This window comes from Aquisalimonas asiatica (assembly GCF_900110585.1).
Classification (GTDB): domain Bacteria; phylum Pseudomonadota; class Gammaproteobacteria; order Nitrococcales; family Aquisalimonadaceae; genus Aquisalimonas; species Aquisalimonas asiatica.
Genome location: NZ_FOEG01000009.1, coordinates 1 through 55,500, shown reverse-complemented (window position 1 = coordinate 55,500; position 55,500 = coordinate 1). Strand labels below are relative to the sequence as shown.

At 66.0% G+C, this 55,500-nt stretch carries 56 protein-coding genes; 20 read left to right on the top strand and 36 right to left on the bottom strand.

The window, feature by feature from the left end:
* Positions 1-41: 41 nt before the first annotated feature.
* Positions 42-1,109: an EAL domain-containing protein gene (locus BMZ02_RS15475; RefSeq protein ID WP_091645512.1), complete on the top strand. Its 1,068-nt coding sequence runs from the start codon at positions 42-44 to the stop codon at positions 1,107-1,109.
* Between the two features lie 120 nt (positions 1,110-1,229).
* Here BMZ02_RS15475 and BMZ02_RS15470 read toward each other — a convergent pair whose 3' ends face one another.
* The 4 genes from BMZ02_RS15470 to BMZ02_RS15455 form a co-directional block, all read right to left on the bottom strand.
* On the bottom strand, positions 1,230-1,595 hold the full coding sequence (locus BMZ02_RS15470; protein WP_091645510.1) for a phasin family protein: 366 nt from the start codon (positions 1,593-1,595) through the stop codon (positions 1,230-1,232).
* A gap of 126 nt (positions 1,596-1,721) precedes the next feature.
* Entirely contained in the window at positions 1,722-2,705 is a 984-nt protein-coding gene (locus BMZ02_RS19315; RefSeq protein WP_091645508.1) for an NADPH:quinone oxidoreductase family protein, read from the bottom strand.
* Complete coding sequence (locus BMZ02_RS15460; RefSeq protein WP_091645506.1) at positions 2,702-3,772, bottom strand: tRNA-queuosine alpha-mannosyltransferase domain-containing protein; 1,071 nt, start codon at positions 3,770-3,772, stop codon at positions 2,702-2,704. Before BMZ02_RS15460 ends, BMZ02_RS19315 begins: the two co-directional genes overlap by 4 nt.
* Before the next feature lie 57 nt (positions 3,773-3,829).
* Complete coding sequence (locus tag BMZ02_RS15455) at positions 3,830-4,312, bottom strand: SufE family protein (RefSeq protein WP_171909953.1); 483 nt, start codon at positions 4,310-4,312, stop codon at positions 3,830-3,832.
* A 161-nt stretch (positions 4,313-4,473) separates the two neighbouring features.
* On the opposite strand from BMZ02_RS15455, the gene BMZ02_RS15450 reads away from it, so the two are divergent.
* Entirely contained in the window at positions 4,474-5,133 is a 660-nt protein-coding gene (locus BMZ02_RS15450; RefSeq protein WP_091645503.1) for a cysteine hydrolase family protein, read from the top strand.
* A gap of 53 nt (positions 5,134-5,186) precedes the next feature.
* On the opposite strand, the gene BMZ02_RS15445 is transcribed toward BMZ02_RS15450, so the two are convergent.
* Entirely contained in the window at positions 5,187-6,545 is a 1,359-nt protein-coding gene (locus tag BMZ02_RS15445; RefSeq protein WP_091645501.1) for an alanine/glycine:cation symporter family protein, read from the bottom strand.
* A gap of 191 nt (positions 6,546-6,736) precedes the next feature.
* Here BMZ02_RS15445 and bluB point away from each other — a divergent pair, with 191 nt between their 5' ends.
* The 4 genes from bluB to bfr all read left to right on the top strand — a co-directional run bounded on the left by bluB (position 6,737) and on the right by bfr (position 10,030).
* Positions 6,737-7,471 carry a 5,6-dimethylbenzimidazole synthase gene (gene bluB, locus BMZ02_RS15440; protein WP_091645499.1) on the top strand — a complete coding sequence of 245 codons (735 nt, stop codon included), beginning with the start codon at positions 6,737-6,739 and terminating at the stop codon, positions 7,469-7,471.
* The gene (locus BMZ02_RS15435) at positions 7,452-8,486 is read left to right on the top strand and encodes an asparaginase (RefSeq protein WP_171909952.1); all 1,035 of its coding nucleotides are present in this window, start codon (positions 7,452-7,454) and stop codon (positions 8,484-8,486) included. The genes bluB and BMZ02_RS15435 overlap by 20 nt, the downstream gene beginning before the upstream one ends.
* A gap of 277 nt (positions 8,487-8,763) precedes the next feature.
* Entirely contained in the window at positions 8,764-9,426 is a 663-nt protein-coding gene (locus BMZ02_RS15430; RefSeq protein WP_091645496.1) for an AbiTii domain-containing protein, read from the top strand.
* A gap of 121 nt (positions 9,427-9,547) precedes the next feature.
* Complete coding sequence (gene bfr / locus BMZ02_RS15425; RefSeq protein ID WP_091645494.1) at positions 9,548-10,030, top strand: bacterioferritin; 483 nt, start codon at positions 9,548-9,550, stop codon at positions 10,028-10,030.
* Between the two features lie 12 nt (positions 10,031-10,042).
* Here the strand turns inward: bfr and BMZ02_RS15420 are convergent, their stop codons facing one another.
* A complete protein-coding gene (locus tag BMZ02_RS15420; RefSeq protein WP_091645492.1) occupies positions 10,043-10,660 on the bottom strand; it encodes a gamma-glutamylcyclotransferase in 618 nt (205 codons plus the stop codon).
* 167 nt (positions 10,661-10,827) lie between these two features.
* Here BMZ02_RS15420 and BMZ02_RS15415 point away from each other — a divergent pair, with 167 nt between their 5' ends.
* Positions 10,828-11,325: a hypothetical protein gene (locus BMZ02_RS15415; protein WP_091645491.1), complete on the top strand. Its 498-nt coding sequence runs from the start codon at positions 10,828-10,830 to the stop codon at positions 11,323-11,325.
* 7 nt (positions 11,326-11,332) lie between these two features.
* On the opposite strand, the gene BMZ02_RS15410 is transcribed toward BMZ02_RS15415, so the two are convergent.
* Together BMZ02_RS15410 and BMZ02_RS15405 are read right to left on the bottom strand one after the other, a co-directional pair.
* Entirely contained in the window at positions 11,333-12,757 is a 1,425-nt protein-coding gene (locus tag BMZ02_RS15410) for a Glu/Leu/Phe/Val family dehydrogenase (protein WP_216110871.1), read from the bottom strand.
* Positions 12,758-12,811: 54 nt separating this feature from the next.
* Complete coding sequence (locus BMZ02_RS15405) at positions 12,812-14,413, bottom strand: class I adenylate-forming enzyme family protein (protein ID WP_091645489.1); 1,602 nt, start codon at positions 14,411-14,413, stop codon at positions 12,812-12,814.
* 129 nt (positions 14,414-14,542) lie between these two features.
* Between BMZ02_RS15405 and BMZ02_RS15400 the strand changes: the two genes are divergently transcribed.
* The 4 genes from BMZ02_RS15400 (at position 14,543) to BMZ02_RS15385 (ending at position 18,504) form a co-directional block, all read left to right on the top strand.
* Complete coding sequence (locus BMZ02_RS15400) at positions 14,543-14,734, top strand: hypothetical protein (RefSeq protein ID WP_091645487.1); 192 nt, start codon at positions 14,543-14,545, stop codon at positions 14,732-14,734.
* A 265-nt stretch (positions 14,735-14,999) separates the two neighbouring features.
* Positions 15,000-16,181: an acetyl-CoA C-acetyltransferase gene (locus BMZ02_RS15395; RefSeq protein WP_091645486.1), complete on the top strand. Its 1,182-nt coding sequence runs from the start codon at positions 15,000-15,002 to the stop codon at positions 16,179-16,181.
* Positions 16,182-16,275: 94 nt separating this feature from the next.
* Positions 16,276-17,274 carry an NAD(P)H-dependent flavin oxidoreductase gene (locus tag BMZ02_RS15390; protein WP_091645484.1) on the top strand — a complete coding sequence of 333 codons (999 nt, stop codon included), beginning with the start codon at positions 16,276-16,278 and terminating at the stop codon, positions 17,272-17,274.
* A gap of 294 nt (positions 17,275-17,568) precedes the next feature.
* Entirely contained in the window at positions 17,569-18,504 is a 936-nt protein-coding gene (locus BMZ02_RS15385) for a bile acid:sodium symporter family protein (RefSeq protein ID WP_091645482.1), read from the top strand.
* A 36-nt stretch (positions 18,505-18,540) separates the two neighbouring features.
* On the opposite strand, the gene BMZ02_RS15380 is transcribed toward BMZ02_RS15385, so the two are convergent.
* Entirely contained in the window at positions 18,541-19,161 is a 621-nt protein-coding gene (locus tag BMZ02_RS15380; protein WP_091645480.1) for a glutathione S-transferase family protein, read from the bottom strand.
* A gap of 132 nt (positions 19,162-19,293) precedes the next feature.
* On the opposite strand from BMZ02_RS15380, the gene BMZ02_RS15375 reads away from it, so the two are divergent.
* Positions 19,294-20,400, top strand: a complete 1,107-nt coding sequence (locus tag BMZ02_RS15375) for a histone deacetylase family protein (protein WP_245754048.1) — start codon at positions 19,294-19,296, stop codon at positions 20,398-20,400.
* A gap of 71 nt (positions 20,401-20,471) precedes the next feature.
* Positions 20,472-21,065: an RNA ligase partner protein gene (locus BMZ02_RS15370; protein WP_091645478.1), complete on the top strand. Its 594-nt coding sequence runs from the start codon at positions 20,472-20,474 to the stop codon at positions 21,063-21,065.
* Here BMZ02_RS15370 and BMZ02_RS15365 read toward each other — a convergent pair whose 3' ends face one another.
* The gene (locus BMZ02_RS15365) at positions 21,066-22,163 is read right to left on the bottom strand and encodes an RNA ligase (protein ID WP_091645477.1); all 1,098 of its coding nucleotides are present in this window, start codon (positions 22,161-22,163) and stop codon (positions 21,066-21,068) included.
* 50 nt (positions 22,164-22,213) lie between these two features.
* The gene (locus BMZ02_RS15360) at positions 22,214-24,070 is read right to left on the bottom strand and encodes a putative bifunctional diguanylate cyclase/phosphodiesterase (RefSeq protein ID WP_171909951.1); all 1,857 of its coding nucleotides are present in this window, start codon (positions 24,068-24,070) and stop codon (positions 22,214-22,216) included.
* 153 nt (positions 24,071-24,223) lie between these two features.
* Between BMZ02_RS15360 and BMZ02_RS15355 the strand changes: the two genes are divergently transcribed.
* From BMZ02_RS15355 to BMZ02_RS15340, 4 genes are all read left to right on the top strand, one after another.
* Positions 24,224-25,195 (top strand): ATP-binding cassette domain-containing protein, encoded by a 972-nt coding sequence (locus tag BMZ02_RS15355; RefSeq protein ID WP_091645474.1) that lies wholly within the window; start codon positions 24,224-24,226, stop codon positions 25,193-25,195.
* Positions 25,192-26,016, top strand: coding sequence for an ABC transporter permease (locus BMZ02_RS15350; protein WP_091645472.1), 825 nt, complete (start codon positions 25,192-25,194; stop codon positions 26,014-26,016). The genes BMZ02_RS15355 and BMZ02_RS15350 overlap by 4 nt, the downstream gene beginning before the upstream one ends.
* A gap of 136 nt (positions 26,017-26,152) precedes the next feature.
* Complete coding sequence (locus BMZ02_RS15345; RefSeq protein ID WP_139209241.1) at positions 26,153-28,630, top strand: sensor domain-containing protein; 2,478 nt, start codon at positions 26,153-26,155, stop codon at positions 28,628-28,630.
* Between the two features lie 70 nt (positions 28,631-28,700).
* Complete coding sequence (locus BMZ02_RS15340; protein WP_091645469.1) at positions 28,701-29,984, top strand: phospholipase D-like domain-containing protein; 1,284 nt, start codon at positions 28,701-28,703, stop codon at positions 29,982-29,984.
* A gap of 39 nt (positions 29,985-30,023) precedes the next feature.
* On the opposite strand, the gene BMZ02_RS15335 is transcribed toward BMZ02_RS15340, so the two are convergent.
* The 15 genes from BMZ02_RS15335 to BMZ02_RS15270 form a co-directional block, all read right to left on the bottom strand.
* Positions 30,024-30,701: a TVP38/TMEM64 family protein gene (locus BMZ02_RS15335; protein WP_091645467.1), complete on the bottom strand. Its 678-nt coding sequence runs from the start codon at positions 30,699-30,701 to the stop codon at positions 30,024-30,026.
* A 64-nt stretch (positions 30,702-30,765) separates the two neighbouring features.
* Complete coding sequence (locus BMZ02_RS15330) at positions 30,766-31,422, bottom strand: DsbA family oxidoreductase (RefSeq protein WP_091645466.1); 657 nt, start codon at positions 31,420-31,422, stop codon at positions 30,766-30,768.
* 62 nt (positions 31,423-31,484) lie between these two features.
* Complete coding sequence (locus BMZ02_RS15325; protein ID WP_091645463.1) at positions 31,485-32,132, bottom strand: ANTAR domain-containing response regulator; 648 nt, start codon at positions 32,130-32,132, stop codon at positions 31,485-31,487.
* Positions 32,132-33,289 carry a transporter substrate-binding domain-containing protein gene (locus BMZ02_RS15320; protein WP_091645462.1) on the bottom strand — a complete coding sequence of 386 codons (1,158 nt, stop codon included), beginning with the start codon at positions 33,287-33,289 and terminating at the stop codon, positions 32,132-32,134. Before BMZ02_RS15320 ends, BMZ02_RS15325 begins: the two co-directional genes overlap by 1 nt.
* A gap of 81 nt (positions 33,290-33,370) precedes the next feature.
* A complete protein-coding gene (locus BMZ02_RS15315; RefSeq protein WP_091645460.1) occupies positions 33,371-34,489 on the bottom strand; it encodes an AAA family ATPase in 1,119 nt (372 codons plus the stop codon).
* A 64-nt stretch (positions 34,490-34,553) separates the two neighbouring features.
* On the bottom strand, positions 34,554-35,600 hold the full coding sequence (locus tag BMZ02_RS15310) for an aliphatic amidase (protein ID WP_091645459.1): 1,047 nt from the start codon (positions 35,598-35,600) through the stop codon (positions 34,554-34,556).
* Positions 35,601-35,641: 41 nt separating this feature from the next.
* Positions 35,642-36,337: an urea ABC transporter ATP-binding subunit UrtE gene (urtE, locus tag BMZ02_RS15305; RefSeq protein ID WP_091645457.1), complete on the bottom strand. Its 696-nt coding sequence runs from the start codon at positions 36,335-36,337 to the stop codon at positions 35,642-35,644.
* Positions 36,330-37,079, bottom strand: coding sequence for an urea ABC transporter ATP-binding protein UrtD (gene urtD, locus BMZ02_RS15300; protein WP_091645456.1), 750 nt, complete (start codon positions 37,077-37,079; stop codon positions 36,330-36,332). The genes urtE and urtD overlap by 8 nt, the downstream gene beginning before the upstream one ends.
* Entirely contained in the window at positions 37,079-38,200 is a 1,122-nt protein-coding gene (gene urtC / locus BMZ02_RS15295) for an urea ABC transporter permease subunit UrtC (protein ID WP_091645454.1), read from the bottom strand. Before urtC ends, urtD begins: the two co-directional genes overlap by 1 nt.
* A gap of 12 nt (positions 38,201-38,212) precedes the next feature.
* A complete protein-coding gene (gene urtB, locus BMZ02_RS15290; RefSeq protein WP_091645452.1) occupies positions 38,213-39,082 on the bottom strand; it encodes an urea ABC transporter permease subunit UrtB in 870 nt (289 codons plus the stop codon).
* A gap of 99 nt (positions 39,083-39,181) precedes the next feature.
* Positions 39,182-40,426, bottom strand: a complete 1,245-nt coding sequence (locus BMZ02_RS15285; protein ID WP_091645450.1) for a transporter substrate-binding domain-containing protein — start codon at positions 40,424-40,426, stop codon at positions 39,182-39,184.
* Positions 40,427-40,603: 177 nt separating this feature from the next.
* A complete protein-coding gene (locus tag BMZ02_RS18885) occupies positions 40,604-40,870 on the bottom strand; it encodes a hypothetical protein (protein ID WP_139209240.1) in 267 nt (88 codons plus the stop codon).
* A 6-nt stretch (positions 40,871-40,876) separates the two neighbouring features.
* Positions 40,877-41,836 (bottom strand): ketopantoate reductase family protein, encoded by a 960-nt coding sequence (locus BMZ02_RS15280; RefSeq protein WP_091645448.1) that lies wholly within the window; start codon positions 41,834-41,836, stop codon positions 40,877-40,879.
* Positions 41,837-41,901: 65 nt separating this feature from the next.
* The gene (locus tag BMZ02_RS15275) at positions 41,902-42,642 is read right to left on the bottom strand and encodes a Crp/Fnr family transcriptional regulator (RefSeq protein WP_091645446.1); all 741 of its coding nucleotides are present in this window, start codon (positions 42,640-42,642) and stop codon (positions 41,902-41,904) included.
* Positions 42,643-42,811: 169 nt separating this feature from the next.
* Positions 42,812-43,501, bottom strand: a complete 690-nt coding sequence (locus BMZ02_RS15270; protein ID WP_091645612.1) for a matrixin family metalloprotease — start codon at positions 43,499-43,501, stop codon at positions 42,812-42,814.
* A 272-nt stretch (positions 43,502-43,773) separates the two neighbouring features.
* Here BMZ02_RS15270 and BMZ02_RS15265 point away from each other — a divergent pair, with 272 nt between their 5' ends.
* Positions 43,774-44,190, top strand: a complete 417-nt coding sequence (locus BMZ02_RS15265) for a PRC-barrel domain-containing protein (protein ID WP_091645444.1) — start codon at positions 43,774-43,776, stop codon at positions 44,188-44,190.
* Positions 44,191-44,244: 54 nt separating this feature from the next.
* On the opposite strand, the gene BMZ02_RS15260 is transcribed toward BMZ02_RS15265, so the two are convergent.
* From BMZ02_RS15260 to BMZ02_RS15250, 3 genes are all read right to left on the bottom strand, one after another.
* Complete coding sequence (locus BMZ02_RS15260) at positions 44,245-44,790, bottom strand: outer membrane beta-barrel protein (protein WP_091645442.1); 546 nt, start codon at positions 44,788-44,790, stop codon at positions 44,245-44,247.
* Positions 44,791-44,963: 173 nt separating this feature from the next.
* Positions 44,964-45,980 (bottom strand): DUF5924 family protein, encoded by a 1,017-nt coding sequence (locus BMZ02_RS15255; protein WP_091645440.1) that lies wholly within the window; start codon positions 45,978-45,980, stop codon positions 44,964-44,966.
* Positions 45,981-46,023: 43 nt separating this feature from the next.
* Positions 46,024-47,136 (bottom strand): NADH:flavin oxidoreductase, encoded by a 1,113-nt coding sequence (locus BMZ02_RS15250; protein ID WP_091645438.1) that lies wholly within the window; start codon positions 47,134-47,136, stop codon positions 46,024-46,026.
* 114 nt (positions 47,137-47,250) lie between these two features.
* Here BMZ02_RS15250 and BMZ02_RS15245 point away from each other — a divergent pair, with 114 nt between their 5' ends.
* Positions 47,251-47,709, top strand: a complete 459-nt coding sequence (locus BMZ02_RS15245) for a winged helix-turn-helix transcriptional regulator (RefSeq protein WP_091645436.1) — start codon at positions 47,251-47,253, stop codon at positions 47,707-47,709.
* Positions 47,710-47,714: 5 nt separating this feature from the next.
* Here BMZ02_RS15245 and BMZ02_RS15240 read toward each other — a convergent pair whose 3' ends face one another.
* From BMZ02_RS15240 to BMZ02_RS15220, 5 genes are all read right to left on the bottom strand, one after another.
* Positions 47,715-48,953, bottom strand: a complete 1,239-nt coding sequence (locus BMZ02_RS15240; RefSeq protein WP_171909950.1) for a histidine phosphatase family protein — start codon at positions 48,951-48,953, stop codon at positions 47,715-47,717.
* Positions 48,954-49,182: 229 nt separating this feature from the next.
* Positions 49,183-51,594, bottom strand: coding sequence for a TonB-dependent receptor plug domain-containing protein (locus tag BMZ02_RS15235; protein ID WP_091645432.1), 2,412 nt, complete (start codon positions 51,592-51,594; stop codon positions 49,183-49,185).
* 111 nt (positions 51,595-51,705) lie between these two features.
* Entirely contained in the window at positions 51,706-52,080 is a 375-nt protein-coding gene (locus tag BMZ02_RS15230) for a hypothetical protein (protein ID WP_139209238.1), read from the bottom strand.
* A gap of 13 nt (positions 52,081-52,093) precedes the next feature.
* Complete coding sequence (gene yghU, locus BMZ02_RS15225) at positions 52,094-52,978, bottom strand: glutathione-dependent disulfide-bond oxidoreductase (RefSeq protein ID WP_091645429.1); 885 nt, start codon at positions 52,976-52,978, stop codon at positions 52,094-52,096.
* Positions 52,979-53,099: 121 nt separating this feature from the next.
* Positions 53,100-53,999, bottom strand: coding sequence for an S-methyl-5'-thioadenosine phosphorylase (locus tag BMZ02_RS15220; RefSeq protein WP_091645427.1), 900 nt, complete (start codon positions 53,997-53,999; stop codon positions 53,100-53,102).
* Between the two features lie 143 nt (positions 54,000-54,142).
* On the opposite strand from BMZ02_RS15220, the gene BMZ02_RS19310 reads away from it, so the two are divergent.
* Positions 54,143-54,265, top strand: a complete 123-nt coding sequence (locus tag BMZ02_RS19310) for a hypothetical protein (protein WP_281244346.1) — start codon at positions 54,143-54,145, stop codon at positions 54,263-54,265.
* Here BMZ02_RS19310 and BMZ02_RS15215 read toward each other — a convergent pair.
* Complete coding sequence (locus BMZ02_RS15215; protein WP_091645425.1) at positions 54,262-54,684, bottom strand: GFA family protein; 423 nt, start codon at positions 54,682-54,684, stop codon at positions 54,262-54,264. The genes BMZ02_RS19310 and BMZ02_RS15215 overlap by 4 nt on opposite strands.
* Positions 54,685-54,702: 18 nt before the next feature.
* Complete coding sequence (locus BMZ02_RS15210; RefSeq protein WP_091645424.1) at positions 54,703-55,320, bottom strand: DNA-3-methyladenine glycosylase I; 618 nt, start codon at positions 55,318-55,320, stop codon at positions 54,703-54,705.
* Positions 55,321-55,500: the final 180 nt, after the last annotated feature.

Below are 55,500 nucleotides of genomic sequence, written 5' to 3'. Positions count from 1 at the left end.
AACTGCGGGAATCACCACCATGAATCGAGGTTACCGAGTCCATGGCATGCCAAGGCTGTGAGGTCGTCCCCACCATTCAGACGCGAACCGGGCGTCTGTACCTGGCTCCGAAGCTGGCGCACACCCGCGCCACGGCGATCCGCCAGCTGCAGCGTCAGGGTTGGGAAGTGGAACACCTCGAGGACAACGTGTTCTATGTGGAACTGGGCGACAACGAGCCGGAGGTGCTCCTTGAAGCGCTCTCCGGAATCCTGTCGCGACCGGAGCAATCCAACTGCCCGGCGGTGCTGCTGGAGCGCGAGACCGACTTCCACGTCCGCCACCTGGCGGACATGGTGCCGCTGGGCGTGCTCATCTCCAGGCTGGAGCATCAGTGGCTGGGCAGCCTGCTTGAGGAGGAGCGGCTGGAGATGCACTTCCAGCCCATTCTCCACGCGGCCAGCGGCGAGGATATCTTCGCGTTCGAGTGCCTGGTGCGGGGGATTGGCCGGGACGGTGGCCTGGTGCGGCCGGATCAGCTGTTCGCGGCGGCCCGCGCCACCGACCTGATGTTCCACATGGACCGGGCATCGCGCATCGCGGCGATCCGGCAGGCCGCAGTACAGGGCATTACCGAGAACGTCTTCATCAACTTCAACCCCACCTCGGTCTACGACCCGGTGTTCTGCCTGCAGACCACCTTCGACGAAGTCAACCGCCATGGCTCGGAACCGGGGCGGTACGTCTTCGAGGTAGTGGAGACCGATCTGGTGGAAGACCCGTCACACCTGGAGGCCATCCTGCGCGAATACCGGCGGCACGGCTTCCGCGTTGCCCTGGATGATCTGGGCGCCGGCTACGGCTCACTGAACCTGATGCAGAGCATCCGGCCCGATTTCGTCAAGCTGGACCGCGGCATGGTGGATGGCGTCAGCCAGGACGACTATCGCGCTTCGATCACCTCGCGGCTCATCGACATGGCCCGCGACCTGGACGTGCAGATCATCGCCGAGGGCATCGAAACCGCCGCCGACTGGGAGTGGCTGAAATCCCAGAAGGTGGATTACGTGCAGGGGTTCCACTTCGCCAGGCCAGCGGCCGTCCCACCCAGACCGGGACCACCCCGGTAGGGTGGACCTTCAGGTCCACCAGCCAGCAGGCCGCTCGGAACAAAAAAAACCGCCGCCCCGCGGAGGAGCGACGGTTCCCGACTGGCTGGCGCGGGCTATCCCGCGCCGACGCCGATCGCCTTACTTGGCCTTGCTCGCCGCCTTGGTGGCGGACTGCACGTTGGCCTGGGTCAGCTTCTGCGCTTCTTCGGCGAACTGGCGGTTCAGGTTCACGAACGCCTCGGCGTCGCCCTTCATGCGCTCACCGATTTCCTTTGCGACTTCCTGCTGGCCCTGGACGAAGCTCTGCACGTCCTGCGGAGCCTTCACTTCCATGGCGCTGCGAAGCTGCTTCAGGCCCAGGTCGGTGTAGGCGCGGGACGCCTCGACCTGGGAGTTGACCACGGATTCCACGTGGTTCACGGTCAGCTCGGCGAACGCACGGGCCGGGCCGCCAAAGAACTTGTCGAACTGCTCGTTGAACTGATTGATGGTCGGATTCGTCATGGCAACACCTCGTCAGGTTGCGGGTTCAGGCAAGGTGTGGAACCCTTTTCCACCCTTGTTGCGGCGCATCATATCAACGCAAATTGTGCACTGCAACAGTTTTATCCCCGGGGCCATCAGCCCGATTCAGCCGACCACCAGGGCCAGCCGTCCCACAACGCGTCGCTGATCCATGAAGTGCAATGCGGCAGCCGCATCCTCCAGGGGAAACGTGGCGCAGACGTGGGGGCGCAACAGTCCGCGCCCTGCATAGTCGATCAATACGTCCAGGCTCTCGCGTGCCTGGGCCGGGTCACGCCGCCCCGCCTCGCCCGCGCGAACACCAACGATGCTGTAGCCCTTGAGCAGCGCGTGGTTGGCGGCAAACGCGGGGATCTCGCCACTGGCAAAACCGACCACCAGCAGCCGCCCGCCCCAGGCGAGCAGATGCGTGCTGGCGCTCGACAATGTCCCGCCCACCGGGTCGTAGACCACGTCCACTGCGTTGGGGCCAGCAATTTCCTCTACGGCCTGCCGGACATCCTGGGTGCGATAGTTCACCACCGCATCCGCGCCCTTCTCCCGGGCGACGGCAAGCCGTTCGTCACTGGAGCCGACGGCAATCACCCGTGCGCCGAGCAGATGACCGAGCTCCACCGCCGCCAGCCCCACACCACCGGTGGCCCCCAACACCAGCAAGGTCTCCCCGGCCGCCAGCCGCCCCCGGTACACCAGCGCCTGGTGGGCCGTCTTCGCCGCCACCAGATAGGTGGCGCCTTCGGCAAAGCCGAACGCATCCGGCAGCGATACCACGCTCGATGCCGGCACCACCACCTGATCGGCGTATCCGCCGTAGCGCAGCATGGCGATCACCCGCGCGCCCGGTTGCCACTGCCCGGCGTCCGGACCGGACTCGATCACGGTGCCGGCCACCTCCATGCCCGGGGTGAACGGCGGTTCCAGCCGCAGCTGATAAGCGCCACGGGTCATCAGCAGATCCGGGTAATTCACTCCCGCGGCGCGCACGGCGATCCGCACGGCATCCGGCGCCAGCGGCCCGGGAGTACTGGTGATCAGCCGCAGCGCATCGGGGCCGTCCAGGGATTGGCACACCATGGTGCGCACACTCATACGACACTCTCCGCTTGTTCTCCTCGGATCACCCGTCGCCAGGCGGGCTCGACGGCAGGGGCCAGCCACGGCGACACATCCGCCGGCGGCGGGCGGTCCCCCGTCAGCCACGCGGCGAGCCGCGCCTGCAGCGCGGCCGCGTCACCAACCGGATAACGATACTGCTCGGGATACTGTTCGGGATAACACAGGGCGTCCGGCACCAGCGGAATGGCGCCGGCGCTCGCTGCTTCCAGCATGGCCAGCCCCTGGAACTCGTGGGCGGCGGTGCTCACCACAATCCCCGCCCTGCCGACCAGCTCGCGATAGGCCGGCGTCGCCACCCGGCCGTCCGCGATGATGCGCTCCGGCAGTGCCGCGCGCAGACGTGTCAGCGCATCCGGCGGTGTCCGTGGCCGGGCGCCCAGCAGCGCGAGCCGGAACCGGTAGCCGGCGCGCGCCAGGCCGATCACGGCGTCGGCGAACAGGTCCGGTGCCTTGTCGTACTCCCAGCGGTGATTCCAGAGGATCAACCCGTGGTCTCTCTCCGGGGCCGCTGGTATCGGGTGAACAGGCACCGGACAGATGCTACTACGGGCAGCCAGCCGCTCGGGGACCCGCTCCGGGGTCGCGTCAGGCATGCGGCGCAGCAGCTCACGGGCGCCGTCGAGGAACGAGTCGCGATTGAAACGGGAGTTGAACAACAGGCGGTCGGCAGCGAGCGCGCCATAGAGCTGCACCACCTGTGGCTCCAGCGACTCCACCTGCCCGGGGCTCACCGGATAGGCGAACTGGTTCTCGTGGAAGTAGTAATCCACCGGGACGGGCGCCAGCCGGGGGTGCAACCCCCGCAGCGTGGCCAGATCGACCATGGACGTCGCGACAATGCGGTCAGGCGTCTGACCGGGCAGGTCATCCAGCCACGACAGGGGGCTGCCACGAATGCGCCAGCGGAAGTGACGCCCGGGCAGCTCGCGGACATGCCAGTGCACCTCGTGGACGTGCTGTTGCAGCCAGTCCGCCCATGCGGCGTGACTGTCCGCGCGGTAAGCGGACAGCAACCAGATGTGAGGAGACGCCTCTGCCATGATTCCACCGACGACCGGGACGCTGCACAGAATGCGCAACCCGGCCGGCGATGGCAATTACCCCGCGAGGCGGGAGGGTACGCGCGCCGGCCTGGAGCCAAAGGCCACCGGCCGCTGACCGAGCAGGTGGCGGATGGCGATGTGGCGCACATGGTGCACCATGGCGTAGGCACCGCGGATGCGCTGCGCGCTCATGCGGCCGGGCAACCCCATCTCCTCGATGAACCGCGGCGGCGTGGCGATGATGTCGTTGGCCGCCTCCCCGGAAAACAGGTGAACCACCAGCCCCAGCAGGCCGGCATCCATGGGGCAGTCACTGGCCCCCAGGAAGCCCAGGCGTCCTGCATCGCCGCTGCCGCGTACCCATACCCTGGAGGCGCAGTCGGGGACCCGATTCGCCGAGGTACGCCAGCACACCGGCAACCGCGGGACCCGTTCGCCCTGCTCCATGATGAACTGGTACCGATCCGCCCAGTTGTCCATACCGAGGACCTGGCGCACGATCCTTGCCTGCCTCTGTTCAATGCTGTCCCGGCTCATCGCCCTCACCTCTCTCGGCGTGTGGCGGAGTATCCGCCCGATGCAGGTTACACTAATAGGAATGATTCTCATTTGCAAACCATTCCCCCATCCCCAACGCCTGCGTGAAAGGGTAGACTCCCGCCCGACCCATTCCTGCCCCGCGACCCGGGAGACACACCATGCAGGCAGATAACACCGCGCTGGTCCTGATCGACTTGCAAAAGGAGGGCCAGTTCGGCATCGACGCGCTGGACTCCGTGGTCAGGAACAGCCGCATCCTCATCGACGGCTGCCGGCGTGCCGGCATCCCCGTGATCTACACCCGCCAGGTGAACCGCGCCGACGGCGTGGGCCTGTCACTGGGTGAGCCACTGGATGACACTGGCCGCCCGGTGCTGTACGCCGACGACAGCGACGCCATCGAGATCTTCGACGCCATCGCCCCGGAGCCTGGCGACATTGTCATCGACAAGCACCGCTGGAGCAGTTTCCACGCCACCAGTCTCGATCTGGTGCTGCGCAGCCTCGGGGTGCAACACGTCATCATCGGCGGGCTGGTCACCGACGGCTGCCTGATGACCTCGGTCTTCGACGGCTACTTCCGCGACTACCAGCTGCACCTGGTGAAGGACATCTGCGCCACCTCCAATGAAGGCGCCCACATGGCCGCCATCCTGATCATGGCGAACTGGGTGTATGGTCTGGAGATCTACAACAGCCGGGAGCTGGTGAAGCGGCTCGACGGTCAACCCTTCCGGCACTGGCAGTCACCTGGCGTCGACACCATGCAGTTCACGCCGGAGACCATGCGGCAGGTCTTTGCCAGACTGGACGACTGACGGGGGGCGGCAGGAGGCATCCCCAACCGGGACGCCCCCTGCCGCTTTCGCACTTACTCCCGCTCCACCTCGCCCCCCTTGGCGAAGTACTCGCGGGTCACGGCGAAGACCGTTCCGGACAGCGCCAGCAGCGCGATCAGGTTGGGAATGGCCATGAGCGCGTTGAGCACGTCGGCAATGAGCCAGACCAGATCCAGGTTGGCCACGGCGCCGACGAACAGCAGGGCCACCCAGACGTAGCGATACGGCAGGATCACCCGCACGCCGAAGAGGTATTCGGCACAGCGCTCACCGTAGTAGCTCCAGGCGACAATGGTGGTGAAGGCGAACAGAATCATGCCGAAGGTCACCACCCACTGGCCACCCACGACGCCCTCACCGAACGCCTCCGACGTCATGGCCGCTCCCGTGGCGCCGGTTTCCCAGACCCCCGTGAGCACGATCACCAGCGCCGTCATGGTGCACACGATGATGGTGTCGATGAACGTGCCGAGCATGGCCACGGAGCCCTGGCGCACCGGGTTGCTGGTGCGGGCCGCCGCATGGGCGATGGGCGCGGACCCCAGCCCCGCCTCGTTGGAGAAGATGCCGCGGGCCACACCGAAGCGGATGGCCGCCCACACCGCCGCACCGGCGAAACCGCCAGTCGCTGCCGTGCCGGTGAAGGCGTCCACCACGATCTGCATCAGCGCGGCGGGCACATCGACCAGGTTGACCAGGATGACGACCGTCGCCCCGACCACGTAGACCAGCGCCATGAACGGCACCAGTTTCTCGGCCACCTTGGCGATGCGCCGGATGCCGCCGATGATCACCATGAACACGAGCGCCGAGAGCACCACACCGGTGACCCAGTGCGGAATGGCCGTGTTCGACTGGATCACGTCGGCCACGGCATTGGACTGTACGGTATTGCCGATACCAAAGGCCGCAATCATGGCGAACGCAGCGAACACCGCACCAAGCCAGGCCCACTTCGCCCCAAGCCCGTTCTTGATGTAGTACATCGGGCCACCCACGTAGCGGCCCTCCTCATCCACCTCGCGATACTTCACCGCCAGTACGGCCTCGGCATACTTGGTGGCCATGCCCACGAGTGCGGTCATCCACATCCAGAACACGGCCCCCGGGCCGCCCAGGGCGATGGCCGTGGCGACGCCGGCGATGTTACCGGTGCCGATGGTGGCGGAGAGCGCCGTCGCCAACGCCTGAAACGGGGTGATCTCCCCCTTGTCCTTCTCTGCTGCCCGGCGTCCCAGCATCATCTGCCGGAAGCCGTAGCCAATGCGGCGGATCGGCATGCCTCGCAGGCCGATGGTCAGATAGAGGCCGGTGCCCAGCAACAGCACCAGCATCGCCGGCCCCCATACAAAGCCGCTGATCCCTTCCAGGACTTCGGTTAACCGTTCCATGTGCCACTCCGCTTGTTGATCGTGTCGGGTCCGCACCGGCTCGGTGCGAAACGTCGCGGGAGTGCCCCGCTTCGGTTCAGACAGGGCACTCCGTAACGCCGCCACGGCCCTGCCTTCACCCAAGGTAGACACGGTGCAAGTTGCCTGCCGCCCGGCCCCGTGTGACGCCCCGGCTGTGGTAGGCTGTATCCATGCAGGATTCCACCACCAGCGGCCGGCGCCCGCGGCCGGGCCATGCGTTCACGACGCCGGAGATCGAAGCTGTCTACCGCGCCATCCACTTGCGCCGGGACATGCGGCATTTCCTTCCCGACCCGGTGAACCCGGACACCCTCGCGCGCCTGCTGACCGCAGCCCACCGCGCGCCCAGCGTCGGCTACATGCAGCCCTGGCGCTTCGTCCGCATCGCGGACCACGCACTGCGCGAGCGTCTCCATGCGCTGGTGGAGCAGGAGCGTCTCGCCACCGCCGACGCCCTGGGCGAGCGTGGTGCCGAGTTCATGCGCCTGAAGGTGGAAGGGATCCGCGACGCCGGCGAGGTGCTGGTGGTCTCGCTCATGCCCGACCGCGAGCAGTACGTGTTCGGTCGCCGCACGCTCCCGGAAATGGATCTGGCCTCGGTGGCGTGCGGCATCCAGAATCTCTGGCTGGCCGCCCGCGCCGAAGGGCTCGGCATGGGCTGGGTATCCCTGTTCGACCCGGACGCCCTGCGCGAGCTACTGGGCATTCCGGAGGGCGGCCACCCCGTGGCCATCCTCTGCCTCGGCCACGTGGACGCCTTCTACGATGCCCCCATGCTGGAGCAGGAAGGCTGGGACACGCGGCGCGACCTCGCAGACCTGGTCTACCAGGACCGTTGGCACACACCCTGCCCCGTTACCGGCGACCCCGCGACGGAGACCGGACATGATGCAGACCACACCTGACGGCGACGCCCTGCCCGTCGGCGTTCTCTACACCGGTGGCACCTTCGGCATGGTGCCGTCGGATCGCGGCTACACACCGTCGTCGGACCTTCCGGAGCGCGCCCAGGCGGCTCTCGCCGGCAGCAATCATCCCCCGCTGCGCTGGCTGGATCCGGGAACCGGCCCGGCCATCAACAGCGCCGATGTCAACCCGGCGTTCTGGCACGCACTGGCCGGGACGATCCGCCGCAATGCGGCGCACTGCACCGGCTTCGTGGTCATTCACGGGACCGACACCCTGGCGTTCACCGGCTCGGCGCTGTCATTTCTGCTGGCCGATCTGGGCCGCCCGGTGGTGGTCACCGGTGCCCGCGCCCCGCTGGGCGAAGCTGCCAGCGACGCCCGGGAGAATCTGCTGACCGCACTGCACGCCGCCGTCTCTCCCGGCTTCACGGGTACCGGCCTCGCCTTCGGCGGCCAGCTGCTGCAGGCCAACCGCAGCAGCAAGCGCTTCGGCGCCCCGGGCCAGCCCTTCACCTCCCCCAACGCGGCCCCCCTGGCCACGTTCGACGGCAACGCGCTGCACTGGCAACGCACCCTGGACACCCTGGAGGCATCGCTGCCCGTGGTGACCGACTACGCCTCACGGGCGGCGATGCTGGCGGTCTACCCCGGCATCAGCGGTGACGTGATCCACGGCGTGGTGGAGACCGGCGTGCACGCGCTCCTGCTGGAGACCTACCCCTCGGGCATCGGCCCGGGGGAAGATGCCGCCTTCGTGGCCGCCATCGACGCGGCCACCCGGCGCGGCGTGGTAGTGGCCGCCGTCTCCCAGAACCAGTACGGCGGCGTGCGCCTCGGCCACTACGCCACCAGCACACCGCTGGCGGAGGCGGGCCTGATCGGCGGCGCCGACATGACCCGTGAAGCCGCGTTCACGAAACTGCACTACCTGATCAATTGCGGCCTGGACCGCGACGCCATCATCGACGCCTTCCAGCGCAACCTCTGCGGCGAGCTCACCGCCACGGACTGACACCCCGCCCTCCCCGTTCCGCATCCGGTGCCCCCATGAAGCAGGGGAGCCGGCGGCCTCGACGCCACTGGCCGGCTTCACGGGCGACCGGGCCGCCACCTGTCGCCGGGGTTGCAACCCACTGACTGAAAGGACAAAATCCAGGAAGGGAAGCCCATAACGACAACGATAGACCCCGCCCGAGGGTTCCCATCAGCCTGGCGGTTGTGGCCGGTCGAACGGCGACAGTTGCACACGGGCGATCAAGGACGGCACCGGGGTCAGGGAGGAGACACCCATGGCATCAGTACTGGAAACCCTGCGCGACCGGGCGGTGGACAACGCCGCAAATCCCGGCGATGTACTTGCCGACGCACTGTTCTACGCGACCGTGCTGCGGCAGAAGCCGGTCTGCAACTGGCTCAAGCGCGAGCGCGACGGCTACCCGGACACCGAGACCGTCCCCGATTACCGCAAGGGAAACGACGCCACGTTGGTGGCCTGGCGCCCTGGCGTGGGCTGGATCGAGGCCCCGATCACGGACGGTCAGCGTCAGGCCTCGGCCATTTTCACCCTGCGCGAAGAGCTGCCGACCATCGTGCGCCAGGAGGCGCAGATCAGAAAGGCCGGCGGGAAACGGCTGGACATGCCCCCGCATGAGGAGTATCGCCTGCAATCGCAGACCAGTCTGTCGACCCGGCTGAGCCTGGTGGTCCCGGCGAGCGCCTACGTGAGGGTACTGACTGCGGTCCGCGGCGCCATCGCTCTGTGGGCGGAAGCGCTGCTCGAAGCCGGGGTCCGCGGCCACGGCTCGTCATTCAGTCGCGAAGATCGGGCGGCGAGCGAAGCGGTCACCGCAGAGCTGGAAGCCCTGCTTACCCGCGCCGATAACCAGGCCGGGCACCTGCTGGAGCAGGCGCAACCCCGATCATTGCTCTCCCGGTTGTTCGCGGGCGCCTGAGCCGGGTCGCCCGTGGGCGCCGAGGCACCTCAGCGCACCGATTGCCCGTGGGCACTAGCCAATCCGGGCAAATAAAGGGAAAATCGGGCGCAAACGCGTTCATGGATCAACGGGAGGCAGCATGAAGGGCGACGAGAAAGTCATCGAGTACCTCAACCGCGCACTGCGCAGCGAGCTCACGGCCGTTCACCAGTACACGCTGAATGCGCGCCTGCTGGAAGACTGGGGCCTGACCAAGCTCTCCGCCAAGCAGGAGCAGGAGACCCAGGAAGAGATGGGGCACGCCAACCGCTGCATCGAGCGCATCCTGTTCCTGGGTGGCAAGCCGAACGTGCAGGACATGGACACGGTGCGCGTTGGTGGCAACGTCAAGGAGATCATGGAGTGCGACCTGGCCGCCGAATCCGAGGCCATCACGCTCTACCGCGAGGCCATGGGCCACTGCGAGTCAGTCAGGGACTACGCCAGCCGCGATCTGTTCGGCGCGCTGCTGGTCGACGAGGAAGGCCACTACGACTTTCTGGAAACCCAGCTCGATCTCATCGAGCGCCTGGGCATCCAGAACTACGAGCAGTCGGCCATGGGTAGCGGCCAGACCGAGTAACCCGTGGCGATCTCACGCTGTGCCGGGCCGGGCGGGCAACCGTCCGGCCCGTTGCGTTTCAGGGCCGGCTTCCACCTCCTGCAGCGCCTGCATCAGGGTGGCCACGTGGGTGTCCTCCGCACCGAGCCGCTCCAGCGCCGCGGCAACCCCCACCAGATAGTCACGGTTCGGGCCGCTCGGCCCCGCAGATCGTGCGATATGCTGCGCCATGTCCAGCGCCGGTGCAGGCCCGAGAAACGCGTCGTTGTCCTCGGTGGCAATGTACACCAGCCCTTGGTCCGTCCCGCCGTCGGTAAAGGTAAGCGTGGTGGTAAACCGCAGATAGCCGTTCTTCTCGCGGACGTCCAGTGGCTCCAGCACCTCCGGCGTCACGCGATAGGCCATGCCCGTACACACCGCACCGGCCTCTTCCACCAGCGTCGCCACCCGTCCCGGCGCATCGGGCGTGCCCCGGTGGTCGTGAGAGCCCTGCCAGAACCGGCGTGACCAGCCACGGATGGTCGCCGGCCGGCACTCCAGGTACGGAAAGCCGGCCTTGTAGAGCAGCGAGCCATAACCGAACAGCCAGAAACTGGCCTGCTCTTCGAACGCCCCCCGTTGCCGGTTGATGGCGATGGTGTCAACGCTCATGGTGCAGTCCCGGGTGCCTCCGTGTTGCACGAACCAATGGCGCCCAGTCTACAGGGGCCGCCGGCGCGCTTGCACCGTCGCCATCGGTGCGGCGATCATACAGGATGGCACGCGGAGGATCTGTCCCCGACCAGCGTCAGGGGGCGCCGGCCTGAAACGAGGACGCCATGGACAGCCGCTTCTATGCGCTGAACAGCTTCATCGCACCGGATTTCAGTGTGCTGGTGCCCAACTGGACGTTCGGCGCCGCGGTCAACCAGTACCGCTCCGCAAGCCACGCCTACCACGGCCCGGTCTACCTGCTGCTCACACCCAGCGATGTCTGCGTCCTGATCAACGACAGCCCGGACAACAACCCCGATGCCGTGGATCTGCTCTGCCGCCTGCCCCACGAAGGCCGCATCAATCATACTCCCGATGCCAGCAGTGTCCGTGAGGCCAGTTTCAGCGAAGGGGTCAGCGCCCTGGGCCGCCTGGCCCGTCACCGGGGCCGCCCACTGGCCGAGGTGGTACCGGCCCATTCCGTATGGATGGCGGGCGATGTGGGGTTCTGCATCCACGACGAACCCCACCGGGTAACGGTATTCCAGTTCCAGGATCAGCGCTGTGTGGACCTGGTCGCCGCCACCGATGCCCAGCGCATCGAGCCCATCGCCGAGCAGTGAGACGGCCTCAGTAACCGATATCCCGGTAAGAGCGGGCGATCTTCTCGATCGCCAGCACGTAGGCGGCCATACGGTAGTCCTTGATGGCGTCGTTGCTGCGGCGTTTATCCATGATTTCCCGGAACGCGAGCCGCATGCTGTCGTCCAGCCCTGAGCGGACCAGATCGAATTCGTCAGCGCCCCGTACCAGTTCGTCCCGGATCCAGTCGGGCACCTGGGCACCGCTTGCCATTTCGATCCCGGAGATGATGTGCTGCCCGCGCGCCTCGTGGAAGCGCTTCTCCAGACGCCCGAACCGGATGTGGGCGAGGTTCCGGATCCACTCGAAATAGGAGACGATGACGCCGCCGGCGTTGCAGTAGGCGTCCGGGATGATCTCCACGCCGCGCGCCTGCAGCATGGCGTCCGCCTCGAAGGTCACCGGCCCGTTGGCCGCCTCGGCGATCAGGTTGGCCTTGATACTGGCGGCATTGTCCGTGGTGATCACACCCTCCAGCGCAGCCGGGATCAGGATGTCACAGTCCAGCTCCAGCACCTTGCTGCCATCCGGCTCGAAGATGCCGCCCTGGAACCCTTCGACACCGCCATGGGCCAGCTTGTGATTCGACAGGGCGTCGATGTCCAGGCCGTCCTCGTTGATGACGGCACCATCGCTCTCGATCACCGCCGTGACCAGAGCGTGGTCCTCCCGGCTCAGGAAGTACGCGGCGTGATAGCCCACGTTGCCGAGCCCCTGGACGATCACGCGCTTGCCCGACAGATCCCCCTTGAGCCCGGCGCGATCACTCTCTTCCTCGTTGCGGAAGAACTCGCGCAGGGCGTACTGCACACCGCGGCCGGTGGCCTCGTTACGCCCGCGCACGCCACCGTGCTCCACCGGCTTGCCGGTGACACAGCCCATGTAATTGATGTCGTTGGGGAAGAGCCGACGGTAGGTATCGACCATCCAGCCCATCTCCCGCGGGCCGGTGCCCATGTCCGGTGCCGGCACGTTCTGCGCCGGGCTGAGGTATTGCTTGTCGATCAGCTCCCGGGCAAAGCGGCGGGTAATGGCCTCGAGCTGGTCGCGGGTATAGCGCTTGGGGTCGAGCATCAGGCCGCCCTTGGAGCCACCGAACGGCACATCGACAATGGCGCACTTGTAGGTCATGAGCGCCGCCAGCGCCTCGACCTCGTCCTGATCCACCTGGGTGGCGTAGCGGATGCCGCCCTTGACGGGCAGGCGGTGGTCGCTGTGGGTGGCCCGCCAGCCGGTGAACATCTCGGCGCGGCCGTCGATCTCCACCGGAAACGACACCTGCAGCACGGAGTGGCAGGCCTTCATGGCCTCGCGCAACCCGTCATCCAGACCCATGATATCGATGGCATGGTCGACCATGTGATCGACGCTCTCGCGGAATGAAACGCCGCCAACCGCGTGCTTCTGCCCCATGATGATCGTCTCCCTGTCCCTGAATCGTCTGCGGCCAGCGCAACGGCGATACCGTCACCCCGTCCCATGACCGCCTGATCGCTGCGCCGCGAACGCGTCCCGCAGCGCGCGCTTGAGCACCTTGCCGTTCGGATTCCGCGGCAACGGCTCCTGCCGGAGAATTACCCCCTCCGGTACCTTGTAGTCGGAAAGCTCGGCGGCGCAATGGTCCAGCAGGGCGCTCTCGTCGAGACCGCTCCCCGTTGGCACCACGAACGCGTGCACCCGCTCGCCCAGCACCGGGCACGGCGTGCCGATCACGGCCACCTCCGCCACACCGGGGTGCGCCAGCATGACGTTTTCCACTTCCGTGGTGAAGACCTTGTAGCCACCGCGGTTGATCATGTCCTTCTTGCGGTCGAAGACATACACGAAGCCGTCCGCGTCCATGGAGCCGATATCGCCCGAGCGCCAGAACCCGCCGGTGAACTCCCGCGCCGTTGCCTCCCGGTTGTTCCAGTACCCCGGCACCACCATGGGCCCGGCCACCCAGAGCTCGCCGGGCTGGCCCCGCGCCACCTCGCGGCCGTCGTCATCCATGATGGCCACCCGGGCGCAGGGCAGCGCCACGCCGATGCTGTCACCACGGACGCCGGTCTCGGCGGGCGGCATCATGGTGACCGGGGAGCTGGTCTCGGTGGCGCCATAGGCGTTCATGAGCTGCAGATCCGGCAGCCGTTCCGCCAGTTTGCCGATGGTGACCTCCGGCATGGGCGCCCCACCGTAGCCGCCGATCCGCCAGGCGGAGAGATCGAACCGGTCGAACGCCGGATCCAGCAGGCAGAGGTTGTACATGGCGGGCACCAGCACGGTGTGGGTCATGCGCTCGCGGGCGGCCAGCTCCAGGAAAGCGCGCGCCTTGAACTCGCTCTGGATGATCAGCGTCCCGGCCGCGTGCAGGCACGTGCCCATGAGCGCCACCAGCCCGGTGACGTGACTGAGCGGCACCGTGATCAGTGAGCGCTCGCCCGGCTCGAGCCCCATGCAGACGGTGAAGTGCATCAGCGAGTGGATAATGCCGAGGTGGGTCAGCATGGCGCCCTTGGGCCGGCCGGTGGTGCCGGACGTATACAGAATGGCGGCCACGTCCTCCTCCGCCACGGCGGCGGGCTCCCGGCGGCCGCCGTGCTGCAGCAGGCGGTCGAAGGCGGTCGTGCAGATGCGGTGCGCCAGGCCCGGCAGGGCCGCGTTGTCGGGCAGCCGTTCGCGGACGTCGGGCTCGTGCACCAGCACCAGGGCCCCGGAGTCCCCCAGGGCGTGCTCGTAGCCGGAGCGGCTGTCGCGGGTATTCAGGGGCACGGCGACGGCGCCCAGACGCCAGGTTGCCAGCACCAGCACCACGAACTCGATGCGGTTACCGAGAATCAGGGCCACCCGGTCGCCAGCACCGACACCACAAGCGGCAAGGCCGGCCGCCACCTTCCCCACCTGCTCGTCCAGCGCCCGGTAAGTCAGGCGCCGGTCACCGTGCACCAGGGCGTCGTTGTCGGGTACGCGGGCCAGGGCCTCCGGCAGCAGTCGGTTGAGGTGGTCCGGCCGCTCCCGAAAGCAGTGCACAACACGGTCGCCGTAGTGATGCTCCCGAGCGATCTCCGGTACAACAGGTGTGGCCCACATTGCAGTTCTCCTCACGAGTTCCATTGATTTGTGACAGTCACGCAAAAGCAATTTGCCAGTACACCCCTGCATGGTCGCCGGGGACCCCGTTATCATGCACCGCAACATAAATCGCGAAACGAGGGTGTCATGAACAATCATCGAACCGACGAGCCGTTCGTGCTGAGCCACGCCAGCATTGCCGCCTTCGAAAAGCAGGCACGCCTGGAGCGCAACCGCTACATGGCGTCGCTCATCCGCGCCGGCTTCGGCCGCCTGCGCGCGATGGCAGCCCGTCTGCCGGAGGCGATCAGCGCCCGCGGTGAAGCGCGCGAGGCCTGACCCAGCGCCCCGATCCGGCGGAGCCCCCGTGGCTCCGCCGCACCTCCGCTCCCCCCCTCACGCTCGCACACCTTCCCCGAAAAGTTTGTAACATAGTTATCTGTTGCGGCGCTGCGCACGGAAAGGCCAGATTCGCCTGTCCCGTTCCAACAGCGCACAATCCGTACACAGTGACCAGAAGCCTGGCGCGTTGACCGTGCTCCGACTGTCCCCGTGACGGTCTGCCCGGTTACGTCACACAATCATCCACGGGGAGGACCGAATCATGAGCGAAGCGTATATCGTTGCCGCAACCCGCACGGCCGGCGGCCGCAAAGGCGGACGCCTGTCGGGCTGGCACCCGGCGGACCTGGCGGCACAGGTCATCAACGGGCTGGTGGACCGGGCCGGCGCCGATCCGGCGCTGGTGGAGGATGTGATTCTCGGCTGCGTCAGCCAGACGGGCGAACAGGCCATGAACGTCGGCCGCAACGCCGTGCTCGCGTCGAAGCTGCCGGAGTCGGTCCCGGGCACCACCATCGACCGCCAGTGCGGCTCCTCCCAGCAGGCGCTTCACTTCGCCGCCCAGGCGGTGATGGCCGGCTCCATGGACGTGGTCATCGCCGGCGGCGTCGAGAGCATGAGCCGCGTGCCGATGTTCTCCACCATCAAGCTGCCCCAGAAGGCCGGCATGGGCCACTACATGAGCCCGGGCATCCGTCAGCGCTACGACGGCGTCGAGGAGTTCAGCCAGTTCATGGGCGCCGAGATGATCGCGAAGAAGTACGGCCACTCGAAGGAGGATCTGGACCGCTACTCCCTGCAGAGCCATCAGCGCGCCATGGACGCGGCGCGCAGCGGCCGGTTCGAGGAGGAAATCCTGCCGGTACCGGCCCGCTCCGCCGAAGGCGGTGACGACGGCGAACTGCATACGGTGGACGAAGGCATCCGCTTCGACGCCTCCCTGGAGGGGATCGCCGGTGTCGCGACCCTGCAGGAGGGTGGTTACATCAGCGCGGCCAACGCCAGCCAGATCTGCGACGGTGCCAGCGGCGTCATGGTCGTTAGTGAACGCGGCCTGAAGGCGATGGGTGTGGAGCCACTGGCACGGATTCACCACATGAGCGTCATCGGCCACGACCCGGTGATCATGCTGGAAGCGCCGCTGCCGGCGACCGAGCAGGCTCTGAAGAAGACCGGGCTGTCGGCGGACGCCATCGATGCGTTCGAAGTGAATGAAGCCTTCGCCCCGGTGCCGCTGGCGTGGCTGTCCGCCACCGGTGCGGACCCGGAGCGGATGAACATCAATGGCGGCGCCATCGCTCTGGGGCATCCCCTGGGCAGCTCCGGGACCAAGCTCATGACCACACTGGTCCACGCCCTGAAGCAGCGCCAGGGCCGTTACGGTCTGCAGACCATGTGCGAAGGTGGCGGCATGGCGAACGTCACCATCATCGAGCGGTTGTAATGGCCGCGCGTCGTCCGCGACGACGCTGCTCGATGTTCGCGCCACGGGCCGATTGACGGCCCCCCCGATACCCATCAGGAAGAAGAGAACGCAAATGACTCTGCCAACGATTCTCGAGGAGAACCTGCGGCTGCCGGTAATCGGCTCGCCCCTGTTCATTGTCTCCAACCCGGACCTGGTCATCGCTCAGTGCAAGGCGGGCATTGTCGGCTCGTTCCCGGCACTCAACGCCCGCCCCGCCGAGGAGCTGGAGGTCTGGCTGCAGCGCATCACCACCGAGCTCGCCGAGTACAAGGCCGCGCACCCGGAGAAGAAGGTGGCGCCCTACGCCGTGAACCAGATCGTGCACCAGAGCAACGACCGCCTGGAACATGACCTGGAGATGTGCGTGAAGTACGAGGTGCCCATCGTCATCACCAGCCTGCGCGCCCCCACCGAGGCGATCCCGGCGGTGCACTCCTATGGCGGGCTGGTGTTCCACGACGTCATCAACGTGCGCCATGCGCAGAAGGCGATCGAGGCGGGCGTGGACGGCCTGATCCTGGTATGCACCGGCGCCGGCGGCCACGCCGGCACCCTCAGCCCGTTCGCCCTGGTCTCGGAGATCCGCAGCTTCTACGACGGGCCGATCATCCTCTCCGGCGCCATCACCCGCGGCGAACATATCCTCGCCGCCCAGAGCATGGGAGCGGACCTGGCCTACATGGGCACCCGCTTCATCGCCACCGAGGAAGCCAACGCGGCGCCGGACTACAAGTCCATGATCGTCGACTCCAGCGCCGGAGACGTGGTCTACACCAACCTGTTCACCGGCGTACACGGCAACTACCTGGGCGGCAGTATCACCCGCGCCGGCCTGGACCCGAACGACCTGCCGGAAGCCGACAAGAGCAAGATGTCCTTCGGCTCCGGCGGCAGCAGCAAGAACAAGGCGTGGAAGGACATCTGGGGTGCCGGCCAGGGCGTCGGCAGCATCCGTGATGTCCGCCCCGCGGGCGAGGTGGTCACCAATCTCGAGCGGGAGTACGTCGCCGCGCAACGCCGCATGGCCGGCCAGATCTGGGCGATGGAAACCGCTGTCGACCCCGTCTGATCTCCCTCCGCAGCAGGTTGCGTCGTCCTGGCGCAGCCTGCACTCCCCTTTGCCGTACGTCCTCGCTGATCGCCTGGTGGACCTGAAGGTCCACCCTACGAGCACTTCCCCTTTTCCGGACGTCGTCGCCTGGTGGACCTGAAGGTCCAACCGACTGCCCCTGCAACCACCCCGACACGGCCCCCGGGCCTTGGACTCGTCCGCACAACTGAGTCATTATTCGTGTTTGTTTCACAATGACGCGTTTAGCTGGTTCGCGCCGGGGCGCTGTCAGGATGTCTACCTGGAGGAGAAATGGAGAACGACGTCAACCTGTTACTGGATGTCATGCTGCCGCTGACCCTGATGTTCATCATGTTCGGCATGGGCATGACCCTGACCCTGCGGGATTTCATCCGCCTCAAGGATTACCCGCGCGCGCTGGTGGCGGGGCTGGGTGGTCAGCTCGTCCTGCTGCCCATCGTCGGTTTCCTGCTGGCCATGACCTGGGGGCTCGGCCCCGAACTTGCCATCGGCCTGATCATCCTCGCGGCCTGCCCCGGCGGCACCACATCCAATCTCACCACCCACCTGGCCCACGGCGACCGCCCACTGTCCATCACGCTGACCGCGGCAACCAGCTGCATCGTGGTTCTCACCATTCCGGTGCTCGCGGCCCTGGCCATGGATTACTTCCTGGGCTCGGCGCCGGACGATATTCCGTCGCCGGTGGTTCAGATCATGTTCGGGGTGTTCGTGTTCACGCTGCTGCCCCTGTCCCTCGGGATGATGGTGCGGCGCTTTGCGCCCCGCTTCGCCCACCGTATCGGGCCGCTCTACGACAAGTTCGCCGCCCTGGCCTTCATGTTCATCGTGCTTGCGGTGGTCTGGGCCGAGCGGGACGACATCATGGCGCTGTTGCCCCAGGTCGGCTCAGTGGTGATCGCGCTGAACGTCATCATGGTGGCCCTGGGCCTGCTCATGGCGTCGCTGCTGTCGCTGCATCTGCGTCAGCGCCTCACCGTGGCCATCGAGATCGGCCTGCAGAACACGCCCCTGGGCATGGCCATCGCCGGGACACTGCTGCACGGCGTGCGGGGGCTGGACGGTGAAACCATGCTGATGCCCGCGGCCCTGTACGGCCTGATCATGTTCATCCCCGCCACGGCGCTGATCCTGTTCGGGCGCAAGCGACTGCCTTCACCCCATGCCGGTATGGCATCGGACCAGGCCACCGCTCCACAGACCTGAGGCCCCGGCCGGGCACCGCGCTGATGCGGTGCCCGGTTACTCCGCTGCCTTCATGGCTTCATCGTCCAGTGCAGCGGCACGGCGGTAGGCATCGCGGTCGCTGACGCGGACCCAGTAGTCGCGGAACAGCTCACGCTCCTCGATCATGCCGTTTTCAAGACCCCATCCGATCTGCGAGCCCACATAGACATCCGCCGCAGTGAAATGCTCGTCGGCAATGAACCCGCCACCCACCAGGGCCCGGGCCAGGGTCTCCATCACGGAGCCGTAGTCGCCACAGCCGATTCGCACCTGTTGCTCCGCGTCGGGCTCCACACCCATGCTGCGATTCATCACCGCCGCCTCCAGCGGGCCGGCCGCGAAGAAGAGCCAGCGGTAGTAGGCGCCACGGGACAGGGGTGACGGCGCAAGGCCGGCACTCGGGAATGCGTCGGCAAGATAGGCGCAGATCGCCGCGCTTTCCGTGACGATGGTGCCACCGTGCAGGATGGCCGGCACCTTGCCCATGGGATTGATGGCCAGGTACTCGGGGGATTTCATCGCCCCGCCGTACTCCAGCAGCTCGGTACGGTACGGAATGCCCAACTCCTCCAGCATCCAGCGCACGATGCGGCCGCGGGACATGGGGTTGGTGTAGAAAATCAGCGCTTCCGCCATGGCGGACACTCCCTGTAACTGAGCCTGCGACCATATCACCTTTTGCAGTGCCGCGGTTCCATGCCACTGTTTATACTAACCTTCCAGTAGGCGCGCCGTCGGCGGGCCAGTCACCGAAACCGAGGGGGCCTGGTGGCAACAACCGACCCGACAACCATCCTGTTCTACGACGAACGCGTGCTCGCCCACGAGCCCGATACCGATGCGGCCTTTCTCCCCGGCCGCCTGGAGAAGCATCTCCGCCAGATCCTCTCCGGTCTTGGCGTCCCATGGAAGTACCCCGAACACCCCGGCCGCCTGACGGCGATCATGCAGTTGCTGGCACAGCAGCCGATCCCGGGCGTCACCGTGGAGTCGGGCATGCCGGCCACCCGGGAGCAGCTGGCACGGGTCCATACCATGTCCTATCTGGACGCGATCAACGCCCTGCGGGGGACCAACGCCTGGCTGGACGTGGACACCACCGCCGTCTCGCCCGGCAGTGTGGACGCGGCGGAAGTGGCGGCCGGCACCGCCGTGGCCGCGGTGGAGGCCGTGGTCAGCGGCCGCTCGCGGTCGGCGTTTGCCGCGGTACGCCCGCCGGGCCATCACGCGGAACCGGTCCGTGCCAGGGGCTTCTGCCTGTTCAACAATGTCGCCGTGGCGGCCGCCCACGCCCAGGCCGCCCTCGGGTGTGAACGGGTGATGATCATCGACTGGGACGCCCACCACGGCAACGGCACCCAGGACATCTTCTGGGCGGACCCGGACGTGCTGTTCGTGGATATCCACCGCGCCGCGCCCTTCTATCCCGGCTCCGGCCGGCTGGAGGAGATCGGCGCCGGGCTGGGCGAAGGCACGACCGTGAACATCCCGATGCCTGCCGGCGCAGGCGACGTGGCCTACCTCAAGGCCTTCCGCGACATCATCGTGCCGGCGGCAGACTGGTTCCGGCCGGATCTGGTGCTGGTCTCGGCGGGCTTCGACCCGCACTGGTACGACCTGGCGCTGAATGTCTCCTACGAAGGCTTCGGCGCCATGACCGGCATCCTTCAGGACGTGGCCGCCAGACACTGCGACGGCCGCCTGGTCTTCGTGCTGGAGGGGGGCTACAACCTGGACTCCCTGTCCAACGGTGTGCACGCCGTGTTGTCGGTGCTGGCCGGCGCCGAGCCGCCCGAGCCGGGCGTGTGCGGCGTGCGGGAGGTGGAGGAGGCAGCGGCGTTTCACCGCAACGCCTTCCAGTCACCCGAGCCGTAGACCGGGCCGTTGACGCGCTGCGGCCGGCGTCACAAGATGCCGGGAGAGTCCGTCCTCGTTCGGGAGCCGCCATGCGACGCTTCGTGCTGGACACCAGCGTATTCACCAACCCGCACGTCTCCGCGCAATTCGGCGAGACGCCGGTGCAGGTACTGGAGACGTTCCTCGCTCTGGCGCGGCGCTGCCCGGCGGAGTTCTACATGCCGCTGTCGGTCTACGAGGAGTTCCGCACCATCCGGGAGCTCGACGACGCCCTGGCCGGCGACGTGGAGACCGAGATCTGGGTCCGCTCGCCCCAGCGCTTCTCGCTGACCATCCCCAGTGACGTGCTCTACGAGTTCATCGACGAGGTGCGCACCCGCATCGACCGCGGGCTGCGCATCGCCGAGGAGCACACCAAGCGGGCAGGCGCGGCGGCGGACATGGACCCGGAGCTCATCACCCATTTGCGCGAGCGCTTCCGGGAGGCCATGCGCAAGGGGCTGGTGGACTCCCGGGAGGACGTGGACGCGGTGCTGCTCGCCATGGAGCTGGACGCGGAACTCGCCAGTGCCGACGAGGGCATGCGCAAGATGGGCAACCGCATGGGCGTGAAGCTGGTCACCGCCGCCTACCTGCGGCGGGTCATGGAGAACCTGGCCGACCGCGATGCACCGCGCCCCTGATCAGTCGAACTGCGCGCCGCCGGCCAGGGTGTTGGCCAGGGTGCCGGTCATGCGCTCCAGTTCGCGCTCGAACTCCAGCCGCCAGTAATCGCCCTCCCGGCGCGGCATGTCCTCGGCGATGTGCACCCGCCGGCCACCGGTGGCCTTCATGTGCGCCATGAACAGCTCCGCGTTGCGCCGCCGCCGGAAGCGGCAGCGGAACGGGATGCCCACACGCCCGTGCTCACGGCTGCGGTTGATGGCCCGCCCCAGCCCTTCGATAAAGGCCTGGCCGAGCTGGCGCTCCAGCGCCGCATCGCCCATCTGGCCGTGTTCACTGGCGAACAGTGCCAGGCGCATCAGCCGGTTGGTGAAATACTCCGGCGGCAGGTCCAGGAGCTGATCGCCGCACAGGGCGATGTCGACGATGTTGCTGCGGCCGGTGACGTACTTGGCCCGGACATCCTCGCGCTCCGCCTTGAAGACCAGCCCCTCGCTGCCCCGGGCATCCAGCGCCAGGATCAGCTCACGCAGGGGTTCCACGTCCTGCGTCCCGTAACGGCCGAAGATCCGGGCGGCGGGCAGCGTGTAATAGTCGAGGCGCGCCATGCGGTGTTCCTGGTGCAGAAAGTGACCGGTGGCGGTGTCCATCATGTCGAAGATGAACAGCGCCACGTCCTCCTTGATGTCCGGCGGACAGCCTTCCAGATAGGGGTTCTCCGGCCCGGCGATCTCGGCGCAGAGCACCAGGTGAGGTTCGTCGTCCAGGATGGTGGCGTCCAGCAGGTCCGGGAGCCGGTCGGTGCTGAACGGACACACGAACCCGCCCCGGCTGAAGGCATAGAGGTCGTCCTTGTAGCGCGCGATGCGCACGTTGAAGCCGTCGATCTTCTCTTCCGCCCAGAAGGCGTCGCCAAAGTGACGCTCCAGCCCGGCCGCCAGCGACTGCACCCGGCCAATGGACGGATACCCGGGGATCACGGTGCCGTCTTCGAGAATCACGCTGCCCCGGGGGTAGCCATCCACGCTATCCACCAGACGGGTGTACCGCAGCGTCTCGAAGCGTTCTTCCACCGCCTTGCCACGCTCGACAGCATCGGCCAGCACCTGCTTCTGCATGCGTCTCCCCCGGGATGGCCCGAATCCCGCCTTCACCCCAACATACGCTGTCAGCGTAGTCCATCCATGCCCGGCGAGACATGCAGGGTCGCCGGCAGCCGGCTCACGGCGTCCGCAGGCATGGGCCTGGCCAACAGATAGCCCTGCACCAGGGCACACCCGGACTCACGCAGGAACTGGTACTGGGACCACGTCTCCACGCCCTCGGCCACTGTCTGCAGCCCCAGGCTGCGCGCCATGCCGATCATGGAGCGGGTCAGTGTGACATCCTGACTGTCGTCCGGCAGACCGTCGACGAAGGAACGGTCGATCTTGAGTCCGGCGATGGGCATGCGGCGCAGGTAGTCCAGGGACGCGTAGCCCGTCCCGAAATCATCCACGTAGATGCTGATCCGCGCGTCACTGAGCGTGCGCATGTTCTCGGCCACGTGATCGCCGTGGCTGACCAGCGACAACTCGGTCACCTCCAGGTGCATCAGCTCCGGCGGGATGCCCGCGGCGGTGAGGCTGTCCAGTACCATGGCCGCAAACCGCGGGTCCTGGAGCTGCACCGCTTCCACGTTGACGGAGACGGGGCGGACATCAACGCCAGCGCGCCGCCAGGCGGCCAGCTGACGGCAACTCTCCTCCACCACCCAGCGGCCCATGGGCACGATCAGGCCCGTCTGCTCGGCAACGGCGATGAAACTGGCGGGCGACATTTCGCCAAGCTCCTCGTCGTGCCAGCGCAACAGCGCCTCGTAGCTCACGATGCCGTTGTCGGAGAGAGACGTAATCGGCTGATAGTACAGGCGGAATTCCTGCCGCTCCGTGGCCCGGCGCAGACGGGACTCCACGGCAATGCGACGGGAGATATCCGCGGAGTCGGCCTGGCTGACGAACCGCACCGGCCGGTGCAGGCCATCGGACGGCACGCGAACGGCGGCGGCCGCCCGCTCCAGGAGCCGCCGCGGCGTTGTGCCGTGATCCGGGAAGACGGAGCCGCCGATACGAATGTGCAGGTAGTGCTCGTGACCATCGACGATGAACGGCCGCTCCAGTGCCGTGCGGACCTGCTCGGCGATGGTATCGATGCAGCCGGTGTCGCGCCCCGGCGCCGGCAGCACCAGTGCGCATTCGTTGCCTTCAAGCCGCGCGGCCGTGCCGCCGGGCGGGCAGCCGTCGCGCAGCCGTGTGGCGAGCTCCACCAGGATCCGGTCACCCGCGGCCGTGCCATGACTCTCGTTGATCAGCCGCAGACCCTCGATATTGAACAGCAGCACGACCACCTTGCGGCCATCCCGCTGACTGAGCTCGATCAGGTGCTGCAGGCGCTCGCCCAGCAGGCGGCGATTGGGCAGGCGGGTGAGCGGATCGTAGAACACGGAGAACTCGATGGCGGCACGCAGCCGGCGCAGCTCGCGCACGTGATGCAGCTCGTGCTGCACCAGCTCCGCGAACTGCCGCAGACGGGCCAGCGCCTGCTCGTCGAAGGCCCGGGGTATCCGGTCGATGACGCACAGGGTGCCCACGGGATGCCCCGCGGGGCCGTGCACCACGACACCGGCATAGAAGCGGATCCCGGGCTCGCCCGTGACCAGCGGATTACGCACGAAGCGCGGATCCCGGAGCGTGTCGGGCACGAGAAACACGCCGTCGGCGCTGTCGATGGCGTGGGCGCAGAAGGAGATGTCCCGGTCCACCTCCTTGCGCTCCCAGCCGAAGGCCGACTTGAACCATTCCCGGTCGCGATCCACGAGGCTGATCAGTACAACCGGGAAGCGAAAGATGTCGGCAATCAGGTGGGTGAGCCGGTCGAAGCGCGTCTCCGCCGACGTATCGAGCACGTTAAGGGAGTAGAGATCGTACAACCGCTCGTCCTCGGTGGCCGACCTGACGCTGCCCCCGAGGTTCAGATCCTGCTCCATGACAGGCCACCTCAACTGCATTAACCGTCCGTTTTACCAGCATAGTCGAGTGCCCTGTTCATCGCCCGGGCCGACGCTGGACATAACGCCCGATCGCGGGGAGGATTGCACCATGCCAATGAACGGACTCAACCCGCCCCGGAGCACAGCCCCATGACCACAGCCATCCACGCCGAAGGCCTGTGCAAACGTTTCGGCGACACCCAGGCACTGGGAGGCGTCAGCCTCGATGTGCAGCCGGGCACGGTGCTCGGCCTGCTCGGGCCCAACGGCGCTGGCAAGACCACGGTAGTGCGCATTCTCTCGACGCTGCTTCACGCCGACGCCGGCACGGCGACCGTGGGCGGCTTCGACGTCCACACCCAGGCGCACCAGGTCCGTCAGCTCATCGGTCTCACCGGCCAGTACGCGTCGGTGGACGAGCGCCTGACCGGACGCGAGAACCTCGTCCTCATCGGGCGCCTGCTCGGCCTTCCCCGCCGGACTGCCCGTGAGCGTGCGGATGCGCTGCTGGCGCAGTTCCAGCTCGAGCACGCCGCTACCCGGGCCGCCCAGACCTACTCGGGCGGCATGCGCCGGCGCCTTGACCTGGCCGCAAGCCTGGTGGGTCAGCCGCGCATCCTGTTTCTGGATGAACCCACCACCGGGCTCGATCCGCGCGCGCGGCTGGAGCTCTGGGGGCTGATCCGCCGACTGGTGGCCGAGGGCACTACCGTGCTGCTCACCACCCAGTACCTGGAGGAAGCAGATCAACTGGCCGACGAGATCGTGGTCATCGACGGCGGCCAGGTGATCGCTTCCGGTACGGCCGATGCGCTCAAGGCCCGTATCGGCGCCCGCACCCTGGTGGCCAGCGCCACGCGGGAGGCGGACATCGCGCCCATTGCCGCAGCCATCAGCCGGATCACCGGGGAAACGCCCGAAGTGGACGGCTTGCGGGTATCCGCACCGGCGCGCGACGCCGACATGCTGCCCGCCGTAGTCCGCACGCTCGACCGCGACGGCCTGGCGGTGAACGAGCTGATGCTGCGCAGCGCCAGCCTGGACGATGTCTTTCTCGCCCTGACCGGCCGTCACGCGGACGCGGACGACGCAGTGCAGCCCACCGGAACGGAGCATTCATGAACCAGCGCGCCACCGCCGACACTGTCCCGTCCGCCACAGGCGCTGGCCCCGGTCTCCTCCAGGGCCTGCAACAGACCGTCAGCCTGGCCGGACGCACCCTGTTGCAGCTGCGTCACAACCCCTGGGAGCTGGGCGACTTCAGCATCCAGCCGGTGCTCTTTCTGCTGCTGTTCCTGTACGTCTTCGGAGGCGCCATCGCCGGCTCCACCAGCGATTACCTGACCTTCATCCTGCCCGGGGTGATCGTGATGAACATGGCCTTCGTTACCGTCTACGTCGGCCATGGCCTCAACACCGACCTCACCAAGGGTTTCTTCGACCGCCTGCGCGCGCTGCCCATCGCCCCGTGGGCGCCGCTGGCCGGGCGGATCCTGGCGGATCTGGTCAAGCAGGCGTGGTCCATCGTGCTGCTGCTCGCCATCGGGTTCCTGCTGGGCTTCCGGCTCGGCACCTCCGCAGGCGGCCTGCTGGCAATGGCCGCCCTGATCCTTGTATTCGCCCTGTCCCTGTCCTGGGTCATGGTGCTGGTTGGGGTCATCGCCCGGGACCCCGAACACGTGCAACTGTTCGGCTTCACGGCACTGTTTCCGGTGACCTTCGTCAGCAACGTCTTCGTGCCCGTGGAGACCATGCCCGGCTGGCTGCAGGTCGTGGTCCTTGCCAACCCGATCTCCCAGCTCTCGGATGCCTCCCGGGGGCTGATCGTCGGCGGTCCGGTCCTGGAGCCGGCGCTGTGGGCCATGGCCTGGTCGGTGGCGATTACCGCGGTGTTCGCCCCCTTGTCCGTGTGGGCGCTGCGGCGGCGGATCATGAACCGTTGAACCGGCAGCCCGTCTACCCCTGCCAGAACCGCGGTGCTATTGTCATCAGCGAGGGCTGCTCCCCGCCGGCGGCCAGGTGGCACCGGACGGCTGGCAGGAGCAGGCGCAAGGGTTGCCACTCGCGGCGGGGGGCCGTTTGAACCGAAGCGACGCATTAACCCGACTCCATCACGGCCTGGCCCACTTCGCCGTCGAGAACGCGGCAGACGGCATTGTCTGGCTGCGCCGCGACGGCAGTCACGAGTACGCCAACACGGCAATCTGCCGCATGCTGGATTACGACCGCGACGACCTGATGCGGCGCACCGTCTACGATGTCTGCGTTGGCTTCACCCCGTCGTTGTGGCAGGAACACTGGGAGGCGCTGAAGCAGGCCGGTTCCATGTGTTTCGAGGCCGAACTCTGGATGGCCGACGGCCGTACCCTGCCGGTGGAGATCAACGCCAACTTCCTGGCCCACGAGGGCCGCGAATTCAACTGCGCGTCCGTCCGCGACATTACCGAGCGCAAGCAGGCCGAGGAGGCGCTCAACCGGAGCGACTGGCTGCTGCGCATCGCCGGTCAGGCGGCAAACATCGGCGGCTGGGCCGTGGATCTGCAATCCGGCCGCATCCTCTGGTCCGACCAGGTCTGCGCCATCCACGACATGCCAGCGGGCACCACCCCGACGGTGGACGAGGGGATCAGCTACTACGCTCCGGAGTGGCGCGAACACGTCCGCAAGCTCTTCGACCGCTGCGCCAATGACGGCACGCCCTTCGACGAGGAGTTCGAGCTGAACACCGCCCTGGGCCGGCGCATCTGGGTCCGGACCATGGGTGAGGCAGTCCGTGACGCCAGTGGCACCATCACCCAGGTTCAGGGCGCGTTTCAGGACATCACCGAGCAGAAGGACGTCAAACGCACCCTGGACCAGAGCCGCCGCTACTTCCAGGAGCTCGCCGACGCCATGCCCATCAGCGTGTGGGTGGCGGACGGCAATGGTCACCTGTTCTACGGCAACACGACGCTGATGACCTACTCAGGGCTGAACCGCGCCGACCTCTCCGGCGCCGGCTGGATGGCCGCCATCCATCCGGACGACCGTGAGCGGGTCTCCCGGGCCTGGGACCGCAGCGTACGGACCGGCCGTGAATACTCCATCGAATTCCGCGTTCACAGTCAGTACGACGAGGCGTACCGCTGGCATCTCGTGAAAGCGGTGCCGGTCCGCGACGACGAAGGCACCATCGTGCGCTGGTACGGCACGGCAACGGACATCCATGCACGCCGGGAGAACGAGGAGAAGATCACCCGGCTGGCCCTCTACGACCCCCTCACCGGACTGCCGAACCGCCGCCTGCTGCAGGACCGGCTGCACCATGCCATGAGCGCGGCGGTCCGGCACCACAGCGGCGGAGCCGTGCTGTTCCTGGATCTGGACAACTTCAAGAACCTCAACGACACGCTCGGCCATGACGAGGGCGACGCCCTGCTGGGGGAGGTTGCCCGACGGCTGCTGGCGTGCCTGCGCGAGGAAGATACCGTGGCGCGCTTTGGCGGCGACGAGTTCGTGATCGTGATCAACAACCTGGAGCAGGCGGCCGACCTTGCGGCCGTCCAGGCCGAGTCCGTTGGACACGACATTCTCGCGACCCTGAATGCCCCCTACCAGCTTGGCGATCACTGGCGGCACATCACGCCAAGCATCGGTATCACCCTGCTGGGTGACCCGGACGACACGGTGAACGACCTGCTCAAGCGCGCCGACTTCGCCATGTACCAGGCCAAAGCGGCCGGCCGGAATACGCTGCGCCTGTTCGACCCCGATATGCAGGCCACGGTCAATGCACGTATCGAGCTGGGTACCCGAATGCGCGCCGCGCTGGAGCGCGGGGAGTTCGAGCCTTACTACCAGGCGCAGGTCAACGCAGGCGGCCAGATTACCGGCGCCGAGGCGCTGGCGCGCTGGAACGATCCCGAGCACGGCGTCATCGCGCCGGCCCAGTTCATTCCCGTTGCCGAAGACACCGGACTGATCATCGACCTGGGCGCGGCGATGCTGGAGGCCGCGTGTCACCAGCTGGCCAGGTGGGCGAGAGACGTGGACACGGCCACACTTTCGGTATCGGTCAACATCAGCGCCCAGCAGTTCCAGCACCCGGACTTCGTCTCCCGCGTGCAGACCACGCTGAGGCGCACCGGTGCACCGCCCGACCGCCTGAACCTGGAGATCACGGAGAGTCTCCTGCTCCACGACACGGAAGAGGCCATCCATCGCATGATGGCGCTGAAACGGCACGGCATCGGTTTCTCGCTGGACGATTTCGGCACCGGGTACTCGTCGCTGTACTACCTCAAGCGGCTTCCGCTGGACCAGATCAAGATCGATCAGCGCTTCGTGCGGGACGTGCTGACGGACCCCAACGATGCGGTCATCGTGCGCACCATCATTCTGCTGGCCCAGAGCCTCGGCCTGGAGGCCATCGCCGAAGGGGTGGAAACGGAGGACATTCACCGGTTTCTGGAGCAAACCGGCTGCCAGGCCTTCCAGGGGTACCTGTTCGGCGACCCGCAACCGGCAACGGACTTCACCAATGCGCTCCGGCAAGCCCTGTCACAGCCCGCGCCGTGACCCGAGGATGTGAGCCGCGTACCATCCCAACGATGCCAGGCGTCTGCCACCAGCCGCGGGAGCGCAGCCATTGAAACGCCGTAACCGTTACGTCATTGCCGTCATCGCCGTCGTCACCGTGGCGCTGGTGATCGGCAATATCGTCCTGTTCAACGCCCTGCCGAAACCGAAACGCCTGCAGCAGCCGGTAGAGGTGGATTACGGCGTCAGCGACCCGCAGTTCCAGCGCACCATGGGCGTACTCATGCAGACTCCCATCGTCGACGGCAACCGCATCGCCCTGCTGGAGGACGGCGAGGCCATCTACGCGGGCATGCTGGAGGCCATCGACGACGCCGAGCATTCGATCACCTTCGAGACCTACGAGTTCTGGGGCGAAGAAGCGGCCGGCGCTTTCGCCAGTGCGCTGAGCGAGGCGGCGGAGCGGGGTGTGGCCGTGCACGCCCTGCTGGACTTCATCGGCTCCGCCGCCGCCGACCCGGACAAACTCGAACAGATGAAAGACGCCGGGGTCGAGCTCATCCGGTGGCGCGAGCCGTCGTGGTACGAACTGGCCCGCTTCAATCACCGCACCCACCGGAAACTGCTCATTACCGACGGCACAACCGGTTTCACGGGCGGCGCCAACGTCGCCGACAACTGGCTGCCCGATGACGACGGCGAGGCCTACCGTGACAACCACTTCCGCCTGGAAGGCCCGGTGGTGGGCAACCTGCAGGCCGCGTTCATGGAGAACTGGCTGGACGCCAGCGGCACCCTGCCGCTGGGTGAGGCCTATTTCCCGGAGCTGGACGACGCCGGCGAGCTACCAATGCAGGTGGTCAACAGCGCACCGCGGGAGGGCTATCACCGCATCCGCAAGATGCTGCTCTACGCCATCGCGGCGGCAGAGGAGCAGATCACCATTGGCACGGCGTATTTCTATCCCGACCCGGATTTCCTGGGCGCCCTGACCGACGCCTCCGACCGCGGCGTGACGGTCCGCATTCTGGTGCCCGGGGACAGCATCGACAAGGGCTTCGTGCGGCACGCATCCGTGAACCGCTGGGAGCCGATGCTGGAGGCCGGTGTCGAGATCTACGAATACCAGCCGTCCATGTATCACTCCAAGCTACTCAGCATCGATGACCAGTGGGCCAGCATCGGCTCCACCAACCTGGACAACCGCTCGTTCCGCATCAACGACGAGACCAACGTCAACGTCTACGATACGGCCTTCGCCCGGGACATCCGCCACCTTGTGGAGGAGGACCTGGACGATGCGGAGCGGTATGACCTGGAGCGCTGGCAGGACCGGCCCTGGCACAAGCGACTGGCCGGGTGGCTGACCATGACCATCGGCGGCCATCTGTAGCGCAATGCCGCGCAACCGCGGTGGGGCGCCGCGGATGGCCTACTGGCGACTCACCCAGCGCCACGCCCAGCGCGTCGCAAGCCAGCCGCCGACCCCCAGCAGGGCCAGCAGGATCAGCGCCACCGTCGCTTCACCCGTGGTGGGCGCACGCCCCACCTGCAGCAGGACATGCGTCGCCACCGCAGTCAGCACCGTCGAGGGCAACAGGCCGATGGCTGTACCGGGGAGAAAGTCGCGGAAGCGCAGGTGGCTGCTCCCCGCCGCGAGATTGATGATGGTGTGCGGCCCCAGGGGTAGCAGGTTGATCAGGGTCATGTTCATGATGCCGCGCCGCGCAAGCAGACGACTGAACTGCCGCATCTTGCGCCCGGACAGGCGCCGCACCGGGTGGCGCGCCAGCCAGCGGCCCAGCAGATACCCGATGGCGGACCCCACGAGCATGCCGATGTAGACAACGAAAAACCCCTCCCACGCGCCCAGGAGGATAACGCTGACCACCACCAGCACCAGCTGCGGCACGGCGATCTGCACGCCGATGACCACGGCACCGAAGACCAGCCAGGTCAGCCACGGGTTCTCGGCGATCCGCGTCGCCATGTCCTGGAGCCATCCGGCCTGCCAGATGTCATCGATGGAGACGGTGCCCCACAGGGCGGCAAGCACAACCAGCACCAGGAGTACGGTGCACAGCGCGATCACACGGGAGCGGAGCGACATTGCGTCAGACTGTCCTTATCCAGCACACCACAGAATGGACCAACCGCCAGCAGACAGCCCCGGCTCACGCACTGGCAGGCTGCTCGGCCGCAATCTCGCGGAAGGCGTTCGCCAGCGTCTGCGGCTCCTGCGCCCCGGAGATCACGTAACGGCCGGCGATGATGAATGCCGGCACCCCGGTGACACCAGCCTGCTTATAGTACGCCTCTTCCCGACGCACCTGCTCGGCGTAGTCATCTGACGACAACAGCTGCCGCGCCGCATCACCGGGGAGGCCCACCGACTCGGCCGCATCCTGCAGCACAGCCGGATCCGACGGGTTCAGCGCCTGGCCGAAATAGGCGTCGAACAACGCCAGATTCAGCGCCGTCTGCCGCCCCTGCCCGGCCGCCCAGGCGAGCAGGCGATGGGCGTCGAAGGTATTGTGGGCACGCCGCTCCTGCATGCGGGAAAAGTCCAGCCCCAACCCGTGGGCGATGTCCGTCATCTGCTGCTGGGCCGCCTGCATCTCCTCTGCGCTGCGGCCGTACTTGCCCGTGAGGTGCTCGAGGATGTCTTCGCCCTCGGGGGGCATGTCCGGGTTCAACTGGAAGGGCTGCCAGCGGACATCGAAGGTGATTTCCCCCTCCACCTCGGCCATGGCCAGCTCCAGGCGCTTGTAGCCAATGGCGCACCAGGGGCAGGCGACGTCGGAGACGATATCGAGGGTCAGATGGTTCATGCGCCCATTGTCCACCGGGCGCGGGGGTAACTCAATCATGGACGCCGGGAAGGCACCCGGGTTCAGACGCCGTCAGGGTCGCCGGAGGCACCGTCTTCATTGCGTGGTTTGGTCACGAAGTTATGCAGCAGGGCGTTGGACTCGATAATGGACTGGGCCACTTCGGCAATGGTCTTGCGGGACTCCATGGCCTGCTGCCGGATGGCGCGGTACGCCTCGTCCTCGTCGATACCGTGAATCCGCATGAGGACGATCTTCGCTTCATTCATCTTGTGGCTGTTTTCCACCTTGCTCTTGAGCTTGGAGATGACCTTCTCGCTGCGTTTCGCCTCCTGCCACACCCGCCGGGCGATCACCAGGCTGCTCAACACCCCGTAGGGCCTGATCGGTTTCGCCAGGACGCCATCCACTTTCAGGTCGATCAGGTTCTGAAGCACGGACGGGCTCTCGTAGCGGGCAAGGCCGATCAGCGTCGGCCGGTGCTCGGCCTTCTCCAGAAACGAACAAACCGTCCCGGACGGCTTCTCGCTGACTTCGGCGAATACCAGGTCGGCCCGCTCGGTGGGGACCTGTGGCGGCGGCCAGATCGCCTGTGCACGACAGCCGATGCGGTTGAGCTGTTGCAGCAGCTCCTCGGCATCGCCATCGCGCGGATGGAGAACCAGAACGTTCAAGCCACGCAGGCGCTGGATGATGTCATCGTTTTCCATCACTCGATCCGGATCGGTGCATTCGCCCAGTCGTTCAACGCCGGAACCGCGAGGTAGGGGTCGGGCTTGATCGGGCGAGTGGCCTCGCGCTCCAGACGGTACTCACCGTCTTCCCCCACCCGCGCGATACGGGACTGCAGGTAGGTGTGATTGTTGTCAGGGTCGACCTTGATCCTGCCCTGCGGCGCCTCGAACTCCGCCCCCCGCAGGACGCGGCGCAGCTGATCGGCGCCGGTCGTGCCGGTCAGGCGCAGCGCATTGGCGAAGAGGTGCACCTGGGCATACGCGGCCTCGCAGCAGCTTGTCACGTCATCGATGCCGCCGAACCGGGCGGCATACTTCTCCAGGAACAGCCGGTTCGCCGGTGTGTCCAGGCGCCGGAAATAGGGCGCCGCAGTAATGTGGCCGACGGCCACATCCGCCCCCATGGCCGCCACCTCCGCTTCGTTGGTGGTCAGGCTGGCAATGGGCAGGCGGCGACCATCACCGCCACTCTCGTGGTAGGCACGGTAGAAGTTCACGGTACCCGTGCCGACGACGGTGGAGAAGATGACGTCGGGGGCCTTGCGCTCGATATCCTCCAGGATCGCACTGAAGTCCTCCGGGGTCGCCTCGAGATCAACATACTCCTCGGCAACGACTTCGCCGCCCCCCTGACGCACGATATTGCGCATCACGCGGTTGGACTCGCGCGGGTAGATGTAGTCGGAGCCGACGAAGTAGAACCGTGACCCGAAGTTGTCCATGAGGTATGTCGCCAGAGGGACACTGTTCTGGTTGGGTGCGGCACCGCCGTAGATCACGTTGGGGGAGTACTCGAAGCCTTCGTACAGCGTCGGGTAGAACAGGAACCCGTTCTGTCGCTCCACGACGGGCAGAACCTCCTTGCGTGAAGAGGACATGTAGCACCCGAAGATGACATTGATCTCCGGGTCGGCCAGCAACTCTTCCGCCATGACCCGGTAGCGTGCGGGGCAGGACTGGGGATCAAGAATCACCGGTTCGATGGGGCGGCCCTCAACGCCGCCTCCCCGGTTGATCTCGTCGATGGCGAGCAGCGCCCCCTTGAGCTGGGACTTCTCGATGATGGCCGTCACCCCGGTTTCCGAGAAAAGGATACCGACGGTCCAGGGCTTATCCGCGGCGGTGTGCTTCATGATGGCGCGTTCAGCCTCCTGTCTGAGACAAACAAGTGGGCGATGCTCCCGATCGCCCAGCTCCCTGCGACACGATCGCGCCTAGCCGTCACGGCGCACGAAAGCCGCCTTGCCGTTGCGCAGGTCAACGTCGAATGTCGCCTTCGCCTCCGGCGAGGCCGAATCGGGATCAAACGCCTCCAGCAGAAACGCCGCGAACGGCACTTCCACCTGCTGGCGAACCGTCCGGCGCAGGGCCCTGGCCCCATACTGTCGGTCGAACCCGGCATCGGCAAGCCAGCGCCTGCAGCGATCGCCAAGCACGAGCCGACAGCCGTGTTTGTCCAGCCGCCGGTTGAGCCGCTCTACTTCCAGCTCGATCAGCTCTTCGAGCAGCTCCCGCTCGATCCAGTTGAACACCGTGACGTTGTCGATCCGGTTCACGAATTCGGGGGAGAAATGGCCGTTGAGCTTGTCCCGCAGCAACCGGTTCAGCCGTTTGCTCCGATTGGCCTGACTGCGTGGCAGAAGCGCGCGCCAGCCGCCCGGGGCGTCCTGGCGCTGGATTTCCCGCGCCCCCAGGTTGCTTGTCATGAACACCAGGGTATTGCGGAAACTGTACGTGCGCTCTCCCGACGCGACCGTCAGCTCGCCGTTGTCGAACACATTCAGGAGTGCCTGGGTGACCTGAGGGCTGGCCTTCTCCAGCTCGTCAAAGAGCACGATGCCCGGCTTGCCCAGCGATCCCTCCATCACCTCCTGATCGAGAAGGGTCTTGCCCTCTTTGGCACCCACGTACCCCGGCGGCGCGCCGGTCAGCGCCGCAGCGTAGTGCTCCTGGGACAGGGTGTTCATGTCCACGCGGCAGAATGCATCGGCATCGCCGTGCAGCCCCCGGGCCAGAGCCCGCACCGTCTCGGTCTTGCCCACACCGGTGGGGCCGAGAAACAGGGCCGTAAAAGGCGGACGGCGCGGGTCGGCGATATCCGCCCGCACCACCCTGAGCATGTTCTCAATAGCATCCAGCGCCTCCGGCTGCCCCCGCACTTCGTGGCGCACCACCGCCATGACGGTGTCCACGTCAAACCGGTAACGGCTCTGCAACGCCGTCCCGGGTACGGCCGCGGTCGTATCGCCCGGGGCCTGATTCTCGGCCGCCAGGGCCTCCTTGTCGGCCCGCCCCCGTTCGACGGAGTCGAGCATGTCATTGACGAACGGCATGGCGCCTCCCCTTGGCAATGAACGAAGCGGAGCGCGCGACGGCGCCCCGCTCCGGGCGAGCGGCCTATCGGCCAGCCTCCGCCTCTTCCGCCGCGTACGGCACACTGCCCACGGGGCACTGCGCGGTTCCGGCCGTGCTGCGGGTGATCGCCTCGACGTTCTCCTGGGCCTTCTCCGCTTCGGTGACCCAGGTCTTGTAGAACTCGAAGGGGCACTCGGCCATGCCTTTCTCCCCGTCACCCGATGCATGCATGCCGGTGTAGCCGCGGTGCAGCAGCTTGAACAGGTGGTTCTGGGACTGATCGTTGGCCCTGGCATCGCGGATCTGTGAGAGCGAGAACTGGCCGTACTGGATACCCATCTCCTCTTCACCGCACTCACCCAGGGTGCGGCCATCGAAGCCGATCAGCGCGGAGTGGCCAAAGTAGCTGTAGACCCCGTCGAAACCAGTGGCGTTGGCGACGGCCACGTAGCTGTTATTGGCCCAGGCCATGGTCTTGGCCATCATCACCTGCTGATCCTTCGCCGGATACATGTACCCCTGGCAGCGCACGATCAGCTCCGCCCCCTTCATGGCGCAATCCCGCCAGATCTCGGGGTAGTTGCCGTCATCACAGATGATCAGGCTCACCTTCATGCCCTTGGGCCCTTCGCTGACGAAGGTCTGTCCGCCGGGATACCATCCCTCGATCGGGCACCACGGGATGACCTTGCGGTACTTCTGCACGATCTTGCCGTGGTTATCCATCAGAATCAGCGTGTTGTACGGATTCTTCCTGGGATGCTCCTCGTGCCGCTCGCCGGTGAGTGAGAACACGCCCCATGTGTTGGCCTGACGACAGGCCTTGGCGAAGATCTCGGTTTCATCGCCCGGAATGGTCGACGCTGTCGCCATCATCTCGTCCGGGTCATACATGATGCCGTGGGTGCTGTACTCCGGGAATATCACCAGGTCCATGCCCGGCAGGCCCTTTTTCATGCCCACGATCATGTCGGCGATGTTCTGGGCGTTATCGAGCACCTCGGCCTTGGTATGAAGCCGCGGCATCTTGTAGTTCACCACCGCCACACCGACGGTATCGTTGCTGCTGGAAATGTCACCATGACGCATGTCGGTACTCCTCCTGCTGGAAACGCAAAGAACGAATCGCTCTAGAGTGCGAGGTACTGATCAACCACATCACTGGTCAGCTCCTCGCCGCGGCCACGTAACGCCACCCGCCCCTTGTCCAGCAGGACAAAGTTGTCGGCGGTCTGGCGCACGAATCGGGTGTTCTGCTCGACGAGCACGATGGTCAGCCCCATTTCCTTGTTCAGGCGACGCATCACGTCCTCAAGCTGCTGCACGATATTGGGCTGGATTCCCTCCGTGGGCTCGTCCAGCAACAGTATTTTCGGATCCATCGCCAGGGCGCGTCCGATGGCGAGCTGTTGCTGCTGACCGCCCGAGAGGTCACCGCCACGACGGTCAATGAACTCCGCGAGAATCGGGAATAGCTCGAAAATGTGCTCGGGAATGGTCCGGGACCGGTCTTTGCGCGGAAACATGCCCATGAGCAGGTTCTCGCGCACCGTAAAGCGCGGGATCACCTCCCGCCCCTGGGGGATATAGGCGATTCCGGCACCTGCGCGGCGCGGCGTGCGCATTGCCAGCAGGCTCTCGCCATCGAACGACAGCTGCCCCGTCGCCCGGTCCGTGAGCCCCATGATGGTCCGGAGCAAGGTCGTCTTGCCGACGCCGTTGCGGCCGACGATGCCGAGAAAGCCCCCTTGCTCGACACTGAACGCCACGTCCTGAAGGATCGGACTCTTGCCGTAGTACGAATACAGCCCCTTTGCCTCAAGCATGGTCCTGCTCTCCTGAGTCGGCGAGGTAGGCTTCACGCACGGCGGGGTTCGCCTCCACTTCGGCAATGCTGCCCTCGGCCAGCAGGCCCCCCATGTCCATCACGGTGACGGTTTCGGCGATGTCGCGAACGAAGGTCATGTCATGTTCGACGACGATCATCGTGTGATCACCCCGCAACGTGCGGAACAGCTCCGCCGTCTGCCGCGTCTCCTGCACGGTCATGCCGGCGGTCGGTTCATCCATGAGGATCACGCGGCAGTCCTGCATCAGGAGCATGGCGATCTCCAGCCACTGGGTCTGACCGTGGGAGAGGTTCTCGGCGCGGGTGTGGATGGCGTCCTCGAGCCCCACAAGCTCCAGCACCTCGCGCATGCGCCCCCGGACCGGGGAGCGGAACACGCGCAGCGTGCTGAGCAGCCCGGGCTCGGACGAGCGGCCGACCTCCAGGTTCTCGATGACGGTCAGATCCTTGAAGACCGACGGCGTCTGGAACTTTCTGCCAACGCCCGCCCGTGCCCGCTTGAACTCCGGCAGATTGGTAATGTCCTGATTACCGAGAATAATCCGGCCCGACGTGGGCGCCGTCTTGCCGCAGATCAGGTCCAGCGTGGTGGACTTGCCCGCGCCGTTCGGCCCGAGCAGGCACCGCAGCTCCCCGTCGCGGATCTGCAGGTCGAGCCCGTTCACGGCGGTCAGGCCTCCGAACTTGACCGTCAGCGCTTCCAGCGTGAGTGCAGCCATTACTTGGTCTCCCCCTGCCCATGGACCCCGTCCGATGCAACGCTGGCGGCGGCGCCCGGCACACGGGCGGCGTATCGCTGCTCCAGAGCGTCGCGGGCACTGTCGATGAGCCCGTATACGCCGCGGGGCAGGAACAGCACGACGAGGATGAAGATCACCCCGAGCATCAGCGTCCACTGATCGAAGAAGAGATCGGAAAGGCGCCCCTCGGCCATGTTCACACCGATCCCGCCGAGGGCGGCGGCAACGATGGACTCCCGCCCGCCCACGGCCGCCCAGATGACGATGGCGAGACTGATGGAAAGGCCCATGTACGTGGGCGAGGCGAACTCCAGCACCAGGGCATAGAGCATGCCGGCAACCCCGGCGATGCCGGCCGAGGTCGCAAAGGCGACGGTTTCAAAGCGCGCCACGTCGTAGCCGAAGAAGCGCACCCGCTCTGGATCCGCCTTGATCGCCCGAAGCACCAGCCCCGCCTTGCTGCGCAGCAGGCCGAGCCCCACGGCCAGCCCGGTGAGCAGGCAGCCGGCCACGAGGTAGTAGAAGGCCAGACTATAGGTATCGACACTCCAGCCGAACAGAGTCAGCGGTGCCAGCCCGGTAATCCCGTTCTCACCACCGGTGAACCGCTGCTCGCTGATGATCCACAGCTGCACCGCAAGCATCAGTGACAGCGTGATGATCGCCACGAACACCCCGGTGATGCGTCCGCGGAACATGAACACCCCCAGCAGGCACGCCAGCACCACCGGGATGCCGATGCCCGCGAGCAGCGTGAACACCAGCGAGTCGAAGGGCTGCCAGAACCACGGCAGCGACTCCACGTTGGTCCAGCCCATGAAGTCGGGCATCCCGCCCGGGAGAGACGCGCTCGCCTTGAGCTTGAGATGCATGGCCATGATGTATGCGCCGATACCAAAGGTCAGCGCCTGCCCCAGATTGAGAATGCCGGCTGCGCCCCAGGACAGCGCCAGTGCCGCCGCCACCAGGCCAAGCGCCAGGTAACGCGCGTAGCTGTTCAGCTCGTAACCGCTGAAATCCACCATCCACGGCATGATCAGCAGGACGAACGCCGCGAACAGGGCGTAACCGATGCAATCCAGTTTGAAACCTTTATTCATTGCATCGCCCCCTCAGCGCCGAACCGTGTCCGGGAACAGCCCCTGGGGCCGGAACCGGATCAGCACGATCACCCCGAGCAGGATGAGAATCCGCCCGGTCGTGTCGTTGAGTACGTAGGAAAGCCAGGCGGTGGCTTCACCGATCATCAGCGCCGATGCCGCAGTGCCCAGCAGGCTGCCGACGCCACCGACAATCACCACCAGGAAAGCGTCCACCACGAAGCTCGTGCCCATGGTCGGCGTGACGCTGACCAGTGGCGTCACAAGCGCCCCGGCAAGCCCGGCCAGACCCGCGCCGTAGGCGAATGTAATGGCATAGACACGCTTGGCGCTGATGCCGTAGCACTCGGAGATCTCCGTGTTCTGGATCACGGAACGCAGCTTGGTGCCGAATTCGGTGCGATAAAGCAGGTACCAGGTCCCCACGAGCATCGCGAGGGAGAAGACGATGATGAACAGCCGGTACGACGACACATGGGCCCCGAGGAGGATGTACCCGCCTTCCAGGAACTCGGGTCGGGCGACGTACCGGGAACTGGAGCCAAACATGTTGCGCACCAGCTGCTCCAGCACGATCCCGATCCCCCAGGTCGCCAGGATCGTATCCAGCGGCCGGTGATACAGGCGCTGGATGATGGTGCGTTCGACCAGGAGCCCCAGGAGAGCAACTGCTGCGAAGATCACGGGCAGCGACACGATGATGCTGAAACCGTACTGGGTCTGCAGCAGCCAGGCACCGTAGGCACCGAGCATCACGAATTGCCCGTGGGCGAGATTGATCACCCCCATGGTGCCGTAGATGATGGCGAGCCCGAGAGCCACCATCAGTAGAATCGAGGCCAGGCTGATGCCTATGAACGCCTCATTGAGCCACGCTTCCATCACATGCTCCTGCCCTGACGCGGTCCGCCAGCTGCGCGCCCTTCCCTGGGCGCGCCGCGCAAGACGGGTCAAAGGATCAAAGGGTGTCCGTCACCCGCTTCAGGCGTCCTGCAGGCCTTCCGCAGTGCAGACCTGCCCCTCGTATGCCCAGTAGGGCTCCGGGGCAACGCGCTCATCGGACTCGACGACGACTTCGGCCTGACCGTCGGACTGCCATCGCGCGATCTTCGGCCACAGGTGGGTATGCAGATTGCCGTCGATCTCCACTTCGCCCTGTGGCGCCTGGAAGCGCAGACCCACGGCCGCATCACGGATTGCGTTCGGCGTCAGATCCTCGCCGTTGAGCGCCTCGACGGCCGCCTTGAACTGGTAGACCTGGAAGTAGGCGGCTTCATTGACGAAGTGGGTGACCTGGTCTTCCCCGTACTTGCGCAGGTAAGCCTCCACGAACCGCTCGTTCTCCGGCGACTCATGCCCCATGAAGTAGGGTGCCGAGGAGAAGTGCCCGGCGGCTGCTTCCCCGCCGATGGCCGCGACTTCGACCTCCGAGCGCGTCAGACTGGCCACCGGCATACGCTCCGGATCCAGACCGGCGGAGTGGTATTCCCGCTGGAACGCCACATCGGAATCGCCCACGAGCGTGCAGAAGATCACGTCGGGTTCGTCACGGCGGATCCGGCTGACGATGGAGCTGAAGCTGTCATGCCCCATGGGCACGTACTCCTCGTGCACCACCTCGCCCCCGATCTCGTCCAGGATCATGCGGCAGACGTTGTTCTCCTCCCGCGGGTAGACGTAGTCGTTACCCAGCAGGTAGAACCGGCCGCCGAAGTTCTCCTTCAGCCAGGGCACGAACTCCTGTTGCTGCTGGTTGGGAACGGCACCGCCGTACATCACGTTGCGGGAACACTCGCGCCCCTCGTAGAGGGTCGGATACCAGTACAGGTTGTTCTGCCCCTCAACCACCGGCAGGACGGCCTGACGACTCGCGGAGGTGTAGGAACCGAACACGGAAATCACCCCGTCGCGGCGGACCAGGCGGTTCGCCCGGTCGGCAAAGGTCGCCGGATCGGATGCAGGATCCTCGACGAAGGGCTTGATCATCCGGCCGTCGATACCACCCTCGTCGTTGATCTCCTCGATCGCCATCATGCAGGCGTCATGGAGCGTGCTCTCAACAACGGCGACGGCACCGGTCTTGGAGAACAGCACCCCCACGGGAATGTCACCCGATGCCGCCAGAACGGTGCCCCGGCCGGTCCAGATACCGGGGAAGCCCGATATGGAAGCGGCTCCCGCCACACCACCAACTGCGATGCCTTTCAAAAGGTCACGTCGTTTCATTTCCTCACCCTCCAGCACCTAGCCCCGGCCGGGTCACGTCAGGCGACCCTTGGCCGTATCGCAGAAACAAAAAAAGCCCCCCACGCCGGACACGTCACGTGTCAGCATGGGGGGCTCCTCTGCCCGTTATGTTGTTACGGCTGCCATCAGCACTGATACCAGCCGGTGCCTATTCAGTCAGGCACAATCCTCAGAGACTGTCAACAGGCGAATCTCTGACTCCGGACCGAAACGGAGAGCCTTGCCGCGCCGTTGCGACAACTCCGCGCCCCGACCATTGAGTCTTGCGATTTTCGAAAGCATATCCGATGCCAAACCGCCGAAGGCGCCCTTCTTTCTGTTTATTTTCAGCACCTTGCAGAAAATGAAACACGGCGAGGACAGGCCGGAGAGACGGTGTTGCGCACTACCGTGATGCGCCATCCGGCCACCATGCACTGCCATGAGGCATCACCCCGGCTCGTGCCAGAGTCCATTGCGCAGGAGGCTCGCCATGACCGCAGTGGCGGGGGCATCATCACCGAGCTGCCGGGCACGGGCGAGCACGGCGCCGCAGATGGCGTCCAGCTCCAGGGGCCGGCCCTGTTCGCGGTCCACGAGCATGGAGGTCTTGATCGGCCCCAGGTCGTAGACAATCCGGAACATCTCGTCGATGTCGGCTTCCGCCAGCTCCACGTGGTCAGCCCTGGCAGCCGCAGCGGTCTCGCGCATGAGCCGCCGGATCAGCGCTGCTGTATCCGGGTTGCGGGAGAGACGTTCGGCGTCCCAGCCGGTGAGCGCGGAGACGGGGTTGAGGCCGTTGTTGATCACCAGCTTGCGCCACAGTTCGCGGCGGATGTCGTCCGTCTCGATCACCGGCGTGCCGCCGGCGTCGAAGGCGCGCACCAGTTCCGGGAACAGGGTGCTGGCCGGGCCCGCGACAGCGGCCGCGCGGTTGGGCCAGAGGCCGGTCACCACCTGGCCCGGGCCGGTTGCGGTGATGTGGCCGGGCGCCTCGACGTGGGTCGCGACCCGCAGCGCGAAGCCGCCGATCACGCCGTCCGGCCCCAGCACCTCCGCCAGCTCGCCCTCGTTGTCCACGCCGTTCTGCATCGACAGCACCGGCACGCGATGCCCGCCATGATCGAACCAGGCACGCAGGCGCTCCGCCACCTCACGGGTCGCGCCGGACTTCACCGTCAGCACGATCACGTCGAACCCGGCCGGATCGCCGGCGCAAAGGCCGTCCAGGTCGGTACACGCCACGGCTCCGTCGCGGGTGAATGCCGGGTGATCGACGCGCATGCCGCGCTCCCGGAGCGCCTGGAGGTGCGCACCGCGCGCGACGAAGGTCACCGCATTGCCCGCCTCCAGCCAGCGGGCACCGTAATAGCCACCGACGCCACCGGCACCGATCACTGCAATTCGCATGGGTTCCGCTCCAATCGTGGTCGACGACCACAGAGCATGCCACGGCTTCGCCGACAATGGGGATATCAGTCGATGCGCGACGCCGCGCGCGGCTCCCGCGCCGGCGGCAACAGCCGGTCGTACTCACGCCGGACAACGTCGTAGCACTCGCAGCTGCGGGCCTCGAGCCCCTGCCGATCGAGGATCAGGATATGACCACGCCGGTACCGGATCAGGCCGGCTTTCTGCAGCTTGCCCGCGGCCTCGGTAACACCTTCCCGCCGCACGCCCAGCATGTTTGCAATGAGCTCCTGGGTCATGACCAGCTCATCGCTGCCAATGCGATCGTGACTGAGCAGCAGCCACCGGCACAGCTGCTGATCGAGGTTGTGATGCCGGTTGCATACGGCAGTCTGCGCCATCTGCGTCAGCAGCGCCTGGGTGTAGCGCAGAAACAGCGCCTGCATGGTCCCGCCGCGGCGAAACTCCCCGTGCAGCACGGTGGCGGACAGGCGGAACGCATGCCCGCGCGACTGCACCACGGCACGGCTGGAGGTGCTGCCTCCGCCCATGAACAGCGGCACCCCCACCACCCCTTCATGCCCCACCACGGAGATTTCGGCGGAGCCGCCGTTCCGGGTAACGCAGAGCAGCGACACGATGGCATCCAGCGGGAAGTAGGCGTGCTTCATCATCACGAACGGCTCATAGAGCACCGCCCCCAGGGGAAGCACCTGGAACTCGAGTTTCGCCTCGATACGCCTGAACTCGCCGGGTGGTATGGCGGCGAGCAACCGATTACGAAGCGGATCGAACTCTGAGCTCATGCGCCGTCATCGCCCTGTCCGTTGACACGCACCACCCGGTCTTCGGGAGAGTCGCCGAAGAGCCGGGCAGAAGCATCAAGAAGCAGGGGAAGTATAGACGCTGGCGCCCCCGCGAGAAGGGCGAAAAGCACCGTGTGAGACGACTTTCGGACACAACCGGCACACCTGCCTACCGGTCTGGATCACCGTCCGAGTCGAACAATGCATACTCACCGGAACCATCCCCGTAGAGCCGCTGCACCCCGCGCAGATCGCCGGGCTGCAACGCGTCGAACGCCTCGGTGTAGCGAAACCCCATCACCTGGCCGGACGGCCCGGGGTGGTCCAGGCCGATGGCGTGGCCGATTTCGTGAATCAGCGTGTAGCGGATGTCATAGACGTCCTTGTCCCCGTCAAACCCGACTTTCCACTCCTGCTCGGGATTCAGGCAGACCAGCGCCTGCTCGATAGGGCGCACGCCGGCTTCGGCCTCGCCGCCGTAAGCGACATTGGCGAACGCCCGCCCCCTCGGCCGGCCCTGGGCACCGACAATGATATCGGCCTCCCGGACATCGCTGACCCGATGGAACGACAGGCCCGCGGCGCGCTCCCATACCCGGAACGCCGCTGCGGTCTCGTGCTCCAGGGTCTCCATGGAGAGATCTCCTGCAGAAAGGGCCTTCATGGACTCCAGATCGCGACAGTTGCGCGCATTATCGAACCGCAGCGCCTCGTCGGCCAAGGCATAGCTCACCGTTGCTCCGGCACCCAGATGCTGCTCGCCCCACTTCACTTTGTAACCGTCCAGCTGAAGCAGCCGATACCCGCCTTCGTCGTCGTGGGCGGCCAGGATCGAGGCAAACGCCAGCAGGCCGGCAATCACGGCGGCCTGCGTGGGCGTATGGGCACGCACGGGTGTTGGCAACGCAGTCTCCGGTCAGCGGGATCTGGAGGCGGATTCTGAAGACCGTACAAGAGCGCTTCCCCGACTTTCCGGGACTGCGTCACAGGACCATGAACAGGTGCGCCACCGCACCGACAGCGCACGCGGTAATGCCCACGCTGAGAGAGACGGCGCTCCCGCATGGCGGGGGCTGCGTTACAGACCCAGGAGGGTCCGGCAGACTGCCGGCAAACAGAGGAGGAACAGTCATGAAGAAGCTAACCGCGCTGACCCTTGCCGCCGCCCTTGCCCCGGCACTGGCACTGAGTTCTGCGGCGTTCGCGGAGGACCGCGACGACATGCAGGCCGAGGCCGAGCACGCCGGCGAGCGGTACATGAGCGGCAAGCCCTCGGGTGCATTCTACGCCGACGATATGATCGGCAAGACCGTGAAGCACCGCGGGTCCGACGAGGACGTGGGCGAGATCAGGGACCTGGTGATCGGCGAGGACGGACGGATCGTGGGTGTTGTGGTCACCACCGGTGGCTTCCTGGGGCTCGGCGGACAGGATGTCGGCCTGGGCTGGGATCACCTGGAGCACACCATGGAGGACGACGAGTCCGTGTTCTACGTGGACATGGACGAGGAGACACTGCGGAACGCACCCGAGTACGAGCGCGACTGATCCCGGGCGAGGACGGTGGAGGCGCGGCGCGCCTCCACCGGTTCGCTGGCACGATCAGAAGTTGTATCCCATGCCCAGGGTATACGCCCAGGCGCCATCATCCGTGAACGCATCATCCACATCGCTGGAGCTGCTGAAGAACCACTGATACTCGACCCGTCCCAGGAGATAGGTCTTGGTGCGCACGTAGTACTTGCCACCGACTTCCAGCCCCGCGAAGCCGCTGTCCTTGACCCCGTCACCGTAGATCAGGCCCAGGCTGGCCCCGGCGAACGGCCGCATGCGTTCCGTGGCCGTGAACTGATAATCCACATACCCACGGGTGGTGCCATTCCAGAAGTCGTCCTTGAGAGCCTCGCCCTCGATGCTGGCGTAGTTGACGCTTTGCCGGACCCCCAGGATCAGGAAGTCCTGCAGATACCATCCCAGATCGCCGGTGACGCCGAAACTCCCACTATCAAGATTCTTGTCGCTGGACCCCGTACCCGAGATGGAGAACTCCCGGTCTCCGGCCACGGGGCCGAACTCCTGGGCGGACACCGCGAACGGCAACGCCCCCGCAAGGCCGAGCACGACCAACGCCGCTTTCAGGTTGTTCATGCCGCACTACTCCCACATCGAGACCCGCTGAGCCCGATGCCGCGAGGCGTCGCTCAGGCCCGGAGCCCACGGGCGCTGTAGTCGATGAATCGGCCTGAGCCTTGCCAGCGTGCAGGGCGGCCTGCGGCGGTGTCTGTGCGGCCGCATACGGAAGGTACTAACCGTTCAACAAGTTAGTCACAGTCGATGTGAAAGTCGATCTGGCCGATGAGCTGACCGGACTCGGTGCGCACCCGCACCCGCCATTGCCCGTTAGGTTCATCGGGGAAGTTTTCCTTGTAGGTCCAGATCCGGTAGCCCTCTTCCCGGCCACCGAACACCTCGACGTCCATGCGGTCCTGGAGGCGGCCGTTGTGGCTCCATTCGTGGTGGACCGATTCATTGAGCCCCCGTGGTGCCCGGACGCCGGAGAACGCGTAGACACGATCACCGTCAAGCTCTCCCGGACAGAGCACCTCCTTCGTGCCATTGGCGCGGCGCATGTCTTCGTCCATGTCGTCGGTAATCGCCATGTCCGTCAGCCAGAACGTCGCCGGAGGCACGATCGCGCGACCGAACCAGGCGGACGCACCCAGCGCGAGCGTCAACGCCACCAGCCCGGCGATGCCGGCCAGCCCCCGGGCCGGAAAAGTATGGGTGAGACTGGGGAGTGCAAAAACGACCGTCAGCGCTGTCGCAATGGCGTAGGTCTGCGGCGTACTCAGGTGGACGATGATCGGCAACGCCGTCAGCAGCGTCACGAAGATGGCCGTGGCGTGGTAGGCGAGGTAAAGCCACCGCCGCTGCGTCAGGCGGCCGTGGTAGACAGGATCCCAGATGGACACCACCGCCGCCGCACCGATCGCCAGAGTGAACAGCGCCTGGGTACTGGTCCAGGTGGTGGTGATCAGGAAGAACGGCAGCACGAAGAAGAAGCTTTCCTGGTGCACCAGCTGCGCGCTGAAGTGCACCACCGGCGCCGGCACCTCCATACCCAACCAGCGCCCGACCAGCAGCCTGATCGGGCGCTCGAGCAGCAGCAGTACCCAACTGGCCAGCACCAGCGCCGCAACAGCACTCGCCATGCCCTCCTGGCGATCAACCAGCAGGAAACTGCCCACACCGGATAGAAAACCGATCAGGGCAAACAGGTACGGGTGCCGGCGAACGAAAACAGCCAGCCGCAGGATCTTGACTTTATAGGCAGCCATCGCGGGCCGAGTCTACCTCATAACCGACCGGCCCGCGCCTGCTTCAGTACAGCGCCTTCAACGACTTCCTGGCGAACGGCTCGACCTGATCCGCCCGGCCCTCCTTGACCTTCAACAGCCACTCCGGGTCCTGCAGCAGTGCACGGCCCACGGCGATCAGGTCGAACTCGTCATTGGTCATCCGCCCCACCAGCTCGTCGATGCCTGACTGCTCCACCTGCTCCTGCTTGCTGGCCATGGTGCCGCTGATGAAGTCCTCGGTGAGGCCAACGCTGCCGACCGACATGGTGGGCATGCCGGTGAGCTTCTTCACCCAGCCGGCGAGATTCAGATCCGAGCCCTCGAACTCCGGCTCCCAGAAACGGCGGGTCGACGCGTGGAAGATATCGACGCCGGCCGCCACCAGCGGCTTCAGCCACTGCTCAAGCTCCTCCGGCGTGTGCGCCAGGCGGGCGTTGTAGTCCTGCATCTTCCACTGGGAGAAGCGCAGCATGACCGGGAAATCGGGGCTGACCCGCGCACGGATCGCCTCGATGATCTCGATGGCGAAGCGCTGCCGGTTGGCCATGGAGCCACCGTACTCGTCGTCGCGCTGGTTGGTGCCTTCCCAGAAGAACTGGTCGATCAGGTAGCCGTGCGCCCCGTGGACCTCGACGCCGTCAAAACCCAGCGCCTCGGCATCGGCCGCAGCATCGGCGAACGCCTTGACCACGTCCTGGATATCCTCTTTGGTCATGGCCTTGCCGTTGGGCTTGCCGGGGGCGAACAGCCCGGACGGGCTATAGCCCGGGACCGACGGGTCGGGCTCGGTGCCTTCCCGGCGCACGGCACCCACGTGCCAGAGCTGCGGGAAGATCTCGCCGCCCTCCTCGTGCACGGCATCGGCCACTTTCTTCCACCCTCCCAGGGCCGCCTCGCCATGGAAGAACGGCACGTCCGGATAGCCGTTGGCGGCCTTGTGGTTCACCGTGGTGCCTTCCGTGATCAGCAGCCCCACCTCGCCGGCGGCGCGCCGACGGTAGTAGGCCACCACGTCGTCATTGGGCACATTGCCCGGTGAGAAATTGCGCGTCATCGGCGCCATGGCGACGCGGTTGCGCAGCTTCAGGGATTTCACCTGATACGGTTCAAACAGCGGGCCGACGTTGCTGGACATGGCGCAATACTCCTGATGGTCGGGCGCGGCGTCACCGACGCCGCAGTCTGGTTTTGTTTTGAAACCTTATTGATTCAAGTTTCATATTGCAACCAATTTGGATACGCTGACCCCATGGTGAAGAAACGCTTCGATGACGCCTCCTGCTCCGTCGCCCGCGCCCTCGACGAGGTGGGCGACTGGTGGTCGCTGCTGGTGGTACTGCAGGCCATGTACGGCACGCGCCGGTTCGTGGATTTCCAGCAGCAGCTCGGTATCGCCCGTAACATCCTGTGTGACCGGCTCGGCCGGCTGGTGGAGCACGCCGTGCTGGAGAAGGTGGACGTGGGCGAACACGGCTCACGCTTCGAGTATCGCCTCACCCAGAAAGGCCGGGACCTCTTCCCGGTGGTCATCGCCCTGCGCCAGTGGGGCGACAAGTGGAACCCGGCCCCCGACGCCCCGCACCTGGACCTGCGCGACCGCCGCACCGGTCGGCCGGTGCGACTGGTCCAGGTGGAGGACGCCGACGGCAACCCGCTGTCGGTGCGGGATGTGTTTCTGCCCGACCAGACCGGGCAGCAACGCGCCTGACCTCTTTACTTCAGGAACGTCCTGCAGTCGGTCAGTAGCACCACATTCAACAGGCGGCCACTGAACCTGCTGGTCCCCATGAGATTGCGCTGGGTGTAATCGGCGATTCCGTTGGCGGAGGAGCGAATGCGAGACAGGATCGCCGCCTCGCGCTCATCCTCGCTCATATCCTCGTCCGGAAGAGGTAGATCAAGCGCGATGCGCTCGATGTCATCTCGGACACACAGCAGTTCCGAAAATACCCCGGCGGCCGGATCATGATCACTCAGCAGATAGAATCCGTGCCCGGCCTCGCGCTCCTGCGCCCTCGCAATGAACGAGAAGTCCAGCATGCCCGTGACCTCGATGACGTCGCCCGCCATGCGGCTATCCGCCCTCCCTCCCAGCTCGGCAATGGCATGGCCCACGGTAATATGAGGAACGCGACCATCCGGGTGGAGCGCCTCATCCCCGTGTAGCCAGGCCTTGGACTCCGCAACATCCAGCGCCTTCTCGCCGATCTCGTGGACAACCGGGGCGGCCGCTTCGGCAGCATTGCTGATCCGCTCGCGCAAAGGGCCGTCATAGGCCGCTTTCGCCAACAGCGCATAGTAGTCGGTGACGGACATATCGATCGCCGGGTCATCATCAACGCGGCGGGCAAGCTCCAGCTGGGCTGCATTACGCACTCGGCCTCGCCGATGCCCCCCGGCTTCCGCCGCCCAGGCATTCCTGAAGAGCGCTTCCACATCACGCATATGCGCGTGGACAGCCACGGCCATGGCGACTGCATCCTCGCCCTGCCAGGCGCCGGTTTCGTCACCAAGCACCGCCACCTGTTCGCGCAGGTCGTCTTTCGAGAAGCGGGCGACAAGCTCGAAGCCGTCGCTGCTATCATCCGGGCGAAAGACCGCCATCTCCCCCTCGCGCAAGTGCACACCGGCGGCGCTCTGGAGATTCAGGTTGTGCCCGACCAGGACCCGGTTGGCCTCCTCAGGCGGGTCGGATAACAGCTGCCGGAGACCAGCCACGACGTCATCGACAAGCGGGCCTTGTGACAGCGCCGGCTGGTTGAAAAGGGCGGCGTCATTGTGTTCAACGGATTTCCAGGGGAAGCCGCGCTCGGCCGTCTCCAGATTACGGCAGTAGCTGCTGGAGTATACGGCTCCTGCCCGAAACCCCATCTTGCGCAGCAGACGCCCCACCGTCGCCGCCTGCTCGCGCCCCTCATCCGAGAGTGTGCGCTGCGCGTCGCAGTCGCTCATCACGTCCTCACCCGGCAACCCTTGACCACGGTACCTGGACACTCCGTGGTCCCGCTCCTCCTGGTCTGTCAGCGCATGCCGCCAATAGAGCACATGGCCAGTGCCGCTCAACGTCTCCGCCAGCGTTCCGCGATTCTCGGGCGAAGCGTGAGAAGACGCGGCCAGCATCGTCGAGACTGCAAGTACTGCCGCCCCCAGCATTCGATGGATGGGTTTCATCACGCCCCCGTCAGAATCGCACCGCGCCGCTGAGCCAGTACTGCCGGCCCATCTCGAACTGCGACCGCTGGTCCTCGGGCGCCTGCCGGTTGTTGAAGAGGCTGAACACCTCGGCATCCAGCTCCAGTTGCAGGCGTTGCCCCAGTGGCGGCCGCCAGGACACCCCCACGTCAACCGTGGTCACGGCATCGATGCTGGCTTCCTCGAACACATCCAGCCCTGTATCCGGGTCGGGGACGAATGAGGACACCACACGGTCATAACCGGCCACGTAGTTCACCACGACACTGCTCTGGAGGTGCCAGCGCGGGAACCTGTGCAGATAGGCGAAGTTGGCTTCCCAGGGGCGGTTGTAGTCCGAGCGGGGCAGCTCCGAGCGGGCAATCTGGTCGCCCTCGAAAATGACCTGGCCGGTCTCCTCGCCGAAATCGGGGTCATAGCTGAGATCACCGCTGTCGGACTCCTGCCAGGTCACGTTGGCCAACACTGACGCGTTCTGCCAGCGTGCCTGCCAGTTCAGGCGAACGGACTGATAATCGGTCCGGCCGTCGTTGGTCATGGGGCTGTCGAGCTGTTCCCCCGGCCCAGGGTCCCGATCCCGGCGCATGAACTCGTCACGGTAGTCACGGCGGACGTACTGCAGATCCACCAGCCCCCATCCATCAATGCGCTGCTCGATCCCGACGGAGTACTCGTCCGCATAGGGCGTGCGCAGGTCGTCGTCGAAACGGAAGTTCGGAAACGCCTCGCCGGTGCGCTCCCAGTCACCCGGCTGACCGTTCTCCAGCTCCCGCTCTTCATCAAAGATCGGGTTGCGGCCTTCGCGCAGTTTGAAACCGAGAAACGTGCGCCCGTAGTAGCGGCCGGCACCGGCTTTCAAGGTGGTCGCGCCGTCGTCGAACAGATCGTAGCGCCCGTAAAGGCGTGGGGCGATATCGTGGTTCTGCAGCAGGTCGTTGTAGTCGTACCGCAGCCCACCGCGCAGCATGAAACGGCCGAAGGTCATTTCATCCTCGACGAACAGGGCCATGCGCGCCAGCGAGGCGGACGTGCTGCTCTCCGGCGTGAAGCTGCGCTCTTCCATGAACTGCTCGCCCTCGATACAGGCGGGATCGTCGGCCGCGCAGTCGTCAGGGGTATCCCCGGAGCCCCGGCTGTCACGACTGGAGAGTGTGTAATTCGAGGCTTCATCGACGTCGAACCGGCCCTCGGTATAGCCCAACTCGCCGCCGAACGTCAGTACGTGGGAGGTGCGCCCCACGTCAACGGCCGGAGCGGTGAACGCGGTATGGGAGTCGACGCCCTGCTCGTACTTGTCGATGTCACCGAAGCCGCCCTGGGTGCACCAGATATCGCTGGTGCAGTCCGCCTTGCTGCCAACGGGCGCCCAGTTGAAGCGGTTGGAATCCGAGCGACGCCGGTTTTCGGAGTGCTGCACGCCGAGCCGCTGCTTCAGCGTTCCCCCGGCGACCGGCAGCAGCATGCGGGAGTTGAGCCCGGTGCTGATGGTCTGGTGCCTAAGCGTGACGTCGGACGGATCGCGGTTTCTCGAGGCACCGAAATCGGTGCCTTCGTAAGGTGCATGGACACCCGTGAATTCAAGCAGGCCTCCGCCCTCGAGGTCGTGCTCGACCTTGCCGAGATAGTGGTCGCTGGTGTTGCGCTCGGTGGCGGTTTGCCCATCGTCATCGCTGGACTCGAAGTCCACCCGAGACTGCAGCCGACTCGCCGACAGGAGCGCTCGCGTGCGATCACCCAGTGGCCCGGAAACGTAAGCATCTCCTTGCCGTTTGCTGAACCGGGGCTCGGGTGCATCAGGCGCTGCTTCCCGGCGCTGGAACTGCGACCAACCGGGGCGCTGCCCGCCCACGCCCACGCGCCCCGTGAGCACGGGCGAGGCGGAGATGGTGTCCACGTCCACCACGCCCCCCGTGAATCCGCCTTCCGTTACCCGGATATTGCTGTCCTGAACCGATACGGACTCGATCAGGTGCCCGGGCAGAAACTGACGATTCTGGTGCCCGGGGGTGTCGTAGGGCACCGTTTCCCGGTCCCAGCCCGGATCCAGCAGGCTGTCGTTCGCAAACCCGTCCACTGTGAAACGGTTCTGGTAGAAACGGCCGCCGGAAATGGACAGCCGCTCCGGGTCGACCTCGCCGGCCCGGCCGGCGCTACCGGTGCCGGAGCCCGTCTGCACACCCGGCGACAGCCGGGCGATGCGGGCGACATCGCCATCGCCCCGCGGCAAGCCGTCGACCTCGAACCTGGAGAAGTCTGTGGCCCCGTCACCGGACGTCACCGGCACCACCAGAATGGGCCCCAGGACACTGTATTCCGCGGCAGCCGATTCATCGCCATGGGCTGAGAATGATACGAGTGCCGCCGTTGCGAGCGCACCCCCCAGAAGTGAATTACGCGTCATCCCGCCTCCGTTATGTTATATCGTACCTTGCTAACATAACGAAGCTGTCAAGCCTGTTCAGCGCAGCCCACTCAATCGATTCGCTGAACGACGCCCCGCGCCGCGGGTCGACTAGGCGCTGACCGGCGACCGGCAGGTACCACACACCCGCTGGCGCGAGGAGATGCGCGTGGTACGGGCCTTGTGGCGTTTGTTGTCCCAGCACAAGGGGCAGTAAAGAGCGTCGTCGCCGTCGAAGCGATAGCAGCCGTTCTTCACCTCCACCGGCTCGTCACTCCCCGCTGCCGCCTGCTTCAGGGTGCGGTTCTCGGATTCGAGCGATGCGATCCGCTCCTGCAGCTGGTCAGCTTCCCGCCGTGCCGCGTCCAGTTTCGCGCCCAACTCGGTGATGCGGGCATCCAGCGCTGCCCGCTCACCGTCTACAGCCAGCCCGTGCAGTTGCGCCAGCAACTCCACGGCTTCATCCAGTGACGAGACTGTTGCCATTGGTGCTGCCCCGCTACTCGCCCTTGGCCGCATCGAGCTTGTCCTGGGTGCGCAGCGCGAAGTCGCTGGCGTCGTGACGCTCGGGGAGCTGCTCGTGGGGCTCGCCCCAGACGCGGTTGACCATCCGGCCCCGCGCCACGGCCGGGCGCTGATCGATGGTTTCCGCCCAGCGGACCACATGCTCGTAGGAATGCACCTGCAGGTACTCGGCCGCATCGTAGAGCCGCCCCAGTGCCAATGCGCCGTACCACGGCCAGATGGCCATGTCGGCAATGGTGTAATCGTCGCCTGCCACATAGGGCCGCTGGGCCAGCGTCCGGTCGAGGACGTCGAGCTGACGCTTCACTTCCATGGTGAAGCGGTTGATCGGGTACTCGTAGTTCTCCGGGGCGTAGGCGTAGAAATGGCCGAAGCCACCGCCCAGCAGCGGCGCCATGCCCATCTGCCAGAATAGCCAGTTCATGCATTCCGTGCGGCCGCGGGCGTCCTGCGGCATGAAGGCGCCGAACTTCTCTGCCAGATAGAACAGGATCGAGCCGGACTCGAACACCCGTGTCGACGGCGTGGTGCTCTGATCCACCATGGCGGGGATTTTGGAGTTGGGGTTGATCTCGACGAAGCCGCTGCCGAACTGCTCCCCTTCCGTGATACGGATCAGGTGCGCGTCGTACTCGGCGCCCTGGTGCCCGAGCGCCAGCAACTCCTCCAGCATGATGGTGACCTTCACGCCGTTGGGCGTGGCCAGTGAGTAGAGCTGCAGGGGGTGCTTCCCCACGGGTAGAGCCTTTTCGTGGGTGGGCCCGGCGATGGGGCGGTTGATGCTGGCGAACTTGCCGCCACTCTCGGCGTCCCAGGTCCAGACTCTCGGCGGGGTGTACGTGGCGTCGCTACTGGCCATTCAGACTCTCCCGGCTGCATGAGAAAAACAGAACTGCAGCCACCGCGTGTAGCAGCTGCAGATCCGCATCATAGCGGAACAATGGGAGCGACCCGCCCGAAGTTCAAGCGCGACGCGCCGGTTATAGCCGCCGCCCGGCCACGGCATCCAGTTTACGGACGATATCCGGGTCGCGGCGCTCCGGTGCAGTCACAATGGCCACGTCCAGGGCTTGATCGGCTTCCGGGCAAGGCGGGTGTTCGCGTGGAAACGTGCTGCCCAATCGACGGATGACGCGCTTCGCCTGCTCCGTATTTCGCTTCATCACCGCCAGCACCCCGGCCACGTCGACAGCGTCGTGGGTGTCGTGCCAGCAGTCGTAGTCGGTGACCATGGCCACGGTCGCATACGCCAGCTCGGCCTCGCGAGCCAGCTTCGCCTCCGGCATATTGGTCATGCCGATCACGTCACAGCCCCAGGACCGGTACAGCCGCGACTCCGCCCGGGACGAGAACTGCGGCCCGTCGATGACGACGTAAGTCCCGGATTCCGAGGCGTCGACCTGCTCTTGTGCCATCGCCTCCCGGAGAAGCGTGACCAGGGTGGGGCTGACCGGATCGGCCATGGAGACATGGGCCACACAGCCGGCGCCGAAGAAGCTCCGCTCCCGGTCGCGGGTCTGGTCGATGAACTGGTCCACCAGCACGAACTGCCCTGGCGGATAGTCCTCACGCAGTGAACCGCACGCGGAGAACGAGACGAGATCGGTGACACCCGCCCGTTTCAGGGCATCAATGTTGGCGCGGTAGTTGATATCGCCGGGCGCCAGACGATGGCCGCGTCCATGGCGCGGCAGGAATCTGACCGGCAGGCCGTCGATCTCCGCGAACAGGATCTCGTCCGACGCCTCGCCCCACGGGCTTTCGACGCCTTCCCAACGCGCATTGTCGAGGCCAGGCAGATCATAGAGTCCGCTCCCGCCGATGATGCCGAGCACCGCCTGTTTCCGCCCGGCTGCGTCTTCGTCCCTGTCCGTTGTCATACCGTCCCCAATCCAGTTTCATACGTCGTACTGCGAGTGGCTGCGCATCGCGCCTGCATGGTATCGAATCGCAACAGGCTCCGCCCTCGCAACGCGCGGGCGGGGCCCTGTCCCATTTCCGTTGCAGGAGGCGTAACGTGTTGATGAACAGCCGTGACGCAGGTGCACCGAGGAGCGAGACATTCGCGGAAGCCCGCTCGGGCATGCAGGCGATGGGCGAAGTCTATCGCGCGCTGTCCAGCGCATACGGTGAGCGCCTCGCCTAGCTGCCTGAATACTGCGCAAACACCTCGGCGCCGGTGAGCGCCCTGGTCTTCTCGGCGAACGAGTAGAAGGCGGGCTTGTGATCGATGAAGATCTCCTCGGACAGCGTCCACGCCCCGTCGCCGTCGAACAGCCCCACAGGAATGGCGTAGAAGCCATCCTCCTTCAGGCGGTAGAACAGGTGTGTGCCACAGACCCGGCAGAAGCCGCGCTCCGCCCATTCCGAGGAGCTGAACGTGGCGATCTGATCCTCGCCCTGGAACGTCACGGCACTTCCGCACTCGACCGCCATGAGCGGCCCACCACCCCACTTCCGGCACATGACGCAGTGGCACACGCCCATGTGATCGCTTTTCACCGTGGCAACGACGCTGACGGCGCCGCAGAGGCAGGCACCACGGTGTTCGGTTGCTGAGTCCATGTCTTTCTCCCTCCGTATTCAGCGGCCGACAACGGGCCGCACGAACGACTCCCGTGCGTGCGCGGCAGCGCCGCGAATCACGCAACCCTCGGCATGGTCATTGATCAGTCCCATGGCCTGCATAAAAGCGTAGACGGTTGTGGGGCCGACGAACCTCCAACCGAGTTTCTTGAGATCACGGGACAATGCAACCGACTCCGCTGAAGTCGATACCGTCTGCGGCGCGGCAGCCGGCGCCCCGTCCGGCTCGTAGCGCCAGAAGAACGCAGCCAGCGACCCGTGCTGCTCGGCCATCGCCCGGGCTTTCTGCGCATTATTGATCACCGCCTCGATCTTGCCGCGGTGGCGAACAATGCCGGCGTCGCCCAGCAGCCGCTCCACATCGCCGTGACCGAATCCGGCCACGCGCTCGAAATCGAACCCATGGAAAGCGGCGCGAAAGTTCTCCCGCTTGGCGAGAATCGTGCGCCAGCTCAGACCGGACTGGAAACTCTCCAGGCTCAGCTTCTCGAACAGCCGGCGGTCGTCACGCACCGGGAACCCCCATTCGGTGTCGTGGTAGGCCAGCATGTCCGGTGCCGTCCCGCACCAGGCGCAACGCGGTTGCCCGTCCGGCGCCGGGGTCTCCTTGGTCATGGTCGATGCCTCTCAAAGTGACGCGCAATCCACAACATACACGCAGCGCCCGATTACCGCATGCCGATCGGAGCCACAGCGCTCACCATCAAAACGCGAACCAGCCCCGTGGCGTCCACTCCGCATCGAGGGTCTGGGTCTCCGGGTCGAAGCGGTAGACGTTGATGCCGCCCTTGGGGC

Coding starts and splice junctions, on each gene's coding strand:
- BMZ02_RS15475 (WP_091645512.1), top strand. CDS start 42: ATGGCATGCCAAGGCTGTGAGGTCGTCCCCACCATTCAGACGCGAACC.
- BMZ02_RS15470 (WP_091645510.1), bottom strand. CDS start 1,595: ATGACGAATCCGACCATCAATCAGTTCAACGAGCAGTTCGACAAGTTC.
- BMZ02_RS19315 (WP_091645508.1), bottom strand. CDS start 2,705: ATGAGTGTGCGCACCATGGTGTGCCAATCCCTGGACGGCCCCGATGCG.
- BMZ02_RS15460 (WP_091645506.1), bottom strand. CDS start 3,772: ATGGCAGAGGCGTCTCCTCACATCTGGTTGCTGTCCGCTTACCGCGCG.
- BMZ02_RS15455 (WP_171909953.1), bottom strand. CDS start 4,312: ATGAGCCGGGACAGCATTGAACAGAGGCAGGCAAGGATCGTGCGCCAG.
- BMZ02_RS15450 (WP_091645503.1), top strand. CDS start 4,474: ATGCAGGCAGATAACACCGCGCTGGTCCTGATCGACTTGCAAAAGGAG.
- BMZ02_RS15445 (WP_091645501.1), bottom strand. CDS start 6,545: ATGGAACGGTTAACCGAAGTCCTGGAAGGGATCAGCGGCTTTGTATGG.
- bluB (WP_091645499.1), top strand. CDS start 6,737: ATGCAGGATTCCACCACCAGCGGCCGGCGCCCGCGGCCGGGCCATGCG.
- BMZ02_RS15435 (WP_171909952.1), top strand. CDS start 7,452: ATGATGCAGACCACACCTGACGGCGACGCCCTGCCCGTCGGCGTTCTC.
- BMZ02_RS15430 (WP_091645496.1), top strand. CDS start 8,764: ATGGCATCAGTACTGGAAACCCTGCGCGACCGGGCGGTGGACAACGCC.
- bfr (WP_091645494.1), top strand. CDS start 9,548: ATGAAGGGCGACGAGAAAGTCATCGAGTACCTCAACCGCGCACTGCGC.
- BMZ02_RS15420 (WP_091645492.1), bottom strand. CDS start 10,660: ATGAGCGTTGACACCATCGCCATCAACCGGCAACGGGGGGCGTTCGAA.
- BMZ02_RS15415 (WP_091645491.1), top strand. CDS start 10,828: ATGGACAGCCGCTTCTATGCGCTGAACAGCTTCATCGCACCGGATTTC.
- BMZ02_RS15410 (WP_216110871.1), bottom strand. CDS start 12,757: ATGGGGCAGAAGCACGCGGTTGGCGGCGTTTCATTCCGCGAGAGCGTC.
- BMZ02_RS15405 (WP_091645489.1), bottom strand. CDS start 14,413: ATGTGGGCCACACCTGTTGTACCGGAGATCGCTCGGGAGCATCACTAC.
- BMZ02_RS15400 (WP_091645487.1), top strand. CDS start 14,543: ATGAACAATCATCGAACCGACGAGCCGTTCGTGCTGAGCCACGCCAGC.
- BMZ02_RS15395 (WP_091645486.1), top strand. CDS start 15,000: ATGAGCGAAGCGTATATCGTTGCCGCAACCCGCACGGCCGGCGGCCGC.
- BMZ02_RS15390 (WP_091645484.1), top strand. CDS start 16,276: ATGACTCTGCCAACGATTCTCGAGGAGAACCTGCGGCTGCCGGTAATC.
- BMZ02_RS15385 (WP_091645482.1), top strand. CDS start 17,569: ATGGAGAACGACGTCAACCTGTTACTGGATGTCATGCTGCCGCTGACC.
- BMZ02_RS15380 (WP_091645480.1), bottom strand. CDS start 19,161: ATGGCGGAAGCGCTGATTTTCTACACCAACCCCATGTCCCGCGGCCGC.
- BMZ02_RS15370 (WP_091645478.1), top strand. CDS start 20,472: ATGCGACGCTTCGTGCTGGACACCAGCGTATTCACCAACCCGCACGTC.
- BMZ02_RS15365 (WP_091645477.1), bottom strand. CDS start 22,163: ATGCAGAAGCAGGTGCTGGCCGATGCTGTCGAGCGTGGCAAGGCGGTG.
- BMZ02_RS15360 (WP_171909951.1), bottom strand. CDS start 24,070: ATGGAGCAGGATCTGAACCTCGGGGGCAGCGTCAGGTCGGCCACCGAG.
- BMZ02_RS15355 (WP_091645474.1), top strand. CDS start 24,224: ATGACCACAGCCATCCACGCCGAAGGCCTGTGCAAACGTTTCGGCGAC.
- BMZ02_RS15350 (WP_091645472.1), top strand. CDS start 25,192: ATGAACCAGCGCGCCACCGCCGACACTGTCCCGTCCGCCACAGGCGCT.
- BMZ02_RS15335 (WP_091645467.1), bottom strand. CDS start 30,701: ATGTCGCTCCGCTCCCGTGTGATCGCGCTGTGCACCGTACTCCTGGTG.
- BMZ02_RS15330 (WP_091645466.1), bottom strand. CDS start 31,422: ATGAACCATCTGACCCTCGATATCGTCTCCGACGTCGCCTGCCCCTGG.
- BMZ02_RS15325 (WP_091645463.1), bottom strand. CDS start 32,132: ATGGAAAACGATGACATCATCCAGCGCCTGCGTGGCTTGAACGTTCTG.
- BMZ02_RS15320 (WP_091645462.1), bottom strand. CDS start 33,289: ATGAAGCACACCGCCGCGGATAAGCCCTGGACCGTCGGTATCCTTTTC.
- BMZ02_RS15315 (WP_091645460.1), bottom strand. CDS start 34,489: ATGCCGTTCGTCAATGACATGCTCGACTCCGTCGAACGGGGGCGGGCC.
- BMZ02_RS15310 (WP_091645459.1), bottom strand. CDS start 35,600: ATGCGTCATGGTGACATTTCCAGCAGCAACGATACCGTCGGTGTGGCG.
- urtE (WP_091645457.1), bottom strand. CDS start 36,337: ATGCTTGAGGCAAAGGGGCTGTATTCGTACTACGGCAAGAGTCCGATC.
- urtD (WP_091645456.1), bottom strand. CDS start 37,079: ATGGCTGCACTCACGCTGGAAGCGCTGACGGTCAAGTTCGGAGGCCTG.
- urtC (WP_091645454.1), bottom strand. CDS start 38,200: ATGAATAAAGGTTTCAAACTGGATTGCATCGGTTACGCCCTGTTCGCG.
- urtB (WP_091645452.1), bottom strand. CDS start 39,082: ATGGAAGCGTGGCTCAATGAGGCGTTCATAGGCATCAGCCTGGCCTCG.
- BMZ02_RS15285 (WP_091645450.1), bottom strand. CDS start 40,426: ATGAAACGACGTGACCTTTTGAAAGGCATCGCAGTTGGTGGTGTGGCG.
- BMZ02_RS18885 (WP_139209240.1), bottom strand. CDS start 40,870: ATGGCAGTGCATGGTGGCCGGATGGCGCATCACGGTAGTGCGCAACAC.
- BMZ02_RS15280 (WP_091645448.1), bottom strand. CDS start 41,836: ATGCGAATTGCAGTGATCGGTGCCGGTGGCGTCGGTGGCTATTACGGT.
- BMZ02_RS15275 (WP_091645446.1), bottom strand. CDS start 42,642: ATGAGCTCAGAGTTCGATCCGCTTCGTAATCGGTTGCTCGCCGCCATA.
- BMZ02_RS15265 (WP_091645444.1), top strand. CDS start 43,774: ATGAAGAAGCTAACCGCGCTGACCCTTGCCGCCGCCCTTGCCCCGGCA.
- BMZ02_RS15260 (WP_091645442.1), bottom strand. CDS start 44,790: ATGAACAACCTGAAAGCGGCGTTGGTCGTGCTCGGCCTTGCGGGGGCG.
- BMZ02_RS15255 (WP_091645440.1), bottom strand. CDS start 45,980: ATGGCTGCCTATAAAGTCAAGATCCTGCGGCTGGCTGTTTTCGTTCGC.
- BMZ02_RS15250 (WP_091645438.1), bottom strand. CDS start 47,136: ATGTCCAGCAACGTCGGCCCGCTGTTTGAACCGTATCAGGTGAAATCC.
- BMZ02_RS15245 (WP_091645436.1), top strand. CDS start 47,251: ATGGTGAAGAAACGCTTCGATGACGCCTCCTGCTCCGTCGCCCGCGCC.
- BMZ02_RS15240 (WP_171909950.1), bottom strand. CDS start 48,953: ATGAGCGACTGCGACGCGCAGCGCACACTCTCGGATGAGGGGCGCGAG.
- BMZ02_RS15235 (WP_091645432.1), bottom strand. CDS start 51,594: ATGACGCGTAATTCACTTCTGGGGGGTGCGCTCGCAACGGCGGCACTC.
- BMZ02_RS15230 (WP_139209238.1), bottom strand. CDS start 52,080: ATGGCAACAGTCTCGTCACTGGATGAAGCCGTGGAGTTGCTGGCGCAA.
- yghU (WP_091645429.1), bottom strand. CDS start 52,978: ATGGCCAGTAGCGACGCCACGTACACCCCGCCGAGAGTCTGGACCTGG.
- BMZ02_RS15220 (WP_091645427.1), bottom strand. CDS start 53,999: ATGACAACGGACAGGGACGAAGACGCAGCCGGGCGGAAACAGGCGGTG.
- BMZ02_RS19310 (WP_281244346.1), top strand. CDS start 54,143: ATGAACAGCCGTGACGCAGGTGCACCGAGGAGCGAGACATTCGCGGAA.
- BMZ02_RS15215 (WP_091645425.1), bottom strand. CDS start 54,684: ATGGACTCAGCAACCGAACACCGTGGTGCCTGCCTCTGCGGCGCCGTC.
- BMZ02_RS15210 (WP_091645424.1), bottom strand. CDS start 55,320: ATGACCAAGGAGACCCCGGCGCCGGACGGGCAACCGCGTTGCGCCTGG.